The 57,671-nt window shown below is 37.0% G+C and carries 55 protein-coding genes and 4 pseudogenes; 39 read left to right on the forward strand and 20 right to left on the reverse strand.

From position 1 onward, the window contains the following. The 7 genes and pseudogenes from IW16_RS26645 to IW16_RS14115 all read left to right on the forward strand — a co-directional run. Positions 1 to 344, forward strand: a pseudogene (locus tag IW16_RS26645) (DUF2931 family protein); the annotation flags it as partial. 101 nt (positions 345 to 445) lie between these two features. Continuing rightward, positions 446 to 1,465, forward strand: coding sequence for a DUF2931 family protein (locus IW16_RS14090; protein ID WP_051890272.1), 1,020 nt, complete (start codon positions 446 to 448; stop codon positions 1,463 to 1,465). 358 nt (positions 1,466 to 1,823) lie between these two features. Further along, positions 1,824 to 3,728, forward strand: a complete 1,905-nt coding sequence (dnaK, locus tag IW16_RS14095) for a molecular chaperone DnaK (protein WP_034745405.1) — start codon at positions 1,824 to 1,826, stop codon at positions 3,726 to 3,728. A 124-nt stretch (positions 3,729 to 3,852) separates the two neighbouring features. Continuing rightward, positions 3,853 to 5,589 (forward strand): RDD family protein, encoded by a 1,737-nt coding sequence (locus IW16_RS25725; RefSeq protein ID WP_051890275.1) that lies wholly within the window; start codon positions 3,853 to 3,855, stop codon positions 5,587 to 5,589. Positions 5,590 to 6,002: 413 nt separating this feature from the next. Further along, on the forward strand, positions 6,003 to 7,115 hold the full coding sequence (locus IW16_RS14105) for a heparan-alpha-glucosaminide N-acetyltransferase domain-containing protein (RefSeq protein WP_034745407.1): 1,113 nt from the start codon (positions 6,003 to 6,005) through the stop codon (positions 7,113 to 7,115). Positions 7,116 to 7,294: 179 nt separating this feature from the next. After that, positions 7,295 to 7,627, forward strand: coding sequence for a hypothetical protein (locus IW16_RS14110; RefSeq protein WP_131327896.1), 333 nt, complete (start codon positions 7,295 to 7,297; stop codon positions 7,625 to 7,627). A gap of 191 nt (positions 7,628 to 7,818) precedes the next feature. After that, positions 7,819 to 8,337, forward strand: coding sequence for a thioredoxin family protein (locus IW16_RS14115; RefSeq protein WP_034745409.1), 519 nt, complete (start codon positions 7,819 to 7,821; stop codon positions 8,335 to 8,337). A gap of 465 nt (positions 8,338 to 8,802) precedes the next feature. Here IW16_RS14115 and IW16_RS14120 read toward each other — a convergent pair whose 3' ends face one another. The 3 genes from IW16_RS14120 to IW16_RS14125 all read right to left on the reverse strand — a co-directional run bounded on the left by IW16_RS14120 (position 8,803) and on the right by IW16_RS14125 (position 9,816). After that, positions 8,803 to 9,198, reverse strand: a complete 396-nt coding sequence (locus tag IW16_RS14120) for a DUF7674 family protein (protein WP_034745411.1) — start codon at positions 9,196 to 9,198, stop codon at positions 8,803 to 8,805. A gap of 48 nt (positions 9,199 to 9,246) precedes the next feature. Continuing rightward, on the reverse strand, positions 9,247 to 9,378 hold the full coding sequence (locus tag IW16_RS27085; protein WP_262484383.1) for a hypothetical protein: 132 nt from the start codon (positions 9,376 to 9,378) through the stop codon (positions 9,247 to 9,249). Positions 9,379 to 9,459: 81 nt separating this feature from the next. After that, a complete protein-coding gene (locus IW16_RS14125) occupies positions 9,460 to 9,816 on the reverse strand; it encodes a DUF7674 family protein (RefSeq protein WP_034745413.1) in 357 nt (118 codons plus the stop codon). Positions 9,817 to 10,230: 414 nt separating this feature from the next. Between IW16_RS14125 and IW16_RS14130 the strand changes: the two genes are divergently transcribed. Both IW16_RS14130 and IW16_RS14135 read left to right on the forward strand, forming a co-directional pair. Next, positions 10,231 to 11,244 carry a nucleoid-associated protein gene (locus IW16_RS14130; protein ID WP_034746255.1) on the forward strand — a complete coding sequence of 338 codons (1,014 nt, stop codon included), beginning with the start codon at positions 10,231 to 10,233 and terminating at the stop codon, positions 11,242 to 11,244. A 94-nt stretch (positions 11,245 to 11,338) separates the two neighbouring features. Further along, the gene (locus IW16_RS14135) at positions 11,339 to 12,112 is read left to right on the forward strand and encodes a cyclase family protein (protein WP_034745415.1); all 774 of its coding nucleotides are present in this window, start codon (positions 11,339 to 11,341) and stop codon (positions 12,110 to 12,112) included. Between the two features lie 62 nt (positions 12,113 to 12,174). Here the strand turns inward: IW16_RS14135 and IW16_RS14140 are convergent, their stop codons facing one another. From IW16_RS14140 to IW16_RS14165, 6 genes and pseudogenes are all read right to left on the reverse strand, one after another. Continuing rightward, positions 12,175 to 12,924, reverse strand: a complete 750-nt coding sequence (locus IW16_RS14140; protein WP_034745417.1) for a succinate dehydrogenase/fumarate reductase iron-sulfur subunit — start codon at positions 12,922 to 12,924, stop codon at positions 12,175 to 12,177. A gap of 12 nt (positions 12,925 to 12,936) precedes the next feature. Then, positions 12,937 to 14,853, reverse strand: coding sequence for a fumarate reductase/succinate dehydrogenase flavoprotein subunit (locus IW16_RS14145; protein WP_034745419.1), 1,917 nt, complete (start codon positions 14,851 to 14,853; stop codon positions 12,937 to 12,939). 11 nt (positions 14,854 to 14,864) lie between these two features. Next, positions 14,865 to 15,521 carry a succinate dehydrogenase cytochrome b subunit gene (locus IW16_RS14150; RefSeq protein WP_034745421.1) on the reverse strand — a complete coding sequence of 219 codons (657 nt, stop codon included), beginning with the start codon at positions 15,519 to 15,521 and terminating at the stop codon, positions 14,865 to 14,867. Between the two features lie 18 nt (positions 15,522 to 15,539). Continuing rightward, a complete protein-coding gene (locus IW16_RS14155) occupies positions 15,540 to 16,970 on the reverse strand; it encodes an anion permease (RefSeq protein WP_034745423.1) in 1,431 nt (476 codons plus the stop codon). 21 nt (positions 16,971 to 16,991) lie between these two features. Continuing rightward, positions 16,992 to 18,152, reverse strand: a complete 1,161-nt coding sequence (locus IW16_RS14160) for a porin (protein WP_034745425.1) — start codon at positions 18,150 to 18,152, stop codon at positions 16,992 to 16,994. A gap of 31 nt (positions 18,153 to 18,183) precedes the next feature. Continuing rightward, positions 18,184 to 19,230 (reverse strand): annotated as a pseudogene (locus IW16_RS14165) (linear amide C-N hydrolase). Between the two features lie 380 nt (positions 19,231 to 19,610). On the opposite strand from IW16_RS14165, the gene IW16_RS14170 reads away from it, so the two are divergent. The 25 genes and pseudogenes from IW16_RS14170 (at position 19,611) to IW16_RS14290 (ending at position 44,837) form a co-directional block, all read left to right on the forward strand. Continuing rightward, positions 19,611 to 21,800, forward strand: a complete 2,190-nt coding sequence (locus IW16_RS14170; protein WP_034745427.1) for an ATP-binding protein — start codon at positions 19,611 to 19,613, stop codon at positions 21,798 to 21,800. A 27-nt stretch (positions 21,801 to 21,827) separates the two neighbouring features. Further along, a complete protein-coding gene (locus IW16_RS14175) occupies positions 21,828 to 22,379 on the forward strand; it encodes a biliverdin-producing heme oxygenase (protein WP_034745429.1) in 552 nt (183 codons plus the stop codon). A 116-nt stretch (positions 22,380 to 22,495) separates the two neighbouring features. Then, positions 22,496 to 23,422: a malate dehydrogenase gene (locus IW16_RS14180; protein WP_034745431.1), complete on the forward strand. Its 927-nt coding sequence runs from the start codon at positions 22,496 to 22,498 to the stop codon at positions 23,420 to 23,422. Positions 23,423 to 24,030: 608 nt separating this feature from the next. After that, positions 24,031 to 25,662: a T9SS type A sorting domain-containing protein gene (locus IW16_RS14185; protein WP_034745433.1), complete on the forward strand. Its 1,632-nt coding sequence runs from the start codon at positions 24,031 to 24,033 to the stop codon at positions 25,660 to 25,662. Between the two features lie 10 nt (positions 25,663 to 25,672). After that, positions 25,673 to 28,489: a hypothetical protein gene (locus tag IW16_RS14190; RefSeq protein WP_131327897.1), complete on the forward strand. Its 2,817-nt coding sequence runs from the start codon at positions 25,673 to 25,675 to the stop codon at positions 28,487 to 28,489. A gap of 3 nt (positions 28,490 to 28,492) precedes the next feature. Then, positions 28,493 to 28,873 (forward strand): four helix bundle protein, encoded by a 381-nt coding sequence (locus IW16_RS14195; protein ID WP_223878239.1) that lies wholly within the window; start codon positions 28,493 to 28,495, stop codon positions 28,871 to 28,873. Continuing rightward, complete coding sequence (locus IW16_RS14200; RefSeq protein ID WP_165571982.1) at positions 28,870 to 32,577, forward strand: DUF6443 domain-containing protein; 3,708 nt, start codon at positions 28,870 to 28,872, stop codon at positions 32,575 to 32,577. The genes IW16_RS14195 and IW16_RS14200 overlap by 4 nt, the downstream gene beginning before the upstream one ends. A 7-nt stretch (positions 32,578 to 32,584) precedes the next feature. Continuing rightward, positions 32,585 to 33,022 (forward strand): hypothetical protein, encoded by a 438-nt coding sequence (locus tag IW16_RS14205; protein ID WP_034745439.1) that lies wholly within the window; start codon positions 32,585 to 32,587, stop codon positions 33,020 to 33,022. A gap of 89 nt (positions 33,023 to 33,111) precedes the next feature. Further along, a pseudogene (locus tag IW16_RS26315) lies at positions 33,112 to 33,306 on the forward strand (RHS repeat-associated core domain-containing protein); the annotation flags it as partial. Positions 33,307 to 33,502: 196 nt separating this feature from the next. After that, positions 33,503 to 33,838 carry an SMI1/KNR4 family protein gene (locus tag IW16_RS14215; RefSeq protein WP_034745443.1) on the forward strand — a complete coding sequence of 112 codons (336 nt, stop codon included), beginning with the start codon at positions 33,503 to 33,505 and terminating at the stop codon, positions 33,836 to 33,838. Between the two features lie 378 nt (positions 33,839 to 34,216). Further along, positions 34,217 to 35,086: an RHS repeat-associated core domain-containing protein gene (locus tag IW16_RS14220; RefSeq protein ID WP_084694554.1), complete on the forward strand. Its 870-nt coding sequence runs from the start codon at positions 34,217 to 34,219 to the stop codon at positions 35,084 to 35,086. Next, on the forward strand, positions 35,086 to 35,634 hold the full coding sequence (locus IW16_RS14225) for a hypothetical protein (RefSeq protein ID WP_034745447.1): 549 nt from the start codon (positions 35,086 to 35,088) through the stop codon (positions 35,632 to 35,634). Before IW16_RS14220 ends, IW16_RS14225 begins: the two co-directional genes overlap by 1 nt. Positions 35,635 to 35,995: 361 nt before the next feature. Continuing rightward, a complete protein-coding gene (locus tag IW16_RS27210) occupies positions 35,996 to 36,199 on the forward strand; it encodes an RHS repeat-associated core domain-containing protein (protein ID WP_034745450.1) in 204 nt (67 codons plus the stop codon). Between the two features lie 150 nt (positions 36,200 to 36,349). Continuing rightward, the gene (locus tag IW16_RS25730; protein WP_051890284.1) at positions 36,350 to 37,096 is read left to right on the forward strand and encodes a hypothetical protein; all 747 of its coding nucleotides are present in this window, start codon (positions 36,350 to 36,352) and stop codon (positions 37,094 to 37,096) included. A gap of 2 nt (positions 37,097 to 37,098) precedes the next feature. After that, the gene (locus tag IW16_RS14240; RefSeq protein WP_034745454.1) at positions 37,099 to 37,440 is read left to right on the forward strand and encodes a hypothetical protein; all 342 of its coding nucleotides are present in this window, start codon (positions 37,099 to 37,101) and stop codon (positions 37,438 to 37,440) included. A gap of 256 nt (positions 37,441 to 37,696) precedes the next feature. Next, the gene (locus IW16_RS27215) at positions 37,697 to 38,839 is read left to right on the forward strand and encodes an RHS repeat-associated core domain-containing protein (RefSeq protein WP_394332460.1); all 1,143 of its coding nucleotides are present in this window, start codon (positions 37,697 to 37,699) and stop codon (positions 38,837 to 38,839) included. A gap of 4 nt (positions 38,840 to 38,843) precedes the next feature. After that, a complete protein-coding gene (locus IW16_RS14250; RefSeq protein WP_034745459.1) occupies positions 38,844 to 39,200 on the forward strand; it encodes a hypothetical protein in 357 nt (118 codons plus the stop codon). A 297-nt stretch (positions 39,201 to 39,497) separates the two neighbouring features. Beyond that, a pseudogene (locus tag IW16_RS14255) lies at positions 39,498 to 40,457 on the forward strand (RHS repeat-associated core domain-containing protein); the annotation flags it as partial. A 127-nt stretch (positions 40,458 to 40,584) separates the two neighbouring features. Continuing rightward, positions 40,585 to 40,956 carry a hypothetical protein gene (locus tag IW16_RS14260; protein WP_034745465.1) on the forward strand — a complete coding sequence of 124 codons (372 nt, stop codon included), beginning with the start codon at positions 40,585 to 40,587 and terminating at the stop codon, positions 40,954 to 40,956. 261 nt (positions 40,957 to 41,217) lie between these two features. Further along, a complete protein-coding gene (locus IW16_RS14265) occupies positions 41,218 to 41,709 on the forward strand; it encodes a hypothetical protein (RefSeq protein WP_034745467.1) in 492 nt (163 codons plus the stop codon). Between the two features lie 475 nt (positions 41,710 to 42,184). Further along, a complete protein-coding gene (locus IW16_RS14270; protein WP_034745469.1) occupies positions 42,185 to 42,550 on the forward strand; it encodes a hypothetical protein in 366 nt (121 codons plus the stop codon). 240 nt (positions 42,551 to 42,790) lie between these two features. Next, the gene (locus tag IW16_RS14275; RefSeq protein WP_034745471.1) at positions 42,791 to 43,156 is read left to right on the forward strand and encodes a hypothetical protein; all 366 of its coding nucleotides are present in this window, start codon (positions 42,791 to 42,793) and stop codon (positions 43,154 to 43,156) included. A 138-nt stretch (positions 43,157 to 43,294) separates the two neighbouring features. After that, complete coding sequence (locus IW16_RS14280; protein ID WP_034745473.1) at positions 43,295 to 43,753, forward strand: hypothetical protein; 459 nt, start codon at positions 43,295 to 43,297, stop codon at positions 43,751 to 43,753. Between the two features lie 197 nt (positions 43,754 to 43,950). Beyond that, positions 43,951 to 44,367, forward strand: a complete 417-nt coding sequence (locus IW16_RS26650) for a hypothetical protein (protein WP_034745476.1) — start codon at positions 43,951 to 43,953, stop codon at positions 44,365 to 44,367. A gap of 47 nt (positions 44,368 to 44,414) precedes the next feature. Further along, positions 44,415 to 44,837, forward strand: a complete 423-nt coding sequence (locus IW16_RS14290; RefSeq protein ID WP_131327898.1) for a hypothetical protein — start codon at positions 44,415 to 44,417, stop codon at positions 44,835 to 44,837. A 1,208-nt stretch (positions 44,838 to 46,045) separates the two neighbouring features. Here the strand turns inward: IW16_RS14290 and IW16_RS14300 are convergent. After that, positions 46,046 to 47,587 (reverse strand): NAD(P)/FAD-dependent oxidoreductase, encoded by a 1,542-nt coding sequence (locus IW16_RS14300; RefSeq protein ID WP_034745485.1) that lies wholly within the window; start codon positions 47,585 to 47,587, stop codon positions 46,046 to 46,048. Positions 47,588 to 48,356: 769 nt separating this feature from the next. Between IW16_RS14300 and IW16_RS14310 the strand changes: the two genes are divergently transcribed. From IW16_RS14310 to IW16_RS14330, 5 genes are all read left to right on the forward strand, one after another. Beyond that, positions 48,357 to 48,659, forward strand: a complete 303-nt coding sequence (locus IW16_RS14310; protein ID WP_051890287.1) for a hypothetical protein — start codon at positions 48,357 to 48,359, stop codon at positions 48,657 to 48,659. Between the two features lie 71 nt (positions 48,660 to 48,730). Further along, positions 48,731 to 49,492, forward strand: coding sequence for a hypothetical protein (locus IW16_RS14315; RefSeq protein WP_131327899.1), 762 nt, complete (start codon positions 48,731 to 48,733; stop codon positions 49,490 to 49,492). 691 nt (positions 49,493 to 50,183) lie between these two features. After that, entirely contained in the window at positions 50,184 to 50,465 is a 282-nt protein-coding gene (locus IW16_RS14325; protein ID WP_051890291.1) for a helix-turn-helix domain-containing protein, read from the forward strand. Positions 50,466 to 50,622: 157 nt separating this feature from the next. Further along, entirely contained in the window at positions 50,623 to 50,808 is a 186-nt protein-coding gene (locus tag IW16_RS27220) for a hypothetical protein (RefSeq protein WP_083536248.1), read from the forward strand. Between the two features lie 167 nt (positions 50,809 to 50,975). Next, positions 50,976 to 51,401, forward strand: coding sequence for a hypothetical protein (locus IW16_RS14330; protein WP_034745497.1), 426 nt, complete (start codon positions 50,976 to 50,978; stop codon positions 51,399 to 51,401). A 131-nt stretch (positions 51,402 to 51,532) separates the two neighbouring features. Here the strand turns inward: IW16_RS14330 and IW16_RS14335 are convergent, their stop codons facing one another. The 10 genes from IW16_RS14335 to IW16_RS14380 form a co-directional block, all read right to left on the reverse strand. Then, the gene (locus tag IW16_RS14335) at positions 51,533 to 51,922 is read right to left on the reverse strand and encodes a VOC family protein (RefSeq protein WP_034745498.1); all 390 of its coding nucleotides are present in this window, start codon (positions 51,920 to 51,922) and stop codon (positions 51,533 to 51,535) included. A 397-nt stretch (positions 51,923 to 52,319) separates the two neighbouring features. Continuing rightward, a complete protein-coding gene (locus IW16_RS14340) occupies positions 52,320 to 52,736 on the reverse strand; it encodes a VOC family protein (RefSeq protein WP_034745500.1) in 417 nt (138 codons plus the stop codon). Positions 52,737 to 52,805: 69 nt separating this feature from the next. Next, positions 52,806 to 53,378, reverse strand: a complete 573-nt coding sequence (locus IW16_RS14345) for a Crp/Fnr family transcriptional regulator (protein ID WP_034745503.1) — start codon at positions 53,376 to 53,378, stop codon at positions 52,806 to 52,808. A 115-nt stretch (positions 53,379 to 53,493) separates the two neighbouring features. After that, on the reverse strand, positions 53,494 to 54,045 hold the full coding sequence (locus IW16_RS25735) for a hypothetical protein (protein ID WP_051890294.1): 552 nt from the start codon (positions 54,043 to 54,045) through the stop codon (positions 53,494 to 53,496). 38 nt (positions 54,046 to 54,083) lie between these two features. Next, positions 54,084 to 55,007 carry an alpha/beta fold hydrolase gene (locus IW16_RS14355; RefSeq protein ID WP_165571983.1) on the reverse strand — a complete coding sequence of 308 codons (924 nt, stop codon included), beginning with the start codon at positions 55,005 to 55,007 and terminating at the stop codon, positions 54,084 to 54,086. 146 nt (positions 55,008 to 55,153) lie between these two features. Next, positions 55,154 to 55,657 (reverse strand): hypothetical protein, encoded by a 504-nt coding sequence (locus IW16_RS14360; RefSeq protein ID WP_131327900.1) that lies wholly within the window; start codon positions 55,655 to 55,657, stop codon positions 55,154 to 55,156. A 7-nt stretch (positions 55,658 to 55,664) separates the two neighbouring features. Next, positions 55,665 to 56,030: a putative periplasmic lipoprotein gene (locus tag IW16_RS14365; RefSeq protein WP_034745509.1), complete on the reverse strand. Its 366-nt coding sequence runs from the start codon at positions 56,028 to 56,030 to the stop codon at positions 55,665 to 55,667. 30 nt (positions 56,031 to 56,060) lie between these two features. Further along, positions 56,061 to 56,564 (reverse strand): hypothetical protein, encoded by a 504-nt coding sequence (locus IW16_RS14370; RefSeq protein WP_131327901.1) that lies wholly within the window; start codon positions 56,562 to 56,564, stop codon positions 56,061 to 56,063. Between the two features lie 49 nt (positions 56,565 to 56,613). After that, positions 56,614 to 57,111, reverse strand: coding sequence for a hypothetical protein (locus IW16_RS14375; RefSeq protein WP_034745515.1), 498 nt, complete (start codon positions 57,109 to 57,111; stop codon positions 56,614 to 56,616). A gap of 23 nt (positions 57,112 to 57,134) precedes the next feature. Then, on the reverse strand, positions 57,135 to 57,497 hold the full coding sequence (locus tag IW16_RS14380) for a hypothetical protein (protein WP_034745519.1): 363 nt from the start codon (positions 57,495 to 57,497) through the stop codon (positions 57,135 to 57,137). Positions 57,498 to 57,671 lie beyond the last annotated feature (174 nt).

Here is a 57,671-nt window from a genome sequence, read left to right on the forward strand (position 1 = left end):
TCAGGTTGTTTGAAATTCTTAATTATACCTACAATGGCGAAAAAGAAGGTGCATTGAGACCATGGGTCTTAAATATGCCTTACAAAGAAAGAGCGATTCCCCAGGAAATGGTTTTTACCTGGGAAACAGGTAAAGAAAAGCAGGAACAGCGAAATGCCAGGGCATTTTTTGATTGGGAAAAAACGAATGAAGCGTTTAAAAAAGCAGGAAGCCCAATAGATATGCAGGTAAAAATTGCTGCCGATAATCAAACTGTTGAAATTTTACTGAATGGTAAGCCATTAGAAACGGACAGTATTCGTATTTATCAATGGTCGGGAAATTATAAAGAAAGTTATAAGTGAAAAATACATATCGAAGAGGTATGACAGTGAACCGTATCGTGTATGGGTTACGTGGTATTGTATGTTTCGTACTCTGTATTCATTTAACACAATGTCAAAAAATGAATGATAAAAAAATGGCTTTTCATGTTGAAATATCTCATCCGGATAATAAATATCAGATCACTCCTGTATTTGACAAGATAAAAACATTAGAAGGAACCCATGCAGGATTGCCTTATGGAAGTTCTTCCGGAAGTTGGGGGGATTCAGGATCAGTATGGACAGAGCAGTACGGAACTCCTATTGGTGCTGATATTACTTATTATGCTGATTATGAAAATGTTTATTATCATCTGGATATTGATTTCCCTGTTGATACCATAAGTGATTATATGGAACGGGCATATTCAAGGAAAGAAGATAAACAAGGAGAAACTAAGGAATATAGAAGATTAGGTAGAGGTTTCGAATCTGGAGGAGGAAAAGCTTATGACAGCTTTTCTACACTGGTTTTTGGTTTTGCTCCAAAAGGCATGGTTGTGGTCTGGCTTAATTTTGGAAATACGCGCATTGAGCTTGGTCGTTATCAGGCAAAACAGGTTACGGATCCTGCAGAAATTACTAAAGCTAAAGAGAAATATATGAGGGTATATCGTATAAGCCCGGAACGTTATAAAGAATCTCAACAGGAATATTTTATTCCCGATGCGAGTCCTAAGCAATGGGATGATTACAGACAACGTTACCATTGGCGTCCGGTAGTCAGTTCTGTCAATCCTAAATTCAGGTTGTTTGAAATTCTTAATTATACCTACAATGGCGAAAAAGAAGGTGCATTGAGACCATGGGTCTTAAATATGCCTTACAAAGAAAGAGCGATTCCCCAGGAAATGGTTTTTACCTGGGAAACGGGTAAAGAAAAACAGGAACAGCGAAATGCCAGGGCATTTTTTGATTGGGAAAAAACGAATGAAGCGTTTAAAAAAGCAGGAAGCCCAATAGATATGCAGGTGAAAATTGCTGCCGATAATCAAACTGTTGAAATTTTACTGAATGGTAAGCTATTAGAAACGGACAGTATTCGTATTTATCAATGGTCGGGAAATTATAAAGAAAGTTATAAGAGTACAAAAGATTAAGCTTTCAACAGACTACATTCTTATGACAGTTTTTCACATGGTTATTCAGTTTTACTCTCAAAAAAGAGGATGCATCTTTTATAGTATAGTAGACATTACCAAACCAACCTGTACAGAATCAGTGGGTTTAAAAATATGAGCATGGAGAATAAGCAGTGTATGGCTGTATACTCATCAATACAAAGAAGCAGACAACTTTTATGTGAAAATATTTCCACGTTAATCCAATAAAAACCCCCGATTATACTGGGGTTTTATTTTTATCCTGTCATTTTGTCATATTTTTTTGAATGGTACAGATATTGAGAAATTGAGAATGTAAATTAACAATATAAAAATTAGAAAAAATATAAATATTATGAGTAAAATAATTGGAATTGACTTAGGAACAACCAACTCATGCGTTGCTGTAATGGAGGGTAAAGACCCTGTTGTTATCCCTAACGCTGAAGGTAAAAGAACGACTCCATCTATTGTAGCATTTACAGAAGATGGTGAAAGAAAAGTGGGGGATCCTGCAAAAAGACAGGCTGTAACGAATCCAAAGAAAACTGTATACTCTATCAAGAGATTTATCGGTACTCATTTTAAGGAAGATGCTAAAGAAATTTCAAGAGTACCTTATGAAGTAGTAGCAGGACCAAATGATACCGTAAAAGTAAAAATCGACGACAGAGAATATACTCCACAGGAAATTTCTGCAATGACCCTTCAGAAAATGAAGAAAACTGCTGAAGATTATCTTGGACAGGAAGTAACCAGAGCAGTAATCACTGTTCCTGCATATTTCAACGATGCACAGAGACAGGCTACTAAAGAAGCCGGAGAAATCGCAGGTCTTATCGTAGAAAGAATCATCAACGAACCTACAGCTGCAGCATTAGCTTACGGTTTGGATAAAAGCCACAAAGATCAGAAGATCGCTGTATATGACCTTGGAGGAGGTACTTTCGATATCTCGATCCTTGATTTAGGTGACGGTGTATTCGAAGTATTGTCTACAAACGGTGATACGCACTTAGGAGGTGATGACTTTGATGATGTAATCATCAACTGGATGGCAGACGAGTTCAAAGCTGAAGAAGGAGTAGAGTTAAAAACTGATGCAATTGCACTTCAGAGATTAAAAGAAGCTGCTGAAAAAGCAAAAATCGAATTATCTTCTTCTGCACAGACAGAAATCAACTTACCATATATCACAGCTACAGCTACAGGTCCTAAACACTTAGTGAAGACTTTAACTAAAGCTAAATTCGAGCAGTTAGCTTCTGATCTTGTAAGAAGATCTATGGAGCCGGTAGCAAAAGCGTTGAAAGATGCAGGTTTATCAACCTCTGATATCGATGAAGTACTATTGGTAGGAGGTTCTACAAGAATCCCGATCATTCAGGAAGAGGTAGAAAAATTCTTCGGTAAAAAACCTTCAAAAGGAGTTAACCCGGATGAGGTAGTGGCTGTTGGAGCTGCTATTCAGGGAGGAGTATTGACAGGAGACGTTACAGATGTATTGCTTCTTGACGTTACACCGCTTTCTCTGGGTATCGAAACAATGGGGTCTGTATTCACTAAATTAATTGATGCAAACACTACGATCCCAACTAAAAAATCTGAAGTATTCTCTACAGCTTCTGACAATCAGCCAGCGGTAAGCATCAGAGTAGGACAGGGAGAAAGAGCAATGTTCAACGATAACAAAGAGATCGGAAGATTTGATCTTTCTGATATTCCACCTGCACCAAGAGGAGTTCCTCAGATCGAAGTAACTTTCGATATTGATGCCAACGGTATCTTAAGCGTTTCTGCTAAAGATAAAGGAACAGGAAAAGAACAGACGATCAAAATTCAGGCTTCTTCAGGTCTTTCTGACGAAGAAATCGAAAGAATGAAGAAAGAAGCTCAGGAAAACTCTGCAGCAGATGCTAAGAGAAAAGAAGAAGTTGAAATCTTCAACAAAGCTGACGGATTGATCTTCCAGACTGAAAAGCAGTTAAAAGAATTCGGTGATAAACTTTCTGCTGACAAAAAAGCAGCAGTAGAAGCAGCTCACACAGAATTGAAAGCCGCTTTCGAAACTAAAAATGTTGACGAAGTAAAAGCTAAAACAGAAGCTTTGGATGCAGCATGGATGGCCGCTTCAGAAGAAATGTATGCAGCAGGACAACAGGCTCAGGGTGGAGACGCCGGAGCAGGTGCTCAAAACGCTGGAGCTAATGCAGGAGGTGCAGATGATGTACAGGATGCAGACTTCGAAGAAGTAAAATAAGCAGTCACAGACTGATAAAATAGGAATCCCCTCGCGTGAGCGAGGGGATTTTTTGTTGCATTTTAAAAGGAAAAACACAGTTAACATTTTTTTCTATTTTTGCGAAAACAAATAATAACCATATATGGACCCTATTTACTCTAAAAAACAATCTTATATCATAGGTTTTTCTTCATTATTACTTTCATTACTGGGAATGATTGCAATAGGTAAGACCTATCAGCTCATTAAAAATGCTACAGTATATGGGGTGCAACCTTCAGAATCATCAAATATATTTTGGCTCTTTAAACCACTGTATCTGATGTTGGGAACAACAAAAACGGCGTTTGATGCCTGGGAGTTTTTTATTCTCGCTATGCTGTTTTTGGGCAGTATTATTTTCTTTCTCAAAAAAGGAAAAGATACTAGGCTAATTGCTTTTGCCTTTTCTGTTATCCTGATTTCAAATTTAGTAAGCTTTCCAAGCTATATCATTTACATCATAAAAGGTGTCGCAAAAACTGAAGGTGCAGGAAAATTGCATTATTTTATTTTTATCAATGCAGCCCTTTCAATAGTATATTTTGGTCTTAGTTTTTATATTTTGAAGACCATAAAAAAGGCTAAGGTCTTGGACATTATTACTACTGAATCGGGTACGACGATTAAAGATACTCCGAAAGGCCAGCGCTTTTTTCATTTTATAATTGATACCTTAATCATGCTTTTGGTATTTTTCCCTTTGCTGCTGCTGATCGCTGATAGTTCTTCAAAAAATGATTTTTTAAAAGCGTTTTTAAAGAATGAATTGGCATTGCTTGCGTTCGTTTTTGTGGTTCGAATGATCTATTATCCTTTCTTTGAAATCATTTTTGGTTCCACACCAGCAAAATTTCTTACAGAGTCGCGTGTCGTGAATTATCTTGCCAAGCATCCGTCCGGATCAAATGTTTTCCAAAGGACATTATGCAGGAGCATTCCTTTAAATCCAGTATCATTTTTCTGGAAAATGGGTTGGCATGATTCGTTATCTAATACCCATGTAGTCAAAGAAAAGAGAACGGGATTCAAAACGTGGTATCTTCTGTTTATATTGCTGATCTTTATTCCTTATATCACATTTTATTATTTAGGAGAGGAGATGATTGGAAAATATGAGCAGCAAAAGGAATATACGCTAACGCAAGATTATATCTACAGTTTTAATGATCACAGTATTCAGAATATAAACTCAGATCAGGCTTTTACCCTACGTGAACTGGGATCGCAGGATTATGAAGTGGTAATTTTAAAAGTTGAAAAAGTAAATGGCAACGAAGTGGTTTGCCGGAAGATCATTCATCCCAAAACATTTACTACTGGATATTTTGACGTTCAGGAACTTTACAGGCAGCAAAAAGATTCAGCTGAAACCTACATTCTGAATAAACAGGATTTTCAAAATGCAGCTCCAAAATACCTGACCCAGATGGATGATAGCCGTAGAAATGGTGCGGATTTCTTTAAAAATGGCAAAAAATATGAAATCAAGAATATCTACACGTTGAGTTCGCCCGTTCTTGTTGAACCCAACTATTGGTCAGAAGATGAATACCGCAGAAGTGCAATCGGAATTATTTTTCAGAACAACGGCAAAAGTGGAAAAATACTTTCAGTAAAAAATCTTGAAGGCGACGTAAAATGGACGGATCATTTTCCGGTCGACATTAAAAACTCTAAGAAAGATGGTAATATTTACCTGAAAGCAGAAAATCTAAAGCCCGACGAAAATTTTTCTGTTGAACTGCTGGTAGAAGATTCATTAAAACATCGCCAGCTATATAGGGTAGACAGAAAACAAAAACCTTATATTCATTTTAATATTTATCAGCTTAATTAAACATCTTCAGGAAATTTGCCTGTGGAGCTGTTTTTAAAAATAAATAAAATAGAGTTGTAAGTAAGCTTACACTTTATTCATTATACAGCCGTAGTAAACATTGTTTACTGCGGTTTCTTTTATTGGGATCACTATCTTAATCGAATGGTCTTTTGTTTTGAATTGAGTGTTAAATTTTGGGGTTATAAAGTATGTAATGAGTAATGTTTAAATTATTATTAATAAATAATCATATCATTTATTTCATTCATAAATTTTTATTTGGTTTTAATTTGTACTTTTGTTTTTATTTAGAATAATTAAACATTAATAATAAATCAATGAAATTTAAACACTACAAAACAGTTAGTGGTTAATCTCAATCAATTAATCTCTATACGATTTGTAGGCATTATTAAAAACTTAAAAAAACTATGGAACAGCAAACTAAAAGAATTGCAACACTGGATTTAATTAAGGGAATGAGTGTAATCGGAATGATTATTATCCACACCTTACTCATCAATGCGAATGTAAAATCCCAGTCAGAATCAGTTATTGGGAGCTTTATTGTCTTTTTGGGCAGAGGAACGGCTATTTTTATGATCTGTATGGGGATCACATTGATGACCTCCAGACATCAAAGTCTAAAAAGCGCAATCAAAAGAGGAGGCATGCTTATATTGGCTGCTTTTTTTATGAATTTCATGAAGTTCATTATTCCTGCGATTTTTGGTTTTGCTCCCGATAATTTTATTCAAAAGTATGGGTGGCACGGACCAATTGAACAGCAATATGTCTATCTCGTACAGCTGGGTGATATTTTGCAGCTGGCAGGAATCTCATTGCTGTTTGTTGGATTCATCAGAGAATATGTGAAAAATAAATATGGAATTCTGGCGATAGGGTTGCTGATAGCTTTAGTATCCAGAGAAGTAAGCGGAATCAACATTGATTATCCTGTTCTTAATTATATTTCAGATCTCTTTTTTAGCAATGATTATCCTGCGTACATCTATTTCCCCGTATTTCCATGGATGTCCTTTATAATCATCGGAATGTTTTTTGGCAAATGGTATCTGGAGCTTAACCATAACAGCAGAGAACTGTTTAAAAACATGCTGTATATCGGACTTGTGTTCGTAGCACTTGGAGCTCCTCTGGTTTTTATGTACGGTGAATATAATTACAATGGTTTTTACCATATGGGACCCGGTGGTGTTATTTATTTTGCAGGATGGACCCTGATTTTCCTTTGGGCTATTTTTAAAATAACCTCAAAAATGAAAGAAAATAAATTCACCAGCCTGTTAAAATATTGCAGTAGAAATCTAACGTCAATGTATATGATCCAATGGATCTTGATTTCATGGGGGAAAGGAATCTTTGGATACAGACAGTATGGTATTGGAACGGTACTGCTTCTTATTGTTCTTTATATGATTCTAACGTTTGCTGTTCAGAATTTATTGGATCGCTTAAAAAAGAAGAAACCAGTGCTTGTTCTTGAACACCCTGTTTCAGTGGAGGAAACTGTCCTGAAGTGATCATTTTGAACCTATTGTAATAGCAATAATCTGGTTGCCTGTTGCAGCGATAAAGAAAGCAGGAACCGAAAACGACTGTTATTGTTTTTTTCTTCAATTGAATTAAATTATTTTCATGTCATAAACGTTTGGCTTGTTTTATGTTATACGTATCAAACTAACTTAAAAAAAATGACAATATGAAAAAGAATGTATTGACCCTATTAATGTTCGGTTTATTTGCAACTGCTGTTCATGCCCAGGAAACGGTAAAACAGGAAGCAAAAAATGTAGGTACTGCCATTGAAAAAGGGGCAAAAGCCACAGAAAAAGGAGTTAAAGATGGCGCAGAGTGGGTTGGAGACAAAGCTCAAAAAGGTGCAAAAGCTACAAAAAAAGGGGTTAAAAAAGGCACAAAATGGGTAGGTAAAACAGCAACCAAAGGGGCTAAAAGTGTTAAAAAGACTGCTGTAAAAGGTGCAGATGCAGTGGCAGATGGTTATAAAGATGTAAAAGCAGATTTGAAAAAATAATTTTTCAGAAAAAATATAAGAAAACGGCTTCAACAACAGGAGTCGTTTTTTTATACAAAAATGCAGAGTATTAATGACATGAGATTGATATCTTTTATGTACTCTAATGAAGAAAGACATTACAGGATAACTAAAAGAGATCACAGGAAAAATAGCTAAATTCGTATAAGTAAATCCAAAACAAAATTTAAATGAAATTTTTTAAAGTAATCCTCGTTGGCTCTCTGTTCTTGTTTCAGCTGAATGCAGCGCAGGAAAAGGCAGATACAGAACTGAACAAAGCCCTCACAGAAGCAAAAGCTCAGAAGAAAAATGTCCTGCTTGTATTCCATGCTTCATGGTGCGGCTGGTGCAAGCTGATGGAGAAAAATATGAACCTTTCCGAAACCAAACCTATCTTCGATAAGAAATTTGTAACCACTTACATTGATGTTCAGGAAAGAGGAGAAAAGAAAAAATTAGAAAATCCCGGCGGACAGGAACTGATGAATAAATACAAAGGAGAAAATGCCGGCCTTCCTTTCTGGCTGGTGCTTAATCCAAAGGGAGAGGTGCTTGCCGATTCTTTCGATAGCAAAGGTGATAATCTGGGATCTCCGGCAACCCCTGATGAAGTGGCCACATTTATGGCCAAGCTGGAAAAAAGCTCAAAAATGAATAAGCAGGAACTTCAGACCATTCAGAAAGTCTTTGTGAAAAAAGATAAATAAAAAAACTCCCCCGGCAATTTGTCGGGGGAGGCTGTTTTCAGATCAAATAAATGTATGAAAGGATATTTCTAGGATCTGATTACACATCGTGAAAATTCTTTATATTTTGCAGCTATAATCAGTAATAAGCTCCACTTTTTAATCTGGCGGAACTTTTTTATCAATTAAATGAAGGCTTGTAAAAAAGTAATAATCAATACTTAGCGTGCTTCATCAAATAGTTTTGCAAAAGTATATATTTTACACCAAGTTGTGAAATATAATTTAATAAAATATCTGCAAAGCATAATAAATCTGCTGAAGAGCCAAAATCAATGTTCAGTACATCCGGTAAGTTGCTCGATCATATAAACCTTTCATTACTTAAACAGGTTCCTAAATTATCCTGTAGTTTTTCATTGCAAAAACAAAAAACTCCCCGGACAGAAAATGCCCGAGGAGTCTATTTACAAATTAAATTATTTCTTACTTACCGAAAAAAATCTGATCCTGTTTCTGCTGTTCATTGTAAATGGCCTGAAAGCTGACAGGCATATTCTGATACAGAACACTCCAGTGTTGGATTTTGGTATGCTTTTTAAAACTTTCCAGGGATCTTACAAACAGATTTTCAATCACTGTTCTCACATAAGAATCACCGTTTCTGTAGATCCAGTCCATCAGCTTAATATGATGGGCTATGATATAAATCTTGGATTCCTGCAGCATATCCTTTAAATAGTTAATAGTTGCCTGGATAGCGCCGGCAAAGTTTTCCTGCACAGATAGCTGTGTGATTTCCTTTCGGAGTGGTGGATAGAAAAATTTTAAGTATTCAACGGCTATTTTTTTATTAATAGCTTGCATTTGTACTTTCATCATAACTAATATTTTTCAGTATTTATATTGCAGCGAAATGTGTACCAAAATTTACAGCATGGCAGCAAAAATAAAAACACCTATGATCACCGCAATGTGAGTAAGCAATACCTCCGTATTGTGCCTTTTAGTCGTGGTTTTCAGCGTTTTCCAGTCGGATATTCTCCTGATTTTTGTTTTCATAACCTATTGAATTTGAATGGTTTCTATTTTGTAATAAAATGTGCTTTTGTAATGAAACATATGAATAATGTAATGAAACATTTAAATACCATGATTATAAATCTGTTTCGAATACGTCTGTTGCAGCTCTTTTGACATATGACTAAAGATAGCTTTTCTGTATTCTCCGCTGCAGAAAGCGGTAAAGTTGTCCAAAGAATAAATAAAAACGCCTTCAATAGCATTTTTTAAAGAAGTGTCTCCATTGATGTAAATTTTGTCCATCTTTTGAAGACTTTTAAATAAAATATTCCTGTCATTCTGTCGGACCATACTTTTGATACGGTTGGTAAAGGTGCGGATCACGCTGTACGAATTCTGTGGTGTTGTTTTCGTAAGTTCGTTTTCAAAGTCAGGAATCACTTCTGTAATTTCCTGGACGGCTTCTGAATAGTTCATATGATTAATGATTTTGTTCTAAAAGTTTAATAATAGCTCCAAAGACGAAAACCATCATAAAAGCCATGAGCAGCAGATGGTAGGGTTTCAGCCACTTTGGGGTCTTCGGTCCTCTGCTTTTTAATCGTCTTAACTTGTCAATGCGGTTTAAAGTCTTCAAGTCCATATTGTATGTTTTGAAGATCATGAAGCCAATGGTGTTCCTTTCACTAGGGTTTGATTTTAATTTGTTGATATTGTGTTGTTTATGTGTATTTTTGAATTGAATGGAAACATAAAAACCCTGTCAAAATGATAAGGTATTTATCAAAACGAAATGAAGAAGCCCTGTTTCTCCGGAAAATTAAGCCGTTTATTTATTTGTATGATGGAAAGGATAGAATGAATATCTTTGCACTCCAAATTATTCAGGACATGTTTTCAAAAATTATAGTACACAGAGTAGGAAATAAAATCAACGGAGAATCTTTAACGCTGTCTCAGGAAGAGCTGAAGCTGGAAGAAGGAATGGCAGAATTGCTTGAAGATTACTTTTTAGGTTCTTTTAAATCAGAAGAGACCTTCAATTTTTACAGTGACACGTATTTGGTCAATAATCCGGTATACAGTTCCGTATCCGAAATCTTTGAAGACAAAGCCAAGTTCCTTTGGGAATCTGAAAATATTGCCAAGCACCTTTTTGAGGCTGCGGAAAATCCAAGAGTTCAGGGTGGAGAATTGTTTATTGTCCTTTTTGAAGAGGAAAGCGACCGTCCGGATAAAGTGGATAAGATCGGAATCTTTAAAACTGAAAAGAGAGAATCTTTCCTTAAAATTTCGCCTAACGAAGAAACCTTTGATATTGAAAAAGATCAGGGAATAGGTTTATCTAAAATTGACAAGGCAGCTTTGATCTATAACAATAACAAAGAAACAGGGTATGTACTTTCTGTAGTGGACAACAACAAAAACGGAGATATGTACTACTGGTTCGAAGATTTTCTGAAAGTAAAACAACGTGATGATGAATATTTTCACACCCAGGAAGCTTTGATGGTATACAAAGATTATATCACAAAACAACTTCCGCAGGAGTTTGAAGTTTCAAAAGCAGACCAGGCAGATTTCTTAAACAAATCCATCAATTTCTTTAAAGAAAAAGAAGAATTTAAACTGGATGAATTTGCGACCGAAGTATTGGGAGATGAACACGTCATAGAAAGTTTCGTTAATTTCAAGACCGACTACGAGCAGGATATGCAGGTGAATATTGCAGAAGAATTTCCGATTAGTGAAGCCGCTGTAAAGAAAACCCAGCGTCACTTCAAAAGTATTATCAAACTGGACAAAAATTTCCATATCTACATCCATGGTGACAGACAGAAACTGGAAATGGGAGAGGATGATAAAGGAAAATACTACAGACTTTATTTTGAAAAAGAAGTTTAATAAGACAAAAATATAAGGTATCAAAGAGGGCTGATTTTTAAATTGGTCCTCTTTTCGTATTGGGTATTTCGCCCCTTTTTCCTTCCTTTGTTTTATGAAAACAACGATTATAGATCTCTCCAAACCAATTCAGTACAATGCCGGAGATCCCTGGTATATGAGGGTCAAGATCAAGCATAAATCCCATAAAAAATCCCACTGGCTAATCAGGCTGGCACTAAATCTTCCATTCCGGCTTTTCCCAAAAAACTGGGTTGGATGGGCCGATGATTCTATCAAAAATATGGGACTTCACGCCACGACCCACATTGATGCTCCATGGCATTATGGTCCCGTGGTTGAAGGAAAGCCCGCTAAGACCATTGATCAAATTCCTTTAGAATGGTGTTATGGTGACGGTATTGTGATCGACTGCACCCACAAAGAAGATTTTGTAGCCATCACCGTGGAGGATCTGAAAAAAGATCTCGATAAAAACGGAATTACCATTCAGGAAGGAAATATTGTCCTGATCAGAACTGACCGTGATAAAATGATGGGAACTCCTGAATTTGTAGAAAGAGGAACCGGAATGAGCAAAGAAGCCACAGAATGGCTGATCGGGCAGGGCGTCAAAGTAATGGGAATTGATCAGTGGGGATGGGATCTCCCGTTAAAATATATGGCAAAAAGAGCAAAAGAGCTCAACGACCCGGAATATTTCTGGGAAGGGCACCGTGTCGGAATAGAAAAAGAATATCTGCATATGGAACAGCTGACTAACTTGTCAGCACTTCCGCCATCTGGATTTAAAGTCAGTGTATTTCCACTGAAAATTGTGGGAGGTTCTGCAGCTCCAGCCAGAGTGGTGGCCATTATCAATCCTTAAAAATAAAAAAAGCGAATTTAAAAATTCGCTTTTTTATGTATTCTCTGTCTTTTCAGATCGGTTTACTTTTTTCTAAAGAAAAGTGCTCTTCCGTACTCATAATTCATTCTTGCAATATTCAGAACAGAAATACCCTGCGGACATTCTACTTCGCAGGCTTCCGTATTGGAGCAGTGTCCGAAAAGCTCATGATCCATTTGTGCGACCATATTCAGTACACGGCCGCTTCTTTCCTCTTTACCCTGAGGGAGAAGGACCATATGCGTGATTTTCGCAGAAGTGAACAATGCTGCACTTCCGTTTTTGCAGGTCGCTACACAAGCCCCACATCCGATACACGCCGCAGAATCAAAAGCTTCTTCAGCGGTTTGATGGGTAACGGCAATTGCTGTGGCATCAGGAGCCTGACCCGTATTCACCGATACAAATCCACCCGAAGAAATAATTCTGTCAAAAGCAGAACGGTCTACTTTAAGGTCTTTTTTGACAGGAAAAGCTTCTGCGCGGAAAGGCTCTATTAAGATCGTTTCTCCATTTTTGAAAGACCGCAAATGAAGCTGGCAGGTCGTCGTGTTTTTTAGAGGTCCGTGAGCAATTCCGTTGATCATCATACCACACTGTCCACAGATTCCTTCGCGGCAGTCATGATCAAATTCTACAGGTTCGTCGCCTTCAGTAATGAGTTTTTCATTGAGAGTATCCAGCATTTCCAGGAAAGACATGTGCGGATTAAGGTCTTCCAGGTCATAGCTGACCAGTTTCCCTTCGCTTTTTCTGTCTTTCTGTCTCCATATCTTAAGATGTAAATCCATAATTTCTGTTTTTTATTTGTAGCTTCTTACGGTCGGCTGTATTTCTTCGAATATCAGGGGTTCTCTGATCAGTTCAGGCTCGTTGTTTTCACCTGTCCACGCCCATGCGGAGATGAATTGATACTCGGCATCATTCCTGAGTGCTTCTCCGTCCGGGGTTTGGAATTCTTCTCTGAAGTGGGCACCGCAGGATTCGTTTCGCGTTAAGGCGTCATAGCACATCAGTTCTCCGATCTCAAAATAATCGGCAACCCGCCCTGCTTTTTCCAGCTCGGTATTCATTTGGTTTCCCTGTCCGGAAACGCGTACGTCTCTGTAAAATTCCTGTTTTAATTTTCTGATTTCTTCAATGGCATATTTCAGACCTTCTTCGTTTCTGGCCAGTCCACAGTAATCGTATAAGAGTTTCCCTAAGGTTTTATGGAAATAATCAACGGTTTTGCTTCCTTTAATATTCATAAAACTTTTGATCTGCTCTTTTACGGCTTGTTCGGCGGTCGCAAATTCCGGTGCGTCCGGAGAAATTTTTCCCGTGTGTATCTCATCCGCCAAATAATTGGCGATCGTATAAGGTGCGATAAAATAGCCGTCTACAGAAGCCTGCAGAAGCGAATTGGCGCCAAGTCGGTTGGCTCCGTGATCGGCAAAATTAGCTTCTCCCAGTGCAAACAACCCCGGAACAGTAGTCATCAGCTCATAATCTACCCAAAGTCCGCCCATCGAAAAATGTGCAGAAGGAGAGATCATCATCGGTTCATTATAAGCATTGTATCCTGTGATTTTAAGATACATGTCGAATAAATTTCCATATTTCTCCTGTATCTTTTCTTTGCCCTGTTCTCTGATGGCTTTGGAGAAATCAAGATAGACGGCATTCTTCAGAGGACCTATCCCATAGCCCGCATCAATTCTTTCTTTGGCTCCACGGGATGAAATATCTCTTGGTGCCAGATTTCCAAAAGCAGGATATCTGCGTTCCAGGTAATAGTCTCTTTCATCTTCCGGAATATCATTGGGTAGTCTGGTGTCATCAGTTTTAGAAGGAACCCAGATTCTTCCGTCATTACGTAATGATTCAGACATCAAAGTTAGTTTAGACTGATAATCCCCCGACTGTGGTAATGAAGTGGGATGTACCTGAATCCAGCTTGGGGAAGCCATTAAAGCCCCTTTTTTGTGGGCTCTCCAGATAGCAGACCCATTGCATCCCATTGCTAAAGTAGAGAGATAATAGATCTTTCCGTAGCCTCCGGTTGCCAAAACAACAGCATGTGCCGCATGTCTTTCAATTTCTCCGGTATCTAAATTTCGAACGATAATCCCTCTTGCTTTACCGTCGATCATCACCAGGTCAAGCATTTCATGTCTTGAATAAAGTTGCACGGTACCTTTTCCAACCTGTCTCATGAGTGCCTGATAAGCACCTAAAAGCAGTTGCTGTCCGGTTTGTCCTCTTGCATAAAATGTCCGGCTCACCTGAACTCCTCCGAATGACCGGTTGTTGAGGTAGCCTCCATATTCACGTCCGAAAGGAACCCCTTGTGCGACGGCCTGGTCGATGAGATTTAAAGAGCATTCTGCCATACGGTAAACATTGGCCTCGCGTGCTCTGAAATCTCCACCTTTCAACGTATCTACAAACATTCTGTAAACGCTGTCACCGTCATTTTTATAATTTTTAGCGGCATTCACGCCTCCCTGTGCTGCTACAGAATGCGCTCTCCTTGGGCTGTCCTGAAAGCAGAATGATTTGACGTTGTAACCCATTTCGCCCAGCGAAGCTGCAATAGAGCTTCCTGCCAGTCCGGTTCCTACGACAATGACATCAAGCTTTTTACGGTTGGCAGGATTAACGAGCTTAGCTTTCTTTTTGTAATAGTCCCATTTCTGTTCTAGAGGACCCTGTGGTATTTTTGAATTTAAGATCATGACTTTTCTGTTTAATTGGCAGTAAAGAATATGTAAACCGGCATCAGGGCAAATCCTACACTGATAATTACTGAATAGACAATTCCGGCAGTTTTGAACCATTTCACAAACTTAGGATGATATAACCCCAACGTTCTGGCTGCACTGTGAATCCCGTGGATAAGATGATAGCATAAAGCGACCATTGAAAGCACATAAATAATCACGTACCACCATTCTTTAAAAACGGTTACTACAAGAATGTACAAATCCTTATTTCCATGAGCATCCAATGGAGGGCTTCCAAATTTGTATACATACCAGAAATTCTGAAAGTGAATCACCAGAAAGATCAGGATCAGCGTTCCCAGGATTCCCATGTTACGGGACTCCCATTTACTCGCTCTTCCGCGTCCTTCCGACTGATACTTACCTCCTGACTTTTTATTTTTCAAAGTAATAACCAGCCCGTCCAGGGCATGCAGGATAATACTTGCGTACAGCACATACGAAACCATTTTGATCAGTATATTTCCGGATAGAAAATGCGAATACGCATTAAACTGCAGATGTGCCTGTTCAGGGGGTAGAAACAGCTGGAGGTTTCCCAAGAAATGGATCAGCAGGAAGAAGCTCAGGAAGAGCCCCGTAAGACACATCAGCATTTTTCTTGACAAGGTTGACAGCATATTTTTTTTATTTAATGATTAATAATATCCTAAAACTTTCATCCATAGTCCTCCGACTACCATGTAGATGATCAGTAACACAATTCCGATTTCAAGACCCCGAAGCCACCAGGCTTTCAGTTCGACATAGCCGCTTCCGTAGAATACCGGAGCAGGACCATGCCCGTAATGGGTAAGCACCCCGTAAATTGAACCTAAGAAACCAAGCATCATCGCCAGTAACATCGGTGGAATTCCCAAAGATACACCTACACCCAGTAAAGCAGCATACATGGCCGCTACATGGGCTGTGGCACTTGCGAAAATATAATGACTGAAAAAATAAACCACAATAATGACCGGAAAGGCAACCTGCCAGCTTAATCCTCCAATTTTTACTTTAATCAGATCACTGAACCAGCCGATGAATCCAAGTTCGTTCAAAGAACTGGCCATCATTACGAGAACGGCAAACCATACGATCGTATCCCAGGCTCCTTTTTCCCCTTTGATGTCTTCCCAGGTCAGTACTGATGTAAGAAGTAACATGGTAAGTCCAATGAAAGCGGTTGTAGTGGCATCAATAGATAGCGCGCCTCCAAATATCCAAAGAGCCAGAAGAATAAAGAAAGCCAAAAGCATCAGCCACTCATTTCGGGAAATAGGTCCCATTTCTTTTAATTTCTGAGCTGCCATTTTGGGAGCATCTCCTGTTTTTTTCAATTCAGGCGGGTATAATTTGTATAAAACCAACGGTACTACAAAGAATGCTACCAATCCCGGAACAAAACCGGCTGCAGCCCATGACATCCACGTGATATTGATTCCCAGATTTGCTGCAAATTTCTGACACATCGGATTACTCGCTGTTCCGGTAAGAAACATAGAAGAAGCGATGAGGTTCATATAATAACTGTTCAGGGTAAGGAAAGATCCCAGTTTTCGGTGGGTTTCCGGTTTTTCAGGAACAGAATCAAAACTTATGGCCATAGATTTCATGATCGGGTAGATGATTCCGCCGCCTCTTGCGGTGTTGCTTGGAATCGCCGGAGCCAGACAGACATCCGCCAGCCCAAGTCCGTAGGCAAGTCCCAATGAACTTTTGCCGAAGATTCTGATGAATAAAAAGGCAATCCTGTTTCCTAATCCTGTTTTGATAAATCCTCTGGCAATAAAGAATGAAATCCCGATCAGCCAGATCACCTTATCTCCGAATCCGGAAAGTGCTTTTGTAATTGATTTTCCGGCATCTCCCGGAGCAGCTACCTGCGTAAGGGCAGTAAAGGCAATCGCCATCATACACATAGTGCCCATAGGAGCAGCTTTGAGAATGATTCCCAGAATGGTTGCCGCAAAAATAGCAAACAAATGCCAGGCATTTCCTGCAACACCTTCAGGAGCAGGAATAAACCATATAATCAGCGCAACGCCAAACGTTATCGCGATATTTCTGATATTAATTTCTTTCATGATCTATAAATATTTAAGCGGTTAAAATCTACTTTGTACCTGAACGATGAATAGATTATTATTGTATTGTGATGTGTTGTCTACCTGATGTTTGTAACGGTCAAACTGTACACCCAGCTGTATCCTTGCTCCGTAATTTTTCAGGAACTCCAGCCCGAACATGGGCGTAATGGTTTGTCTCGGATTAGAATTCATCCTGAAATTGGTATCAAGATATTCATAACGGCATGACAGTTCAAAGGCACTGAGGTTTTTATGGTTGATCTCATATCGTACATTCGGAAGGAAATAAGCTCCGCGGATCAGATATTGATCCGGATTGTCCGGTCTCAGCTCAGGATCCATCGTGTTGTACAATACATGATTGGTGGCCTGTTTGGCTTCCAGCTGCATATCAAGGCTCCATTTGGGGTCAAACTGGATCAGTGAGCTGAGGTCAATGCCTACGGCATATACTTTTTTACTTAAAACTTCTCCGATTCCTCCATTCAGGCCAACATTGAAATTATACTTTTTTGACAGACCGAAAACCATTCTCGTAGAATATTGTTTCCCGTTGTCGTTATCATTAATTTGATTTTTCCCGTTTCCATTAACGACAGAAACAGCGTACTGGAAAGGAATCTGACCCAACTGAAGCTGTCCTGTTGCGGAAAGCCCGATCTGGAAACTCGTCCAGCCCAGCTTTCCAAATTCCGTATATTGATTGGACCAGTCCAGAGACTTGATGATGTCGATAGGATAGGTCTCTTCAATACCGAACCAGGGTCTGAACTGTCCAACGGTAAAGGCAAGCTTGGGGTTGAATGTATACTTCAGATAAGCATTTTCAAGGACCCTGCTTTTGGGGTCGTTTTTAAAGTCGGCGAGATTGGCGAGTGCCACAACTTCTGTTCTTTTGCTGATCTGTGCCCGTACCTGAATTCTCATGTACTTGAGCATGAAATTATTGCTGGTTCCTGATCCGTCCGCATGATGCAGCCCGTTGACATCAACATCTTTGTTCATGCCAACGAGGTAACGTGCCTGAAAAAGGCCTTTGATCTGAAGCACCGGATATTTCACAGGGTCTTCCTCCGGTTTATTGGGGCGAAGTGAGTCCTGAATCTGCGCACTGGCGGCAAAACCGGCCAGCAAAGCACAAAAGATGAGGCTTCTCTTTTTGGATGAAAAAAAGGTCATAGTATTTGTGTTTATTTAATGAATGTATTATTTAAAGGCCCAAAAATGTAAACGCTGCTGATTCTTTAAAATCTTTATTGGCTTTTCCGTTGTATGTCTGATAATTACTCAGATCCAGCTTCATTACTTTAGCTTTTGGATTCAGGTCAAAATCTTTAAGATTGACCCAAAAGGTATTAGGGGTAAAAACAGTTTCGAAGTAATACACCAGATTTTTCTGATCAGAAACAGAACGCTATCTTGTGGACGAAATATTGGGCTCTGTATCTGAAGATATTCCGTAAGGAACAGAGCAGTTTCTGATCACACTGAATACACTTGCCACCGCAGTACGGGTATCACTGGTCTTTGGAATCGCATTAATATAATAAGAAGCTCTCACAAAGCGGTCTGCGGCACGGTTGGTTCCCGGAAGCATAATGGTTCCCGGAATTCCCTGCCAGTAATTATTTAAAGCCAGCTGCTCATCGAAAACAGGAGAGTTGGTCATTACTGTATATTTGGGATCGTGATGAATGACCAGTTTGCCATCAATATATTCAAAGACAGCATTGTCACCGGAGGCATCAGAAAGAGAAAGATGGACGGTAGTGAATTTTTCAGTTCCCGGAATATTGTCACTTACCACAACGAAAGGATCTTTTTTCATGTGATCTGCCGCTTCCTTTACCGTTGCAAAGTTATCCAGAAAATACTGGGCCCAGAGAGATATGGCCAGTCCTTTCTGTCTTCCTTTAGGATTAAATACAGGATATTTGGATTCACCGAGCCAAAGCATATTCGCTACAAGGCCTTTCTCATTCATTCCGTCAGAAGAAGTGATATCCCATGAGGAGCTGATGATACTTCCATATTTGGAAGTCCATTTGACAGACTCTGGCCCAACCTGGCCATTACGCTGAATCTCTCTGGGAAATACCCATAGATTAGCAGGGATTTCATCCTTCCAATCCATAGAACGTGCGGTAAGCACGGTATTATCGGTACCTTTGTAGACGACCCTTGTACAGGCTTCGTATACGCTTCCACTTCCTAAAGTAAGAATGAATGTGAGAATAATTAAAGGGAACTTTTTCATAGTCGTATTATTTGAATTTGAATGAAGATTTTATTGAAAATAATGCAAAAAATTCAGATATTTTTAATTGTATTCATTATTTGGTGATATAAATTTAATAAATTTTGTTTAATTAACATAATTATTTTAGGAGTTAATGTGAAATTTATGTAATGAATCATGATCGGAAAATTAAACTTGACCCGCCGTTAAATTTTTAGTATATTATTTGAGAAAAGCCTTTATTTATACGGAAAAAGCAAAGCCTTTTACTTTCAGATTCAGGGTGTTGTATTGCTTGAGCCTCTCATGTGACAGGGTTTTAAGGACTTTGAGTATTTGCTACCACAAAGTAATATGTCGTTAAAAAAATCGTTATATTTGATTGATCAAAGAAAAATATGAATTTTGTAGAGTGTCATGAAGAGCCCATCCACATTCCTGGGTATATACAAAGTTTTGGATATCTGATTGGCATTGACGCAGAATCGCACTCCATTACCTTTTTCAGCAGGAATATTGCGGATATATTTAGGATCGAAAATGCGGAGGAGCTTTTTGACAGAAACCTTGTGGACTTTCCTGAAATTTTTCAGTCCGTGATAGATTCTGATCTCTATACATCTCTGCGGGATTTTACGAAAAGAGAAAACGAAACCCATTTCGATAAAGTATTTATCAACGGAAAAGAATATCATTTTTCTGTTTTCAGAAGCGGAAAACATATTTTTCTGGAATTTGAAGCGGTGCTGGAAAACCCAAACAAACGGATTTCTAATAAATATGACAATTTTTATGTCATCGATAATGAGAAAGAGCTTTGGGAGCAGCTGTTGAGTACCCTTGCCAAAATCGTGAATTATGACCGGATGATGGTCTATAAGTTTATGATGGACGGCTCAGGAAAGGTGATTGCGGAAAGAAGAGATGAGAATATGGAAAGCTATCTTGGCCTTCATTATCCCGAATCTGATATTCCGAGACAGGCAAGAGTGCTTTATCTGAAAAAAAGGAAAAGAATATTCAGTGATGTACATGCAGACACCATTCCGATTATAAGCAGAACCGATGAGAATATTGATCTCACTTTTGTGGCTTCAAGAGGAATGTCACCTGTTCATGGGCAGTATATCAAAAACTCAGGAGCTTCTTCAAGCTTCAGTGTATCCATAATTATTGATGATCATTTGTGGGGATTGGTTACCTGTCAAAACTCGGAAGCTAAACATATTGATCTCGAAGACAGGGTACAGGCAGGAATCTTTACGGCTTTGGCTTCTAATGCCTATTCTTCATTTAAATCTAAAAATGAACTGAATTACCGTCTGGAGCTGAACGAAAAATCGGCACAGCTGAAATCGGAGTTTTTAAAGCATAATAATCTGTTTGACTCTCTGGCGGACAACAAGGGAAAGATCAGAAAACTGCCGGAAGCAGATGGTCTTGTTATTATTTCAGAAGGCCATACCGTCACGGTGGGAATCGTTCCTGAGCGGACCGTAATCGATAGAATTGCTCATTGGGCTCTTGAAAATACGGAAGAAAGCATCTATGTAAGCAGAACTTTCCTGAAAGACTACGGAAAGGAGCTGGGGCTGGATGAAAATGCAGCCGGAATAATTATTTATTTTATCGAGAGAAGTAAAAAAGAAATGCTGATCTGGTTTCGAAAAGAGTTTGATGAGCATATTAACTGGGCTGGAAATCCGGAAAGGAAAATTGGGGTTTTCGTTCAGAATGGACAAGAAAAACAGGCGATTTCACCAAGGACGTCATTTCATGTGTTTACAGAAAATATTAAAGGAAATTCAAAAAGATGGAATTCCAGAGATATCAGTTCGGTACAGGCAGTACGGGATGTTATTCTTGAGACTTCTCACAAGCAGTACAACGCAATCAAAGCACTGAACGACGAACTGAGACAGGTCAATGAGGAACTGGACAGTTTTTCCTATACCATTTCACACGATTTGGGGACACCTCTTACCGTAATGAAGCTGAACGCGCAGATGCTGCTTTCTAATTTTGAAAAAACAGAAAAAAATAAAAATAAGCTGACTTCCATTGTGGAGGAGATCGACAGTATGGCAGAAATGATGCATGATGTACTGCAGCTCAGCCGTGCCAAGCATAGCGAAATAGAGCTGGAACGGCAGCAGCCTTTCAATACAATCCGGAAGATTTCGGAGAATTCAAAGATCACTTTCGACAGCCCTAAAAGCGAAATTATTATTAAAGACTGCCCTGATGTTATGGCCGATAAAACGATGCTTCACCAGGTTTTCTTGAATATCATCAATAATGCGGTGAAATACTCTTCCCATCAGGATGAGCCGAAAGTGGAAATCTGGGGAACAGAAAGAGAAGAGAGTGTGGTATACAGGATCTCTGATAACGGAATAGGAATTCCTCAGGAGGAAAAGCATAAAATGTTCAAGATCTTTAACAGGATGGATAATGCCAAAAAGTTTAAAGGAAACGGAGTTGGTCTGTCCATTGTCCACAGAATAATGCAGAGAATAGGTGGAAATGTGGATTATGAGAGCAATAAAGACGGGACTTGTTTCATTTTAACGTTCAAAAAACCGTAAATTTGGGAAACTTTAAAAACCTTATTTATGGTATCAGAGTATCTTAAACAAAATACAGCGGAATATCACGATGCTGCGGAAAAACTTTTCAATTCTGAAAAAATTTTTAATAAGACCTTCACATTGGAAGATTACAAAAAGATCATCAATACCAATTATCTGATGCTTCTTCACAGTGAAGATAAAATATTCGGAAGCCTTTCTGACAAATATTCAGAAAAGCTTCAGCTCACCAACAGAGTAAAACTTCCTCTTATCGAGAAAGATCTTGAAAGTCTTTCTCTGGAAAATCAAACGGTTTCACACGACCTTCACTTTGACAATGAGCATGAGGCTCTGGGAGCAATGTACGTGATCGAAGGTTCTACTTTAGGTGGAAATGTGATCGCAAAACAGCTTTCTAAAACAGAAGGTTTTGATCAGGTGACTTTCAATTTCTTCGGGTGCTATCAGGAAAATACAGGACCGATGTGGAAGAACTTCAAAGAAGTTCTGGACACTGAAGTTACTGAAGAAAACTATAATGAAGTCCTGTCGGGAGCAAAAAAACTATATACGTTTTTACTGAACGTCAATTAATTTCACTGAACCTCAATTAAATTCCTGAAAAATTGCCCACATTTTCAGGAATTGTTAAATTTGGGCGTTTCAATTTTTAGACTAAACTAAAAAATAATTTAAAAAAAGTATACAATATGAAAGTAACTGTAGTAGGTGCAGGCGCTGTAGGAGCAAGCTGTGCGGAATACATCGCAATGAAAAACTTCTGTTCAGAAGTAGTTTTAGTAGACATTAAAGAAGGATTTGCTGAAGGTAAGGCAATGGATTTGATGCAGACAGCTTCGCTGAACGGATTCGATACAAAAATTACCGGAACAACAGGAGATTACAGCAAAACTGCAGGTTCTCACGTAGCAGTAATCACTTCAGGGATTCCAAGAAAACCTGGAATGACGAGAGAAGAGCTGATCGGTATCAACGCAGGAATTGTAAAAGATGTTACTGCCAACCTGGTAAAACATTCTCCGGAAGTGATCATCATCGTGGTTTCTAACCCGATGGATACGATGGCTTACCTGGTACACAAAACTTCAGGTCTTCCTAAGCACAAAATCATCGGAATGGGTGGTGCACTGGATTCTGCAAGATTTCAGTACAGACTGGCTGAGGCATTAGAAAGTCCAATTTCTGATGTTAACGGAATGGTGATTGCGGCTCACAGTGATACAGGTATGCTTCCATTATTGAGCAAAGCGACAAGAAACGGAGTTCCGGTAACAGAATTCCTTAGTGATGAGCAACAAAAATATGTTATTGAAGAAACTAAAGTAGGGGGAGCTACTCTTACAAAATTATTAGGAACTTCAGCTTGGTATGCACCGGGTGCAGCAGTTTCTGTCATGGTTCAGGCCATTGCCTGCGACCAGAAAAAAATGATCCCTTGTTCTTTAATGCTTGAAGGTGAATACGGACAAAATGATATCTGCCTGGGAGTTCCAGCAATCATCGGAGCAAACGGAGTAGAAAAAATCGTTAACGTAACACTTACTGCAGATGAGCAGTTGAAGTTTGCTGAAGCAGCGAATGCTGTAAGAGAGGTAAACGGAGATCTTAAGTTCTAATTAGATTCAACTCTATATATAGCTCAGCGCGGCCTTTGGCCGCGCTGAGTTTTTTTTATGTCTACATAAGATTATTGAAGATCATTTCAGGATCTCTGTAAACTGGAAAATTTTCCGAAACTTCATTTCTCTTATCCCACATATTTTCCGATAGATCAAAACTCTAAAACAATTTTCTCTTTGATCAAAAAACATGAGAAATAGATCAGGAAAAAGGGACTTCTTATCACTGTCTAGTGAAAATAGCTGTGTGAAATTTACATCTGCATCCTCCCAAAAAATGATACTAAGCTGGTTACTACTTTTGTTTAATTAAAAAAATTCTACGTAGAAATATCTTTAAAGGATGTTTTTTACTTTCGATTGTCGAATGAAAATAAATATTACATTACCAGTGTACAATTCAAATGATATAAAAAATAATACGACATACTTTGTCGCTGTGTGATTATATCTTTGGCAAGCAATACTTAACGCTACTTAAAAATACACCGGTACGTGATAAACTTCATGTTAAATCTCTGTAAGGAGACGTGTAGAGGCGTTAAAAAGTGTTAAATTTGCCGAGCTTATATAAAAACTAATATTAACTTAAAAAACGCAAATAGATGAAGAGATTCTATTTTGGTGCATTTTCTTTGTGCACGATCCTTTCCCTGTCCGGGCAGGAGGTATTATGGGAGAAATCTATAAAATCTTCTACGCAGGATTTTCTAAGCCAGGTGACCACCACCATCGATCAGCAGTATCTTATTTCCGGAAGCAGCATTCAAAGCGATAAGCTTCAGACGGGAGGTAATACCCAGAATAGGGGCTACGACCTGCATTTGATAAAATTGAATCAACAGGGTGAGAAAATTTTTGAAAAGTTTTTTGCCGGAAATAACCACGACTATTTATCAGCTACAGTTGCCACTCAGGATGGAAGCTTTTTAGTAGCATCGACTTCCTACTCCTCAAAAGGGCTAGGTAAAAAAGAAGATTCCAAAGGGGGGAGTGATCTCTGGTTGATAAAAATTAATGAATTTGGTGATGAATTGTGGCAGAAAACACTGGGAACTTCTGCAGATGAAGAAGCAAGAGCAGTCATTCAGACCACAGACCTTGGTTTTTTTGTCGCTGGAAATGTACAGAACTCAACTAAAGGCTTTGGTTCAAAGGATGTTTTGGTGGTAAAACTTGATAAAGACGGGAAAGTTCTTTCTGAAATAATTTTTGGTGGAAAAGGACTTGATGAGGTAGAAAAGATGATTCCTACCCGGGACGGAGGAGCGTTGTTAGGGATCTATTCCAGAAGTGGAATGGTACAAACTAAAATGTCCAATGTAAAAAGTACAGGCAGTTCCAATTCAGCTGACGCTCAATCTGTCAAATCTGTACAAAAGAATTCCGAAAACTATGGTGAAGGAGATTATTGGATTGTAAAACTTTCGAAGGAGGGTAAGATTGAATGGGAAAAGAACTACGGAGGAAAAGGCGATGACCACATCAGAACACTGGCTTTAACATCATCCGGGTTTTTGGTTGGCGGAGAATCCAGATCCGAAAGATCAGGGAATAAATCTGTAGGAATCGAAGAAGGAACGGATCTATGGGTGATTTCTTTAAACGAGAGAGGCGAAGAAATCTGGCAGAAATCCTACAATTTCGGAAACAGAGATATCCTGATGGGAATGAGCACCATTAATGAGAGTCAAGAATCAAGAATCAAGAACCAGGACCTCACCAAAGGGATTTTACTGGGTGGCTACACTCAGGCAGAAGGAAGAATTGAAGCCAATGATGAAAGTTTTTGGATGCTATACCTGGATCTGGACGGAAAAGAGCAGTGGAGAAAACACGTGAAAGGAGAATCTAAAAAACGGGAAGAAAGGCTTTCAGATATTAAACTCAATAGAGATGGTTCCATCATTTTAGCAGGTACGAGTGCTGATGAACTGGGAAAAGAGAACTGGAAAATCATAAAATTAGGCGATAAACAAATTGATCAGTTGATTGTAAAGCAAGACATCAAAATCTACCCGAATCCGGTATCAGATTATGCTTATGTAGAAATAGGCTATGATTTCAAAGAGGCTGATATTATAGTTTATGATATGGGCGGAAGACAACTTCAGATTGTCAAGACTAAGAATAAAGTCACAAAGATCAATACCCAGAATTTAATTCAGGGCGCTTATCTGGTGACGATCAAAACAGATACGAATAAATCGGCAAGTGCCAGGCTAATCAAAAAATAAACATTAAATAATGAAAAAGATATACATGTGCATCATAAGCCTGATGGGCTTTACGATGCAGGCGCAGCAGCAGCAGTTTCAGGGCGTTAATTATGGGGATACTCCCCATCCGGTTCCCTCATTAACTTCCTTTGCCACCTTTACCGATAATCCACCCGCGCTTGCTAAGGGGAAACCGGAGATCTCGGTTCCGCTCCTGAGCATTCCGGGATATGGAGGCTCTGGGATTGGGTTGCAGCTGAACTATGATCCAATCAATACAGGAGGTGTTGCAGGGGAAACCGGAGCAGGATGGCTGATGTCCAAAGGCGGTGTGATCTCAAGGAAAATTAATGGTATTGTAGATGAGTTATTTCAGTATGATGAAGAAAGATTTAACTTTGACGATGAATATTATTACAATCTGCCGGGCTTTTCCGGGAAATTTAAAATAACAAGAAATATCCAGCAAAATACGTTCACTATTATTGATCTTAATCCACTGAATCATGTTAAAATAGCATATACCAAACAAAACAATCCTAACCCGAAGACTTTACTTGTTGACTCTTTTACCATTACCGATGATCAGGGAAATACCTATCACTTTAATGACTACTCAATAGCAGTAGTTTATGACGGGTTTTATGAAAGTAAAGGATTATGGGGTACCGAATATAAATCGGCGTTTTATCTTACGAAGATCACCAACACCCACGGAGTGGAAACCGCCAGTTTTACTTATAAAAAAGAGACCAAGAAGAACGAGGATGATTGGCTGGTTTACATTAGCTGCCAGCTGGAGAAAATTAACACAGCCTCCGGAAATATAGAAATCGTTTATGATTATGATCAGGCATTGCAAAAAACAATGAATGATCCTTACAGCATCAAAAAACTGATTCTAAGTAATGCTTATGCCAAAACAGCAGAGTATACATTTGAATATTCTTATCCGTTTCCTTCAGGCTCTGTGGAGAGCAAAACAAAAATAAGACAGCTGAACAGGATAAAAAAAATGGATGGGCAGACGGTTGTTGAAGAAACATCATTTGTCTACCATCCTCTTACATCCTCTGGTGTTTCGACCGGATCAGCCTGCGATGGGAGCCAGGTACAGAACCCATTAGGTGTTCTGAGTAAAATTATCTATCCTACAAAAGGAGTTACAGAATTTATTTATGAAGGAGGGGAGGTATATAAAGATAAAAGTTCAGCAGAGTTTCTGGAATCTTTAAATACTGATTATAGAGATGGTTGTGCTCAGTCTATCGCGAAATCTCCACCGTTAAACTTTGATACCAGACAGGCAGTAACCTATACTTTTACCGTTTCAGGAGATCCGGCCAGAAAACGTACGTTTTGGCTTAATTTCAATGCATCCCGATATCATTATACAGAGCCGAGACCTATTGATCCGAATACAGGGTTTCCTACTCCAAGGCCGCCTCTTCAGCCTAATCAAAGATTATCCTATACACTGCAAAGAGGGAGCGAAGTCCTTGTAGATAATGAGCGAACGGATAAATTACAGTTTTATAATTATCCGGGCCAGTATACCATTACCGTTAATATCCCTTACGTGGAGGGTTCCGGTACATTTATCCTCTCAGAACTTGTCACTAAACCCGGCCCATACAGAAATGCTACAGGTGGTTCCCCATACAGAATAAAATCTGTCAAACGATATGCTGATGCCGGAAGCAGCACTCCTGTTCATTCCGTAACCTATGCTTATGACAGTTTTTCCTTGCCCAACAGCTCCAGTGGGTATCATACTTATGATGGTGTAATGTATAAAAATGTAAAGGTCACGGAAGATACAGCAAAGGGCTATACCCAATATGAGTTTAAACTTTCGGATAGCTACCCCTCATATCCTTATGTGAAAGATGGAATCGATGGAACCTTCAGACCTTACTATAATCTGGTGAGATCGGGGATCCTGGAGAAAAAGGAAGTCTACAGTGAAAGCGGCAAACTGTTGTCAAGAGATAATTTTGAATATACATTAGCATTGGAAAACGATGTGGATTATCCTATAAGTGGAAATAATTATTCCAAAGCAGCTTATTTCAGCCAGACGAAAAACAGTTCGGTAGTTTATCCTTCCGGTTCTGCATCTTCTTTTCTGGCATCATCCAGCGAAACCAATGTGAGGGCAGATAATTTTAAACCTTCCTCTTCCAAAAGTGTTTCAGCGGATGGAACCACGACCGAAAGTTTCTACCAGTATGCCCAGGATAAAAATCACACCAAACTGTTAGCGGCTAATATGACAGGAATACCGTTGGAATCGGAGGTAAAGGAAAACGGAAAAACGATCGGAAAGTCAGAAACCAGATTCGATCACGCAACGAATTTGTATCCTACCTCTGAGATCAGTTATAACAGACAGACCCAAAGTCCTGTTACTACGTCTACATTCGATGTCTATGACAACAAAGGAAATCTGGTTCAGGCCACAGGAAAAAATGGAATTCCAAGCACAACGATCTGGGGATATCATCAGACCATGCCTATTGCAGTGATCAGTGGAGCCTCCTATTCTCAGGTGGCCTCCCTTGCCAGTGTAACGGCTGCTGTAGCGGCCTCGAATGCAGATTGTGACAATCCTGCTAACGAACCGGCGTTGTTACAGGCACTCGAGACCTTAAGAAAAGATCCGGCACTGAAAGATTACGGGGTAACCGCATCCACCTATGACCCTTTAATCGGAGTAACGAACTCCATATCAGGGAACGGGATCAGAACGGTGAATGTGTATGACAGCGTAGGAAGACTGATCAAAGTAACGGATGCGGAAGGAAAGACCCTGCAGGAGAACCAGTACAATTATAAACACTAGGGAATGATGAATGAAGAATTAAAAATGAAGAGTAAAAACGTATTGAAAGATAAAAGTTTTACTTTCAGTATTCATATTGTGGAGCAATACAGGAGGCTGACAGAATCTAAGGAGTTTGTGATGTCTAAACAGTTACTTCGCAGCGGAACAGCAATAGGAGCGCTGATCAGAGAAGCAGAGTTTGGCCAGAGCAGGGCCGATTTTATTAATAAACTGTCCATAGCGCTTAAGGAGGCTAACGAAAGCTGTTACTGGCTGGAACTTTTACATCGTACGCACTACATCGGTGATGAATACTTTGAACGATTGGCTGCATACATCAATGAACTCATCAGTATGCTGGTAGCAAGTATTAAAACCTCAAAATTAGCTTTAAACAAATGAAAAAAATAATAACATCCCCTCGATTTTCTATATTGAAAAGGAAAGAGACGAAAAAATATTTTTCACTTTTCACTCTTCTCTTTTCACTCACCTTTTCCGCGCAAACCAGTCTCAGCACCACTGAGAACTACGTGTATACCAAAAACTGTCTGGATGCCGATTGTATTAAAAAATCAGAATCCGTTCAGTATTTTGACGGGCTGGGAAGGCCAATTCAGTCTGTTGCCATCAAAGCTACCCCATTGGGGAGCGATGTTGTGGTTCCTATAGAATATGATGCGCAGGGAAGACAGACTAAAAGTTACCTTCCGGTTCCTCAGACAGGCACAGCCAATGGAGCAATCTACAGCAATCCATTGGGGAACGCCTCTTCTGCAGGATATGGAAGTGAAAAAATATACTCCGAAAAAGTCTACGATCATATTTTCCCTGGAAGAGTAAGCCAGATGCTTCCGGCAGGAACCACCTGGTCCCAGAAACCCATGAATATGGGGTATGGCACCAATGTGAATGGTGAAGTAAAAAAATATGTGTTAACCACCAGCTGGACAGAAGGCAGAACGGAGTCGGGAATTTCTCTGGTAGCTTTCTTTGCCGCGAATCAGCTGGTAAAAACTTCCGTTACCGATCCGGATGGCAATACAACCACCCAATTCCAGAATAGTAAGGGAGAAACTATTCTTGTTAGAAAGAATGATGGACAGCGCGATGTAGATACCTACTACCTTTACAATGAATATGGCCAGCTGGCTTATGTTATTCCTCCGCTGGCGGTAGCAGATACCGCTCCGGATCAGGCATTGCTGGATAAATTGTGTTATCAGTACCGCTATGACGGATTAGGAAGACAGGTGGAGAAAAAAGTCCCGGGAAAAGGATGGGAATGGATGATCTATGACAAACAGGATCGTATCGTCGGTACCCAGGATGCTGTGATGAGAGCCAAGGGACAATGGCTGTATACCAAATATGATCAATTCGGAAGAGTTGCATTTACAGGGATCAGTACAGGAGGAGAAAGAGCATCGGAACAGTCTTATGCTGAAAATTTCGGAAGCAATAATGTCTCCAGAACCCCTAATGTTTTCTTTAACCGGGAAGGAATGGATGTCTACTATGACCCCAATAGCACTTACCCTACCGTTGGCTGGGTAAAAATTCTGTCGGTCAACTATTATGATACCTATCCGGCTTACAGTTTTAACCCTCCTTTTCCCTCTACAATCTTTGGAAAAGCGATCATGACCGATGCACAGAATGCATCCGTGAATACCCAGGCTATGCCTACGCTGAGTCTTGTAAAAAATATTGAGGATGATAACTGGACCAAAAGCTATATCTACTATGATAATAAAGGAAGAAATGTAGGTTCTTATACCATTAATCATCTGGGAGGATATACCAGAACTGAAACAGAACTTGATTTTACAGGAGTAGCCCAACAGACCAAGTTGTATCACAAAAGGCTCAGTACTGATACAGAAAAGATGATTTCCCAGAGTTTTGAGTATGACGGCCAAAACAGAGTGAAGAAACAGCGCCATCAGGTAGACAGCGGTCCCGTAGAACTGCTTGCGGAAAATACCTACAATGAGCTGTCACAGCTTTCCAATAAGAAAGTAGCGGGGGGACTGGAAAGCATCGATTATCAGTATGACATCCGGGGAGCACTTACCAGGGTCAATGATCCGGCAGCTTTAGGCACTAAGCTTTTCGGTTATGCCCTGAAATACCAAACCCCTGAATATGCTAATGTTGCACCCGGGAAAAGCAATGGTAATATTTCAGAAATAGACTGGAAGTCTGCTTCAGATGGTATTTTGAAAAGATATTCTTACGTCTATGATCCGTTGAACCGGCTGAAAGATGCCATTTATGCAGAACCGGGATCAACGATTCCCCATAACAATACCTATAATGAACATGCTACCTATGACCTGAACGGGAACATCAAGACCCTGCAGAGAAATGCCTTTCCGGTTACAGGAAATACAGCGACTATGGTCGATAACCTGGTATACCAGTATACAGGGAACCAACTGGATAAAGTCATTGAAAACTCAATGAATGATACAGGATATGAAGGCGGGAACAATACCATAGATTATGATTTGAATGGAAGTATGATCAATATGAAGGACAAAGGAATACAGACCATTAATTATAATATTCTGGATCTGCCCAACACCTATGATATTGTACAGACCACATTGGGAAGTACAGTACGTTCTACTCTTGGATACCTTTACCGTGCTGACGGCACCAAGCTGAGAAAGACCGTTACAGGTAAAAGGGATGGTAAAGGTACTTCTATGACTACCCGAATGACAGACTATCTGGATGGTTTCCAGTATAGCTATACCGATAGAGGAAGCCTGGAGCCTTGCCTGACATGCAAAACGGAAAGGGCTTTTGAAGAGCAGGCCTACAAAGGGATTGTATTTCCCGGAACAGAAACCCCTGAATGGAAGCTTGATTTTGTTCCCACGGCAGAAGGCTTTTACAGTTTCACAGAAAACCGTTATATTTACCAGTATGGAGACCATCTTGGCAATGTCAGGGTAAGCTTTGCCAAAAACAGCGCAGGCGCTCTTGAAATTTTAGATACCAACAACTATTATCCTTTCGGATTAAACCATACCGGAGGAAACGGCTTGAACAGCTCAGGTTTCGGCAGTTGGTATAGCTATAAGTACAATGGTAAGGAACTTCAGGAAACAGGAATGTATGATTATGGAGCAAGGTTCTATATGCCGGATCTGGGAAGATGGGGCGTAATCGATCCATTAGCAGAAAAGATGAGAAGACATTCTCCTTATAATTATGCCTTCAATAATCCTATAGGTTTTACAGATCCCGATGGGATGGCCCCTCAAATTCAGCTTACCTCAGCTAGTGACAACAGTGGGATGTATACTCCAGGCTGGACCAACCCCAATTGGTTAGGCAGAGGAGTTTATGACAGCACCAGCTATGATGGGATTATGGGTCCTACACTTGGTGGTGGCGGAACTGTTAAAAGGACTAAGGATGGGACTGTTTACATGGGAAGTGCAGCAGCAGATGCTTTTAGGGCTCTTAACAATCCTAAGTTTCAATTTCCCAAAGGGAAGGAAGAATATTACAAGAAGAATTATCCTGCATTTTATAATTTGGTAACAACTATTTTACCTAAAATGACTCAAAATAAAGAATTTATGGAAGCATTAAGTATTGCAAGTGGTTTTTCTCCTGGTGAACTAAGTGATATATTTCAGTACGGAAAAGGAGCGATTCTTCACGCTGATAAATTAGCTTATGGTGATGCTCAATATGATTTTGCAGAAACCAAGGATAAAATGGACATAAATAAAATTTCAATAGATAAGACTGTATTAAACTGGTATGAAACAGCTAATTTAGATACTAATAGTTTAGAAGGTGTTACAAACATCTTTTGGATGGTAATGTTAGCTGGACATGAGACAAGCCATTGGGGAGATCATACAAAAAGAAATATAAGATTTATAGATACACCTATAGCTCAGGAATTTAATAATGAAGTAGGAGTTTTTTTTGAATTTAGAGCGATGAGATCGACCTTTCCAAACACAAAAGTAAAAACATCATTATATATGGGGAATCATGGTACTAAAATTTCAGAAATATTTAAAGTTTTTGTTGAAAAAAACTTTAAAACATTATCAAATATAATTTCCAAATAATTATTTCATGAAAACAGATTTATTAAAAATTATGAAATCAAGTTTACTATTAATTTTAAGTTGTTTATTTCTTTCTTGCTCCACTCGATTCACAGAAAAGCAGATTCGAAATGAAAAATTCATTAATGAATTTTGTAGTAATGAAAAAGTTATACATAATTTAAAGAAATATTCTGGACATCAAATATTAATATATGATGATCACCACTTAATAACTCAATCTGTAAAAACGTTTAACAACGATTCTACGGAAATTCGTATTCAGACTGTCCTTCCCAAAAATGAATTTTATTTTAAAATAAATAAATTTATACTTAATAGTGATTTAGCGTTTGTAGTATTGGAAACCAATGATAACACAAGGGGAGTTGTTTTCTACTTATTGAAAGATGAGCAAGATCAACAATGGTATGTTATGAATATTGAACATAAAAATGCAAAATAAAATTTAGTTTTTATTAACTTTTCTAATCCTGAAATGGCAATATACAAAACAATACAGAGCTTCTAAATTAGACATTGATCATTATTATCGGGTTAAAGCATATTGGAGGCAACGGATTGAACAGTTCCGGTTTTAGAAGCTGGCAGAGCTATAATTATAACGGTAAGGAACTACAGGAAACAGGAATGTATGATTATGGGGTAAGGTTCTATATGCCGGATCTGGGAAGATGGGGTGTGATAGATCCATTAGCAGAACAGATGAGAAGACATTCTCCGTATAGTAAGTTAAATAATTAATTCGAGTTCGTGTTAATATAAATCAAGCTGATATTGAGGTTTTGGAACACTATAATAATCCTCTTTAAATAGTATTTTGGAGTACTGAAAACTTAGTGCTCCAATTTTTTACTTAATAAAAACTTAATATTATTCTCAGTTTTTAGTTTGATTATCTCATGTCAACCAAAAAAAGACCATAATGATGAATAATAAAATTGAATTCCCAGAAGATTATACTTCTTATATGAATAATTTACGAGATCACGAAATATATTCTGAGAACGGATACGTTGAACTATTTCCTGTAAGTGAATTGAACCAAATTAATACTGAATATGAAACCGAGCAGTACGTTCCAAACTTTGTAGCTGTTGGAACAAATGGTGCTGGCGTCGGAATATTAATAAATAAAGAGAATAAGCAATTTTATTCTATTCCATTTGTTGGAATGGACGAAAGTGATGCTGTATTATTAGCAAATTCTTTTTCCGAATTTATTTATAAGTTTGAAAATGAAGGACTGGAGATATATTAAATTAAATTTTTTGGTAATACATTTATAAATTAATTGAACCTGAAGTAGCAGGAGGAATAGGAGACAAAACAGAAATAGATAATTCTTTTTTCCACTGTTAATAAAAAATCTAAATTATGAATTTGATGGATGGTTTGGAGATGACATTCTTGAATCCTTTCCGTGCTATATAGTAATCGAACAATTAAGAAAAGGAATAGAATCGGAATATCTAACAGGAATTAGCTTTGACGAGGTGGAATTGATACCTTTTTTAGGACAAAAAGTTTATACTTCTTATACTTTTAAAGTTGAGAAAATATTATAAATAGTTAGGGTGTTGAAATCAACCCTAATTTTTAACCAAGTTTCGCCAAAAACAGCGCAGGCGCTCGTGAAATTTTAGATACCAACAACTATTATCCTTTCGGATTAAACCATACCGAAGGAAACGGCTTGAACAGCTCAGATTTCGGCAGTTGGTATAGCTATAAGTACAATGGTAAGGAACTACAGGAAACAGGAATGTATGATTATGGAGCAAGGTTCTATATGGCCGATCTGGGAAGATGGGGCGTAATCGACCCATTGGCAGAGCAGTCGCGTAGATGGTCTCCTTATCATTATGCAGCGGACAATCCTGTTAATTTTATTGATCCGGATGGTAGAATAGCTTTGAAGGTAAATTATGCAGATCAGGTGATCGGAGGAGTGGATGAAAATTACCTGGCTACCAGCCAGTGGAACAGTGAAAGAGGTCGTACCAATTTAGGATCTGCTGTTAAACAGGGAAGAGTTTATACCACTAAGGAAGGGACAGTTTATGAGGGAGATAAAGTAAGCGAAGGACTTAATGCTCTTACGAATCCTCAACCTGATTTTTCAAAGTTTGATTTTACCCAGTACATGAATATTTCGCCTCAGCTGGCTGGATTATATGCGTATGGCGCTGGCTTTATGACTGAAAAAGCTTTAGAGATTTTAGTTTTGAAAAAAACGTCACAAATAAATCCATTTGGAATAAATGGAGGTTATGGTTTTAAAGTAGGAAGAACAGAATTTTTATATGCAAATCCAAGCGTAGGTGGTGGAACAATACTTTCATATGGATCACCAACTGGTGGAAAATTTCGATTAGATTATCATGGTCTTCCTTCTTTAAATAGAGGTACTACATTGCATTTTCATTCAAATTATTGGGGGCTTAGCAATTCTCCTCATAGAAGCATAAATCCTTTTTATCTTGGAAAACCAATTAAAAAAAAATAATGGAATTTAATAACAGAATTTTAAGTAAAGAAGTTAGCCTTCTTTTCATTGATAACTTTGACATAAATAATTGGGATGACTTAAACCAACTAAAAATCATTTATAAGTCTTTATTTCCAAAAGGAAGTACACTGTTTTTTTCATTTAGACGTGAAGAAAATTTAACTGAAGAAAAAGAGTTAAAAAAACTTAAAGTTAGAATACTCGATACTTTTAATAATGAAGGTGAATATCTTATTCTAAAAAAATTAGATGACGTTCGTTTTGATAGTATTGCCAGAATAGTTATAAATGAGAATACATATAATCTTATTTTTGATCTGTGGAACTATTTTTACAGTTGTACATTTTTTATCCCCAACAAAAATTTAACCTTTTCGGATTATATAAAGTTTCAACAAAAAATTAAGTTTCAGGATAAGGGAAATGAAAAGCTATTGAACGAATGTTTTACAGATTTTACATGTATTAAGGGACTCGGTGGAGATAATATGATTATAAGTTATCGTAATAATTATAACCTTCCAAATTTTTATTGTAAGGAGTAAAATATATTTATCCTAATCCATAAAGCATAAACTCTTGAGTTGTTAAACATTAAAACCTCCCGTACGAATCTTTCGTATGGTAAAGTAATAATAAACGTTAGTGTGGAGATTTAAATTTGGGTAATATTCCAAAGTTAGTGATTCCCTCTTGCTGCCGCACTAATCCTCTTGTGTAGTGAAGCAATAATAACAGAAACCATTGCTATTACGCAGTGGTTTTGTATTGTAATAATTTTTCTGTTTTGTATATTTTGCAATCAATGAGTATAAAGACCACCTTGGCAATGCAAGGGTAAGTTTTGCCAAAAAAAGCGCAGGCGCTCTTGAAATTTTAGATACCAATAACTACTATCCATTCGGATTGAACCATACCGGAGGAAACGGCTTGAACAGCTCAGGTTTCGGCAGTTGGTATAGCTATAAGTACAATGGTAAGGAACTACAGGAAACAGGAATGTATGATTATGGAGCAAGGTTCTATATGGCCGATCTTGGAAGATGGGGCGTAATCGACCCATTAGCAGAGCAGATGAGAAGACATTCTCCCTATAATTATGCTTTTTAATAATCCGATAAGCTTTACAGATCCGGATGGGATGGCTCCTCAAATTCAGCTTACCTCAGCTAGTGACAACAGTGGGATGTATACCCCGGCTGGACCAACCCCAATTGGTTAGGAAGAGGAGTTTATGATAGCAACAGCTATGATGGGATTATGGGTCCTACACTTGGTGGTGGAACTGTTAAAAGGACCAAAGATGGAACTGTTTACACAGGAAGTGAAGCAGCAGCTTTTAGGGATCTTATGAATCCATCAGCTAATCCTCCCAGCCCAAAACCTAATTTTTTGCAAAGAGCTGGAAGCTTCATTAGAGGCATATTTGGAGGAAATAGAGGTGCTGGAATTACAACATTTTTATCTGGGGCAACAATTTCTAGAACTGGTATACAAATTGGAGGAATTGCGTTTGAAGGTTATGAATTGTCAACAGTAGGAAGTTTAGTCAAAGGATTTGCCGCTACAGGAGCTATGACTTTAGGAGCAGTTTTATACCCTACAATGATTAAAGAACCGGAATTTAACTGGACAAGAGATTTGCCATTGGATATACCTATTACAACAACTGATGATCGGCCTGAAGATCTTATAACATTGTATAGGGGAGTCTGTATAGGACATTATGATTATAAAAATGCACTGAAAGGTATGGCTATTCCATTAGGAGGACATAATGATCCTGATTCTCATAACTGGGGTGATACAGAAAGTGTTTTTACGTCTTGGACCATAAATAGAAATACTGCTTTGAAATTTGCAAATAAGAATGGGTCTGGAGGTGTACTTTTACAAAAAGCATTTTCTGTTCACGAAATTATACCTAGTCCAGATAAATATAATGAACAAGAAATACTAATTCGAGGAATTGTTAATGGTGCAGTTCCATTTATTCAAAAAAGATAAATATGGAAACAACTAACATAAAGCAAATTTACACGTTATTTAAAGAAGATTTAAATAATAACTTATACTTTTTAATCGCTGAGTATTTAGACAACATTACTGTATTTAAATATATATTAATTGACAAAAATAAAGCTATTTCAATATATAAGTTGCGAAGTGAAATTAATAATAGTAATAGTTTTAAGATTGATGGTTACGATGAATTACTAGAAAATCTTTTGAATTATAATGATAAAAAAGTGATCATTAGTAATTTCAATTATAAAAATGAGGATATAACCATTTTTATAAGCCATGAAATGGATAGGGTTCTGGGAATCTTAAGTCAAAGAACAAATTAGTTTTAATTCATTTACAAATTTAAAGTTAGAGCCCCGGCTCCCGCATGATTGCGTCCTGTGGTGATGTAATAATAACAAAAACCATTGCTATTAAGCAGTGGTTTTGTATGGTGAAAATTTTTCTGTTTTGTATTGAAAACATAACTGTCGTACAGTTATATATTATTTTGAAAACAATAAGTATATTCAGCACTACAGAGACCACCTTGGAAATACCCGGGTAAGTTTTGCCAAAAACAGCGCAGGCGCTCTTGAAATTTTAGATACCAATAATTACTATCCTTTTGGATTAAACCACACTGGAGGAAACGGCTTGAACAGCTCAGGTTTCGGAAGCTGGCAGAGTTATAAATACAATGGCAAAGAACTACAAGAAACAGGAATGTATGATTATGGAGCAAGATTCTATATGCCGGATCTGGGAAGATGGGGCGTGATTGATCCATTGGCTGAGCAGATGAGAAGGCATTCTCCTTATAATTATGCCTTCAATAATCCTATAGGTTTTACAGATCCCGATGGGATGGCTCCTCAAATTCAGCTTACCTCAGCTAGTGACAACAGTGGGATGTATACCCCCGGCTGGACCAACCCCAATTGGTTAGGAAGAGGAGTTTATGACAGCACCAGCTATGATGGGATTATGGGGCCTACACTTGGCGGAGGTGGAAGTGGTTCTTATAATAATAATGATGTAACTGTTTACACAGGAAGTGCAGCAGCTGCAGCTTTTAGGGATCTTATGAATCCTCAGGTTAACTTCTCACAGTTTAATTTTTCGCAATTTGGAGTAAATGGTCCAGGTCCAACATATACTGTTCAACATTATGCTCTTATTCAAGGCTTGTCCACGTTTGCTAATAAATTATTTGGAACTCCATTCACACTATCTAAGCTAACAGAAGCAGAAAAGCAGAATATTTTTAAGCAGAGTGCACAAAAGACTACAGCAATATTAATGTATGAGTATGCTTCGGGAACAGGTCCTGAAAAAAGAAATTTCTTTCCTGGTGATGCTTTGACAGAAGATATAAAGTGGTCAAATTCATCTGCAAGGGCAGCCACAATGTTTGCAAACGAGTATAATGCAGGAAAAATAAAAGAAGGACAAACAATTCAATATTATATAGGTACAAGTCCCGATAAAATTGGGATCAGTGGTAGTATAGACGCCCATTTTAAGGGCTTAGGAGATCAATCTATTTGGCGGGGAGGTATGGTATATAATATGCAAAAGAGAGGAGACAGACTATATGTAAATGTTTTCGATAAATATACTGTATCTTCAGGAATATCAAGAAATAACGCAGATTCATTTAATAGAGGAAAAACAATTACGCCATTGGGAACAACGACAATTAATATTCATTTTAACTATCAATGGATAAATAAAAAATAAAATTATGATAACAAAAAAAGTGTATTTAATGATTGGTTTAGTCGTTTTGATTACTCAGTCATGTAATAAAATGTTCCCAGAAAAAATGGAAAGTTTTATGTTTCAATTAAAAGATGATATATATTTAAATCAACCATCAAGATCAATATTGGTTATGCATAAAACAGGCGAGGATAGCTTTATACATGGAAGAATAATAGTAGATAAAATAGATAGTGTTTATATTAGTAATGATAAAAGTGTAATTTATATAATTAATAGTAAAAATGAATATATATGGGTCACACCTGATTTCAAAATTGAGAAATTAAATAATAAACCAAAAGTTGATTTTATTAGTATTGATGGCTATCATAGATAATTGTAATTGATATGCTTACTTTGTTAGGATAATAATTATCGCCCCTCGATTACATCGTTTGGTAAAATAATAATAACAGAAACTACCGTTCAATAACCGTGGTTTTTATGCTGAACAAAAATCTTTTGTTGCATGAAAATATAGTTATAGTAAAGTTATACCTACAGCAACTATCTCCGCTTAAACTACTCAAAAAACTCAAATGTTGACGCAGAAGTTCTAGAAGAAAACAAGTATTACCCATTTGAATTAAAGCATGAAGGATACAATGCATTATACGGAAATTCTGCTTACAATTACCGATACTGTGGAAAAGAAATGCAGAAAGAAACAGGCTGGGGCGATCATGGTGCAAGAATGTATAAGGCAGATCTGGGAAGATGGGGCGTGATTGATCCATTGGCAGAGCAGATGAGAAGACATTCTCCTTATAATTATGCTTTTAATAATCCTATAGGTTTTACAGATCCCGATGGGATGGCCCCTCAAATTCAGCTTACCTCAGCTAGTGACAACAGTGGGATGTATACTCCAGGCTGGACCAACCCCAATTGGTTAGGCAGAGGAGTTTATGACAGCAACAGCTATGATGGGATTATGGGACCTACACTTGGTGGCGGTGGAACTGTTAGGAGGACCAAAGATGGAACTGTTTACACAGGAAGTGAAGCAGCAGATGCTTTTAGGGCTCTTATGAATCCATCAGCTAATTCTCCCAGCCCAAAACCTAATTTTTTGCAAAGAGCTGGAAGCTTCATTAGAGGCATATTTGGAGGAAATAGAGGCGCTGGAATTACAACATTTTTACCTGGGGCAACAATTTCTAGAACTGGTATACAAATTGGAGAAATTGCGTTTGAAGGTTATGAATTGTCAACAGTAGGAAGTGTAGTCAAAGGATTTGCCTCTACAGGAGCTATGACTTTAGGAGCAGTTTTATACCCTACAATGATTAAAGAACCGGAATTTAACTGGACAAGAGATTTGCCATTGGATGTGCCTATAACTACTACTGGTGATCCAGATTCTGGAAATTTATATTTATATAGAAACATGAGGAGTGTAGGTGGAGTACCGGAATTAGGTAATTCTCTAAATACATTGGGAGTAAGATCTACAGATTTTATACGAAATGTTAATGATTTAGATTATGTATTTGGATCATCAGGGCAAGGAATGTCTGTAACTCCAGGTTATGGGAATGTCATTCCTGCTACACCTTTGGTAACCCAGGTAAAACTACTTTATTTAGAATAATGGCTAAAGACGTAATTGGGTCAGGCTTAGGAATAAACATTGATGCAATTAATCACGCTAATATAACTCCTGTAGGAAGAACAACATTACAACAATTTAGATGACACATACAAGCAACAGCACCATTATGGAAACCAATAAGATGATAAATCAATTGAATTATTTATTTGAAATACTAGATTTTGAAACTATTTCGTCGTTAAGCAACGAGAATTATAAAATATTAATATTGGATTTTTTTATAAAAGTTAACAAACTAAAATATGAAGGTTTAAGTTTAGATGAAGATTTAAAAAGTTTTATAAATAGTAAGCACATTCAGTACTATGATTATTATGAAAAAAGTTCTATCTATGAAGAAAGAATGCAAATGATACTTTCAGAATTAATGGGATTTTGTTCACCACCAAAATTTTGGGACGCTTCTCTTGAAGAATATATGAAATTAAAATGGGGGATAGACATTAATCAGCAAAGTCTCGACTTCGCGAATTTCTAATTTTTGGAGTTGATGCCTTTTTTGAGACAAAAAGTCTATACTTCTTATACTTTTAAAGTTGAGAAAATATTATAAATAGTTAGGGTGTTGAAATCAACATCCTAATTTTTAACCAATTTTCGCCAAAAACAGCGCAGGCGCTCTTGAAATTTTAATACCAACAACTATTACATTTCTGGCTAAAACTATTTATATAAAGTATACTTATACTCAAATCAAAAACTGAGATATAAAAAATAATTTTAAATACAATTTAGAATAATGAAAAAAAGCATAGTAACTATTTTTTTTCTGCTAGTGGTCATTTTTGTATTATCGATGATGGTATTCCCCTATATTTCAAATTTTGTGGGATGGAATGGATATCAGGTTTGGAAGAATAGATCTAAAACAGAAAGTATAAAAGAATCAAAAAGAAGAAAGGTTTTTGTCCGAGAATTAAATTATAAAATAATAGATTCTGGAGATTCAAAAGGTTTTTATTTTAAACCGTATCTTGAAAGAGGATATAAAGTTAGTAATAAGTCTATTAACGATACACGCATTATAAAAGATACAAGATATCCATATAATATAAGTTTTGACAGAAATCTTAAAAATGGAATCGCTATTTATTATAAAAAGGAGGATGAAAAGAAACTTGATAGTTTTGATGGCTATTGGGGTTATTTAAAACAGCCTTATATAAAAGATACCCTCCACTTAAAAATTGATGGAGAAAATAATTACCACGGTATAATAAAAATATGGTAATTCATTATTTAAGTGAATAATTAATAATAAAAACATAAGCCACTGCAAAAAAAAACCAGTGGTTTATGTTTTTTAGAAATAATGCGTAATATTATACAGTACTTGAATAAGTTTTGCTAAAAACAGCGCAGTCGCTCCTGAAATTTTAGATACCAACAACTATTATCCTTTCGGGCTGAACCATATTGGAGGCAACGTATTGAACAGTTCCGGTTTTGGAAGCTGGCAGAGTTATAAGTACAACGGTAAGGAACTTCAGGAAACCGGGATGTATGATTATTGAGCAAGATTCTATATGGGCGATCTGGGAAGATGGGGGGCGATCCATTGGCAGAACAGATGAGAGATTCTCCTTATAATTACGCCTTCAATATTATGGACAAATCCGACCTCCGATGCCTATAACCGTAGGAACCTTTAGAACATTAATTCAAAGTACTGCCCCAGCTGGGCAACCTGTAAAATAATTAAATATATGGAAGAAAGAGAAGTTATTGTAAGAAAAATTTTAGAAAAATTATATGTTGAATTTAATCCAGAAAATCTCTCTAAGCTAAGTATAGATCAATATAAAGATTTCTTCTTTTCAATATTTGAATATATAAATTTACACAAAAATAAATACCATTTGACAGAAGAAGATTTTGTCGAATTTAGCAACAGTATTCATCATAGATATAATTATGATGAGTACGAAGATAATTGTTGGGAAAGAGTTGCTTTTTTTATGGATGAGTTGATATTCCGTTTTTCTACACCTCCTCCGTATTTTTTTCATTCTAACTTTGAAGATTTTAAAAATAAATTAAAAAGAGATTTTACAGAAGGTAATGGTTTGTAAAAATGCGATCTTGGGTCACATGGAGTTGATGCCTTTTTTGGATCACCTTGAAAATAATTGGAGTATTGAAAGTTCAATACTCTAATTTTACAAATTAGTTTCAGATGAGAAGAGATTCTCCTTATAATTACGCCTTCAATATTATGGACAAATACGGCTGGCAATTCCTATGAATGTAGGGACATTTAGAACATTAATCCAAACCACTGCCTCAGCTTGGCAACCTGTAAAATAAATTATATGGAAAAAAGAGACTTAATTATAAAACAAATTCAAGAAAAATTAGAAATTGAACTAAGACCAGAAAATATTTCCAAGATGACTTTGGATGAATATAGAGATTTTATTATTTCACTGTTTGAGTTTATAAATTTATACAAGGATAAATATCTTTTAACATCCCTAGATTTTAGGGAATTTGCAAATGACTTTGTATATAATTATGAAGATGATGGTTATGAAGATAATTGTGGCGAAAGAGTAAGATTTTTCATGGATGAATTAGCGATTTTATACACTTACCATCCACCATTTTTTTGGGATTCTAATTTTGACGATTTCAAATATAAAATGAAAAGACATATCTCGAAAGGTAATGGCTTGTGAAATTTTTTTTGTTTATTTTTTAAATTTGGTAATGTTCCAAAGTTAGTGATTCAATTATTTTTATTTTGGTGGGAAATTTTTATATGAATATTCAACAGGAAGATCACTGTTTGATAAACCAGGAGAAAATTAGTTTTGATGATGAAAGCATATTATTATTTTTTGTTTAGAATTTATAGATATTATATAGATAATCAAAATGAAAATGAATTTCAGGCAGTATTTAGTGCTACTGCCGTCAGTACAGCCGTTTTAAGTATTGCAATAATATCTTTCCTAGGTGTGCTTGATTTTTTAGATATCCTATCTATTCCTTCAAAAAAATATATAATATTTGGTATGATATTACTCGGTATTTTCAATCATTTTTTCTTTGTTAGAGAGAAAAAATGGGTGGATTATGATTTTGAGAAAGATAAAAAAGGAGGTTTCAAGATAATTATTTGCATCCTATTTTTATTTCTTTTTGTTCTTATTGGAGGGTCATTTAATCGTAAAAAGATATTTGAAGAAAGAAGAAGAAACCCTTCGATAGAGGTAGAAAGACGTTCATCTCTAGAGAGTGAAATTAGAAAGTGGTTTGAAGAAAAATTTTAATGAAAAGTTTTATTGCATCCTATTTGTAACAAAATTAGAGTATTGAATTTCAATACTCTAATTTAATTTTAATCCAAGTATTAATTTAAGCTATAGACCTTACTAATTGGGAGTCATACATAGCTACCTACATATTTCGTAGAAAAATAGGCATTGGAAGCAACAGATAACGACTTTGGGAATAAATAAAAAAAATCATGACATACTATTTTTATTTAAATTTTTACATATATCAGTATTATAAGAAAAAACAAGAAGCTCCTTTAATTTCAACTTTGCTTGTAATTTCTCTATTAGTTAATTTGAATGCGTTTACCATTGTTATGATTTATAATTTTGTAACTGATTTTTGGACTATTCCAAAACTTTATGGAGATTATAAAGTTATCATAATAGCATTTTTATGTTTTTTTGTGATCATAAATTATTTTTTACTTTATCACAAAAAAAGATATGTGAAGATTTTTGAAAAGTTTAGAGAAAATAATGAAATATATAAACAATGGGATTTGCCAGTAAAGATATATATCATTTTAAGTATAGCTTTATGTTTAGTTACATTGGTAATTGCAGATTTACGTAATCATAATTTTGAATTATACTTTCTAAAATAACGTATGAATATCGTCCTTGTGAAACAATTAAAATTTAAAACAAAACTTTGAAGAAAACATTCTGCTATTTGATAGCATCTATAAGCTTATTTATTTCATGTAGTTTGCAAAACGTTTTTAGATCAGATCGTTCTAAAAACTTTACTGAACAGCTTTTTACAAATCAAAATGTTTACAGGATTTTAAAAAACTACAGTCAAGATAATTCGATAAATATCATAGATCCGGAACACCGTCTCACTAATCAATTTTTAACATTCAGAAATAATGATCTTGCTGTTAATATTAGTGCTGAAAGAAAAGATGAGTACGATTTCTACATAAAAAAAGTGATCATTGATGAAAAATTGGCTTTTGTAGTTCTATGGCATAGAGATACTACAACAGCACTATGTTTTTACCCCATTAAAAGTGAATATACTCTGGGTAAATGGTTAGTCGAAGAAATTACAACGAAGAGTATCAAATAGAGGTTGCCCCTCGCTACTTCGTTTAGTTCAAACATATCATCCTGTACAAGCGTCAAGCCTATATCCAAATAAAGACTGAACAAAATCTAATCAGGAAATACACTTTCTCGGATTTTTACTTATTTTACTGTCAATTTTATGGTGATAGGCGGGAATCTTAAAAATAGATTTAAATTCGTTATCCAGAAATGGATAACGAACTTGATGCTATTGCAGATATTAAAAATGAAATACTAAAATAATATGTATACAAAGTACTGTATTTTAATTCTGACTTTCTTCTTTTACTCTCTATTTGGTCAGCTATGATTAGAATTAACATTAGTAAATTCAGTTGCCAATGTAACGATCTATAATGAATCAAAGGAAAATTATATTCTTCCGGTAGACTTACTTCATTTTCGTCCTTATGAACCTGAGTGTAATAACTTTTCTGATCAAGAATTAGAATTTCCCAGTTTTGGATTGATGGTTAATATTATCGGAAAAGATGGTAAGAAAGAAGATTATACAGTAGGTTATTCTAATACATCAGAAAACTTAGATCTTATCACTAACAAGGTCAACATACAAAGATCTGGTTTAGAAAAAAAAGTATTGAATTGGGGGAAGAACCATAAGATTAGGGATTATCATCTTGCCTTTATTAATTATCAGATGATCAGCAACCTGATTTACTTAAAGGCAAAAGAAAAATTTCCTTTAATATTAAGTTTGATTTATATAATGTTACAGCACAAGAACTAATTTTTTACAATTATATTCTTGAACAATCAGAAAATTATAAGTTGTATCTAAGCTTGTGTGGGTTTAAGGAATTCGATCAATATTTGACATTTTCTCAAAAGAAGCAATTAAAGAAATATAAATTCTTTACGGGTAAGGTGGAAAGCAATATCATAGAATTCAAGTAACAGAGATATTGACCTTCTCCTAAAAGCTGAGCACTTAAATTACAGTTTTTAAATTATAAATAATAAGAAAAGGATTCAATAAAGATAGTTTGGTAATGCTTCAAAACCCTCTCCCGCAAGATTGCATCGTGTGGGGCAGTAATAATAACAAAAACCACTGCTACTTAGCAGTGGTTTTTGTGTTGTAAAATTTTTTCTATTTTGTATATGAAAACAGAACTATAGTACAGTGATACCGACCATTTGGGAAATATACGGTTCCCGGATACAACAATTGGTATAATAGAAAGTTTGTTATGATGCGCTTAATATTGCATTCGCACAGTTAATTCCATCTATTGCGGCAGATACAATTCCGCCTGCATAACCGGCACCTTCTGCACAGGGATATAAACCTTTTACCTGAGGATGCTGATAGGTTTCTTTATCCCTTGGGATCCTAACCGGCGATGATGTTCTACTTTCAACACCAACCAAAATGGCTTCATTAGTATAATAACCTCTAATTTTTTTCCCAAACAAAGGCAATGCCGCACGCAAACTATCAGATACAAAATCGGGCAGAATGTGATCGAGCATCGAACTTTTAGTACCTGGGAGATAAGAATTCTTTGGCAGATCGATTGATAATTTATTATTAACAAAATCGACCATGCGTTGTGCAGGAGCAACCAAATTGCCACCGCCAGCTTCGAAGGCTCTTTTTTCGATTTCTGATTGAAAATGTAACATCTTTAGTGGATCGTAACCCTGAACATCATCTAAGGTAACCTGAACCACTGTCCCAGAGTTGGCATAAGGGTTGTTTCGCTTAGATGGCGACCAACCGTTAACCACAATTTCATTCTCACCAGTGGCACATGGAGCAATAATACCACCCGGGCACATGCAAAAAGAAAATACACCGCGGGGACCAACCTGCTCTACCAAACTATAATAGGCCGGTGGTAAAAATTCTGAACGGATATCGCAATGGTATTGTGCTGAATCAATAATTTCCTGAGGATGTTCTATCCTTACCCCTAAAGCAAAAGGTTTGGCCTCAATCAGAATGTTCTTTTTGTTTAACAATTCGTAAACGTCTCTTGCCGAATGGCCTGTTGCCAGGATAATATCATCGGCAAATAACTTGTCCTGAAAATTAATTTCTATTCCTTTTACTTTACCAAATTCGATTAAAATATCGGTCATCTGGCTATCGAACATTACTTCACCACCAGCATTTAAGATCGTGTTTTTTATGGAAGTAATAATATGTGGAAGTTTGTTCGTGCCGATATGCGGACGGGCATCGATCGTGATATCTTGATGCGCGCCATGGTTTACAAAAACCTGAAGAACTTTATTAATGTCGCCACGCTTATTGGACCGGGTGTATAATTTGCCATCTGAATAAGTACCGGCACCACCTTCACCGTAACAGTAATTAGATTCGGTATTTACCAGACCCTGTTTATTTATGGCAGCTAAATCTCTACGGCGTTGCCTTACATCTTTACCCCGTTCGATAATAATGGGTTTTAATCCATTTTCGATACACTGTAAAGCAGCAAATAAACCTGCCGGGCCTGCACCGATAATGATTACTGGTTTTGCCGTAGCTACATTAGGATAATTGACAGTGTAAAATTCCGGAACGGCTTCTTCATCCACAAAAACCTTTACCTGAAGGCGAAAAATGACTTTTCGAGAACGGGCATCTATAGATCTTTTCAGGATTTCAAAGCCTTTTATCCTGGATTCGGATAGTTTTAAGGCTTTAGCCAGTTTTTGGTTAATTAGCTCAGTTTGCTCTACTTCGTGAGGAAGCAATGTGATTTCGATATCTTTTTGCATATTAAGTCGGGTTTTTATCCCGAACGGTACAAAGATAGAAAACTATCAGGAAAAATAGATACTATTTATATGCTGTTGCATATACTTAATAAACGCCCTAAAATAATTTATTCTGTGGAAATCAAAGACTTATTAGTAGAATTTGTTCCGTAAAGTCGTTATAATTTTTTTAGAAATTATATTTTTCGCAGCTTTATTTATATACTATACTATTTACATTAGTAAAGATAAAGGGAAAGTCTTCAATAGAACTATAATTCAGCTATATATTTATTTTCAAAACAATAAGTATATTTATCAGTAATTAGCTATGAAAAGAATATTTAATTTTTTAACTCCCACAAAAATATTAATAATATTTTTGTTGTTTATTATCAGTGTTTTATTTATCTATCAAATAGACTCTTATAAGCATAAACAGATAAAAGGTGGTTTGATTTTCTTATACTTCATACCAGGTTTATTTGTCTTTACGCTACTGCTTATTTATAATCTAAAGAGAAGTATTAAAGAAAGTAATTTAAAGAATAAGATTATGTCTGGTATTCCTTTACTGTTAATTTCTTTTTATTTTTTATATTTTATTTTAATCATGTTAATTACTGAAATATGCTATTGGTTGGGCATTGAAAACCCGATGGGATAAAGCATTAAAATTGGGATAGTAAGAGTAAGTTTCTCGCAGCCGCTTGGCGTCCATATTACAATGACTAATCAAGTATAGGAAACATGAGATAAGATTTTTAGTAAAAAATAAATGATATAATCAATGGAAAATAGCATAGAAATTCAAAAAGAAGATTTAAAAAAAATTCTTTTTCTTTTAGTTGATAAACTGGAAGCTTCTGATAACAATAAATTTTTACTTGATAAAGATTTATATTGGAGTATTCCAGATGAAAAATTATATGATATCTACAAAGAGCCAGTGGATTTAACAATGGGAAGCCTTGTAGAGGATTGGGAATTTCTTCAAAAAATCTTAAGAAAAGAAAGAGAAGTTATAGGATATGATTTTAATAAAATATCTCATATCTTACGACTAATTGCACAATCCAATTGTTTAATATAATTATAGAATTAAGAGTACTAAATTACAGTTCTACAGAGAAGCTTATCCAGACAGTTGATAAATACCCGAATATGAATTTAATAGTAAAATATGTAGACGAAGATTATCAAAGACTACTGAACAACAAATACATTACTGCAGTGAATTTTCCAATTAAAGATGCGGTTAAAATTTTTGGTAGTTATGATAAACTTAGAGGTAAAAAGAAATTAAAAACTGAAATTCAGAATATCATTGGGTTTGAAGATGATCATTTGGATTCTTGCGAAGGCATAGAAAATTTTCTTGTATTTACTTACCATCTACTGAAAACAAATAAAAATTTAGTTGTTTCTACAGTTGGCCTATCTTATGAGTCTATAAACCACTATATTAAAATAATGGAACTTATTCTGACTAAGCTAAGTGATCGTACATTATACGTTATCAAAAACTTTTCTGCCATTGATGAATTGGTGTTGACAGATTTATATATCCACATCAATACAGTCGAAAAAGAAACGGTATTTGATTTCATGAAAAATTGGCTGATAGGATTTAAAACTAAAGACGAATATTTTATATATCCTGAATATTTTGGAAAAGTAGAGTTTGAAACAGGCGATTATTTTGAAATGCTTTCGTTTATTCTGTCTGGTCCAAACAGGGATTATGGATTTCATTTTCATAATAGAAATAATCCGCAAAATCCTAAGGCAATGATTTTAATAAGGAACAATTCCCTGTATTTAGGAATTGGGGTAACTCCCAATTATGAAAAACATTTCATTGAAAGATTATTGAAAGAATATCATAAAACACCTATTGTTTGTCATGGAGTATTACCATATTAATAAAGCAGAAAATGTAGAATTCTGGAGTAAGTACCAGGCTCATACCCGAGTAAGAAAAATACATTAATCCAGAGAATATTATCCTTGCTTTTTAATCCTATGCATCTACAAAATTTCTATTCACTCTTCATTCTTTAGTTTTGTGGATTAACAGGACATCATGAATCATCCGGCATACACATGTACGCTGAATGGTGGGCTGCTTATGGCTGTAAAAGAGGAAGCCTTGCCAATGCGTGGACTTCCTGCCCCTACAAACCAAAAAATGAATATTAATAGAATTTGTGTTTTTCTGAAAGCCCTAAGGCCGCAATGGATTGTACACCCCATTGTAACATGTCAAGATACTTGATGCTTTAAAAGAAGGCTTAGAAAAGGATCATTGTAGAAAGGCAGAACGGCATGAAAATAAAACGGCATGGGATTCTACAATATCCGATCTGAGGTACTGGTATACCTTACGCACAGATAAGGAGAACCCACGCCTAGGTCGTGAGCTTCCTGCTTATCTTCTCGTACGTTAAAAATTACCAGTTTTCAGATCGAGATTCTAAGCAATAGCTTCTATATTTCTTTGAAGTATCGCAAAGCTACATTTATTATAGCTTATTTTACAAATATAAGAAAAAAACCAAAAAGGATACATATAAGTATCCTAAAATTTAGCTCCAAACTTAGAATTTTACAGTTAATGAATGAATTCGAACTTAATAACTGTAAGAAAGCGCTTGGTTACAGAATTTCTGAATTAAGAAAGAAGATAATAAATCCCGAGACGAATAAGCCTATTTCACAAGAAGAATTGGGTTTAAGAACCGGGCATGCAAAAAAAACAATCGGAGAATTAGAAAGAGGGAATACCAACCCGCGGTATGACACTCTACTCGTAATAAGCAAAGAATTGAATGTTACAATACAGGAACTTTTTGATTTTGATATGAAAAAATACATCAAATTATCAAATAAGTCCTAAAGAGAATTCATTTTTTAAATCTCAAAATTTACCAGATGTATAAATGGGAGGTAGAAGAATTAAAATTTCAAATTGGAAAGATTATTCAATTACATAGGCTGAAAAGAGAACTTTCACAACTGCAGCTTGGAAATGAGCTTAATCTCTCAAGCAATCCATTGATAGAATTGAGAGGGCTGAAACCAATCCGACGATAGAAAATATAGTGAAGCTTTGCAATTTTTTGGAAATTGATATGTTGCTTTTATGGACGAAGCTAAGTGATATTGAATTAAAGAATATTGAGAGTGAAATTGATGCTTTGCAAAAAGAATTTAAAAACCAAAATAAAAGAAAATCCTAACGAGAGTTGGTTTTTTTTATGACAGAATGATCGGATCCCGGCCAGAAAACAGTAGAAATAGCTTTAAATTTGTAATGCTAAGAATGGGCAGTGATCATTAGGCTCATGATAGCATAGAAGAAAAGATATCGCTGTTAGATCATAAAATAAAACACAACATGTTCTCAATGAAAAACAAAAATTTAGTGTACCTTTTTTTAATACTGGCAGGAGCAGGAGTTATATTATTTTTATTTACTTATTCACCAAAAAATAATGACAAACTTATTATCGCCGATATCAGAGTTGAGGTAGAAGGGATAATAAAGAAGAAAGTAGCTGTGAGAGATGGGTTGATGACTCATGTTAAAGTAGCAAGACGCAATAAACCAGATACTTTAATCTTTTTAGGTGAGAGAATTGATAGTGTAGATATTAATGAAAATATAATGAAATACAGAAATTCTCCTTTTTTCTATATTTCAAGCCATGTTGGAAAACCTAAAAAACTGAGATATGTTTCAATTCCTAAAAGTATATTAGAGGATAAAAGCTTTCCTGAAGCTTGGAAGGATAGTTGTAGAAATGGATGGAGGAATATCCTCGTTGATTAATGAAAGTTGTCATAATCTTTTTTGAAAAATTTCTAATCGGGGAAATACACCTCATCTATATTTTACTGCACCCAATATGTTTGATGCAGTAAAATTATTAAAAACGGTCTCCAGACTCAAAACATATTCTCTTATTCTGAACTTTTTGAATATTCTATCAGGTCCCAAAGGTTTCCGTAAAGGTCTTTAAAAACAGCAACGGTACCATACTCTTCTGTCTTCGGTTCTCTTGTGAATTGTACTCCTTTCTGAAGCATGGTTAAAAAGTTATCCGTTTTTAAAAACAGAAAAACCCGACCTCCAGCTTGATTTCCTATGCTGCTTCTTTGCTCTTCACTATCTGCTTTTGCAAGCAATAAACTGCATCCGGCCGAACCGGGAGGTGCCACTAGTACCCATCTTTTTGTTTCACTTTGAGGAGTATCTTCCAGAAGGACAAAATTAAGTTTTTCAGTATAAAATGCAATGGCTTCATCATAGTCATCTACCACAAGGGCAATATGGGCAATTTGCTGTTTCATAATTTATTTTTTGTAGTTTTTATTAAAAATACGCGCACTGGATCCTTTTGCTATAGCCTTTCGGCTAATGGTTTTTACCTTAGCGAAGAAGCGAAAATTCAAGTGTGGATGTTCAGTTCTGCACAAGCGCTCAATTGAAAAATGACAGTTGATCAGGACAGCCCTGAAATTGCAGGACACGGTACAAAATCTATGACGTTAATCAATTTTTAAGGGTTAAAGATAAACATTAAAGTTAGAAAAATATCGCATAAAACCTCCTTTGTTACAGAGAATCCAAGAGCCTGTACCATATTTTACCGTGGTACAATGGGTATTAGAAATAACTGTAAAAGACTCGGCGCGGCCAAAGGCCGCGCCGAGTCTTTTACAGGATCCGACCCAGAAAAACAGTATTTTATTTCTCTGCGTGAAGTCCGATTCTGTTTCCTTCTGTATCGAGGATGACGGCAATTAAGCCTGCATTCATTCTTGTGGCTGGTGTGAGGATTTTTCCTCCGGACGGAACGACCTTATCAAGAACCTTCTGAATCTCAGGATAGGCATTGATGTAGATTAAAGCTCCTTTATCGGAAGGCCCGTTGTGTGTGGATCGGCTTAAAACTCCCGTGATTCTTCCGGAAGTAGCCTGTATCACACTCGGATCGTAAGGGAAAAAGGTGAGTTCTTCATCCGATTCAGGGATCTGGCGGGTTACCATTTCAATGTCTAAAATAGTTTCATAGAATGTCTTTGCTCTTGCCGTATCGTTAACAGGGATTTCAAACCACGTGATAACGTTGGTATTGGCGTCGATTTTTTTTAGGGTTTGCATAACTCAATATTTTTATGGTGTAAAATTGAGAAAACCAATACGATACCAACTGTGACGATCGTCACAAAATTATTTGGAGAGCCTTCTTTTCCGGATCCGGCTTAACGTTTCTCGGGCTACTCCCAAAAAAGAGGCCAGCTGCGAAAGCGCAACTCTCTGAATGATTTCGGGATATTTATTTTCCAGATATTCCAGGCGTTCCTGTGCAGAATAGAGCTTAAAGAGATTGGCGAATTCTTCCTGTTTGGTCGCAAACACCCGAATGCAGTTTCTTCCCAATGCTTCAATTTCAGCAGATTGTTGGGCGGCTTCAAATAATTTCTTTTTATCAAACACAATCACCTGCAATGGTTCACAGGCAACCATATTAAATTCGGATGCTGTACCGGTTCCAAAGCTGCTGATGTTGGTGGCAATTTCATTTTCGAAGAAAAATCCCGTGTTTTTGACCTCTCCGTTTTTGTCATAATAGCTTTTACAATACCCCTGGTCGATGTAGAAAAGGGTAGTGCAGACTGCTCCTTCTTTCAGGAGAAATTCATTTTTCTTATACTGTTTTTCAGATAAGGCAGGTTGAAGAAGTTCCCAGCTTTTCTCAGAAAATTCAGTGAGTGACTGTAAGTATTTAAAAAGATTTTCCAAAGGTTCAAATTTCGAATTAATATCATTAACTGATCTCTTTCATTTTCTGCATCTGTGAAAAACTCATCATGAAAGATACACGTAAAAGGATTTTGCTATAATGTATATTTTTTGGTTACGATGGCTCCTGTTTTGGAACTCTAAACAGCAAAATAAGAGCCCATATCTGGAGAATGGTCTGTAGAACATTCACTACACCCAGTACAGGATCTGATAATAAATTAGTATAGATGGACTGAAATCCCATTAACCCCAGCAGAAAAGTAATCAGCAGAACATATTTTACCCATTCTTTTCCTTTTCCGGCCAGATATCCCATTCCGAAAATAAAAGCGAAGATAGCAACAGCAATACCTAAAGAGAGGATAACAGGCTGTAAAGAGTCATAAGTCCAGATCATGCTTGCTATGCCCAGCACACCTGTGAGATACATGATATTGGCGGCTTTGGTATGATTGGGATGTAGGTGTACCTCCTTCTGTTTTTGTATAGTGGATGTGGCAGACTTTATTCGGGCGTGCTCCTCAGCGCTGAATGTTCTTCCCCTTGACTGAAGTATTTCATAGGCATACTGGATGGATTCCGGAACAAACCTGCTTTCCGGTTTCACATATTGTTCAAGCTCCTGGCTTGACATCTTTTCCAGAATATTTTTTTTCGTACTCATTACATTATTAAAAGTGAGCACAAATTTACTAAAAGGTCTTAAAAAGACCGGTGTTTATTGACGAAATTGCGGATTGCGGTCACAAACTCTTTGTTTTTTTCATAATATAAAAGATGGCTTCCGTCGATAGACCTGACCTTTTGATTGGGAAACTGAAATGTTTTGTAATGCTGCGTTCCTACCGCTTTATCTTTTTTTCCGGTGATAATGAGTACCGGAACATGAATGTCTTTGGTGATCGGGGCATGATCTGCGTAATATTCCGGAAACTCCTTAGGTTTTGAAATAACGGCCATTCCAAAATCGATGATTCTTGGATGAAGAGAATCTATACGGTCTGTCTGTTTAATCGTTTCAATATTGTCGGTAAGAAATTTATATCCGATCCGCTTTTTTCTTAATGCACTGCTGATCTTTGACAATTCGGTGGAGAGACTGTCCTCAGGGATTGCTTTATTAGGCTGATGGAGGAGGCTGTTTCCATATTCGATCTGTTCCTTGAGGGATTCATTATTGAGGAAATGAAGGGTGATATTAGCCAGGATCAGTCCTTTCGTATACTGCGGATATTTTTTCGCATAGTTAGTGGCAATAATTCCTCCGAAAGAATGAGCCAGCAGAAAAACCTTATCCAGTTTCAGGTGTTGCCGCAGTTCCTCAATATCCTGAACCATTGCATCCAGATGATAATTCTCCGATGTCCCCGAGCTGCCTGACCCTCTTTGATCCATATAGATCATCTGCATATTTTTTTCAAGGCTGCTGCCACCCAAAAGTTCAAATGAAGGATATCCCTGTCCGGGACCACCCGGCACATAGATGCAGGCTTCTCCTTTTCCGGAAATTTTATAACTGATCTTTACGTGGTCTGAGGTTTCAAAAAAGCTTTCAGAACCGTTGTTCTGCCCTGAAATGACCGTCACAGATGCAAAGAAAAATAGAAGTAAACAGATGATTTTCATATAGTAATAACAGTTTAGAAGGATCATTTATTACGTCGGATACCAACGATTTTTTCTCTGTCTTTTTATAGCTGGAAAAGGATTAAATAGAAAAGATCCGCATATAGCGGACCCCTTCTCAATAATAATAAATGAAAGTATTTTATTTATGGCGTAATTAAAACAAGAGCATTTCCTGCCAGTTGGTTCCACTGTGCAGTAATGGTAGCACCAGCCGGTGTACTGAAAACGCCTCCGGTACCTTCACAGTCTTTGTACAGCTGATAATGATCCCCTGTAGGACTCACAATCTCAATATTAGACCATTTGCTCAGATTGCTGACGAATGCAGGAATCGTAATCCCTGCCGGAATATTGGCGGTATAGTCATCCCCGCCCACCGCTGATGAAATCACCTTCCATAAAGGAATAGGAGACGATGTTGTCATGCTGTTGTTATACTGATTGAAGATCACAGACTGTCCGGAATTGATCGTGGCATAATTGACAGATTCGATGATTGGCTGGCAGTCTATCACCACAAAATTGCCGGTGCCTTTCAGTTTAAACTGTACAGGATTAGGCGTATAATTAATGATCTGAATAGTATTTGTCTGCGAATAGGCGATGGAAGCCATTACCATTAAAACTAAAAGTGCAATTCGTTTCATGTCTGTTTTAGTTTGATGATAATTCAAGATTATTATGGTCATTCAGGATTTCCAGTGCCCATTTTAAAGTTGCTTTTTTGTCACCGTTTGTTGCTCTCTGCATTTCTTCTTCCTTTACCCCTGTAGATTTTATCAGACCTTTGGCAGCCGGATAAAGAATGTCCAGCTTTCTCTCACTCATTTCAGGATATCCTTTGGCTTGCTTTTCGGCCTCAGTGGTTTGGTTGTCGGGTTTGTTAAAACTGATCAAAGCCTTTTTGAAGTTGTTGACAGCTTCCGTTTTCTGATTTTCCTGGGTCAGTACTGCTGTGTTCTCATTGCTGCATGAAGCCAGTATCATAACGAAGGCTGCAGCTATTAATGTTTTTTTCATAAAAATGGATTATATAGATTTTGTTTGATATTAAGTAATCACGACAAGAACGTTTCCGTTAAGGGTAGACCAGCTTGCGTTGATGGTATATCCGGAAGGAAGGGTATAATATCCGCTCGTAGCATTGGGAGAACAGAATCTGCCCAATCTCACCTGCTCTCCGGCAGGCGTAAACATTTCGATCGTAGCCCATGACGTCAGTGAGTAGTCAGCTAAAGGTACACTGGCTCCCGTAAGGAGGTCATAAGTCGTATCATTTCCGTTAGCGCTGTAAACGCGCCACTTTGTGATGGCAGGGATGACGTTCTGGGAAAGGTTGTGCTGGCTGTAGGTAACAGAATTTCCGGATAAAAGCGTTACCGGGTCTTCATTGAAAATAACAGGGACGCAGTCCATCCCGTAAACACTGCTATTGTTTGAGATCAGGGTAAACTTAATGTTAAACTGAGAAAAATTAATGATCTGAATGGTATTCGTCTGTGAAAACACAAAAGAAGCTGCCATTAACAAAATCAATAGTATGGTTTTTTTCATAGGAATCTGGATTGGATTAAATTTTTTTAAATTGAAGAATGCTCATTGTTTATGTGATCACAATCAGTACATTCCCGTTCAGGGTAGACCATGTAGCATTGATGGATCCTCCTGATGGCAGGGCATAATTTCCTACGGGATCTGTACATGACCTGCCCAGATCAAACTCCTCTCCGGCCTGAGTGAATATCCTGATGAGTCCCCATACAGAAATATTGGTAGTCGCTGTAGGAACCTGAGCACCTGTCGTTAAATCATACGTAACATCGGGGCCTGCGATATCGTACACACGCCATTTATTAATAGGAGGTGTTGCCAAATGTGAAGTATTGTGCTGGGTATAAGTCACAGAGCTTCCTGAAGGCAGCAATACAGGGTCTTCACTGAATACTCGGGAAAGACAATCCTGTGCTGCGGTGTTCGGATTATTCGATAAAAGGGTGAATTTAATGTCTTGAGTCGAAAAGTTAATAATCTGAATCGGGTTGGTCTGAGCATTGATCAATACTGCAGTCAGAAGCAGAAGGAATAATGTGATTCTTTTCATAGGGTTATAAATTAAGTTTTTGGTTAAAGAGAAGTGGTGGTGTTATTGTCGCGCAGGATTTCAAGAGCCCATTGTACGGCCGCTTTTTTATCACCGTCGGTTGCTTTCAGAAGTTCAGCCTCTTGTACTCCGGTCGCCTGGATTATTCCTTTGGCAGCGGGGTAAAGCAGGTTGAGTTTTCTTTCGTTCATTTCAGGATAGTCCGGTGCGCGTTTTTCTTCCTCAGTAGAAAGGTTTTCCGGACTGTTAAGGCTTACCAGTGCTTTTTTGAAATTTTCTGTGGCTTCGGATTTCTGGTTTTCCAGAGAAGTCAGCTGCATGTTTTCGTTGGTGCAGGAACTCAGTGCCATACAGCATAAGGCAGCTGCAAGAAAAGATTTCTTCATAGTTTTATTTAGGTTTTGGTTTTTGTAAAAATATTAAAAATATCTCAATATTCATTTATGAGTGAAATAAATGTTTTAATGAATTTTTTTAATCAATAATTTAATTATGATTAAAATTGCTGATATCTAATGATTTATGTGTTGTAAATTATAAATAAATAGAAGGTGAAAAAA

The organism is Chryseobacterium vrystaatense, assembly GCF_000737765.1.
Taxonomy (GTDB): Bacteria; Bacteroidota; Bacteroidia; order Flavobacteriales; family Weeksellaceae; genus Chryseobacterium; species Chryseobacterium vrystaatense.

Bases quoted from the DNA above. Each gene is read 5' to 3' on its own strand.
- IW16_RS14090 (WP_051890272.1), top strand. From the start codon at position 446: ATGAATGATAAAAAAATGGCTTTTCATGTTGAAATATCTCATCCGGAT.
- dnaK (WP_034745405.1), top strand. From the start codon at position 1,824: ATGAGTAAAATAATTGGAATTGACTTAGGAACAACCAACTCATGCGTT.
- IW16_RS25725 (WP_051890275.1), top strand. From the start codon at position 3,853: ATGGACCCTATTTACTCTAAAAAACAATCTTATATCATAGGTTTTTCT.
- IW16_RS14105 (WP_034745407.1), top strand. From the start codon at position 6,003: ATGGAACAGCAAACTAAAAGAATTGCAACACTGGATTTAATTAAGGGA.
- IW16_RS14110 (WP_131327896.1), top strand. From the start codon at position 7,295: ATGAAAAAGAATGTATTGACCCTATTAATGTTCGGTTTATTTGCAACT.
- IW16_RS14115 (WP_034745409.1), top strand. From the start codon at position 7,819: ATGAAATTTTTTAAAGTAATCCTCGTTGGCTCTCTGTTCTTGTTTCAG.
- IW16_RS14120 (WP_034745411.1), bottom strand. From the start codon at position 9,198: ATGATGAAAGTACAAATGCAAGCTATTAATAAAAAAATAGCCGTTGAA.
- IW16_RS27085 (WP_262484383.1), bottom strand. From the start codon at position 9,378: ATGAAAACAAAAATCAGGAGAATATCCGACTGGAAAACGCTGAAAACC.
- IW16_RS14125 (WP_034745413.1), bottom strand. From the start codon at position 9,816: ATGAACTATTCAGAAGCCGTCCAGGAAATTACAGAAGTGATTCCTGAC.
- IW16_RS14130 (WP_034746255.1), top strand. From the start codon at position 10,231: ATGTTTTCAAAAATTATAGTACACAGAGTAGGAAATAAAATCAACGGA.
- IW16_RS14135 (WP_034745415.1), top strand. From the start codon at position 11,339: ATGAAAACAACGATTATAGATCTCTCCAAACCAATTCAGTACAATGCC.
- IW16_RS14140 (WP_034745417.1), bottom strand. From the start codon at position 12,924: ATGGATTTACATCTTAAGATATGGAGACAGAAAGACAGAAAAAGCGAA.
- IW16_RS14145 (WP_034745419.1), bottom strand. From the start codon at position 14,853: ATGATCTTAAATTCAAAAATACCACAGGGTCCTCTAGAACAGAAATGG.
- IW16_RS14150 (WP_034745421.1), bottom strand. From the start codon at position 15,521: ATGCTGTCAACCTTGTCAAGAAAAATGCTGATGTGTCTTACGGGGCTC.
- IW16_RS14155 (WP_034745423.1), bottom strand. From the start codon at position 16,970: ATGAAAGAAATTAATATCAGAAATATCGCGATAACGTTTGGCGTTGCG.
- IW16_RS14160 (WP_034745425.1), bottom strand. From the start codon at position 18,152: ATGACCTTTTTTTCATCCAAAAAGAGAAGCCTCATCTTTTGTGCTTTG.
- IW16_RS14170 (WP_034745427.1), top strand. From the start codon at position 19,611: ATGAATTTTGTAGAGTGTCATGAAGAGCCCATCCACATTCCTGGGTAT.
- IW16_RS14175 (WP_034745429.1), top strand. From the start codon at position 21,828: ATGGTATCAGAGTATCTTAAACAAAATACAGCGGAATATCACGATGCT.
- IW16_RS14180 (WP_034745431.1), top strand. From the start codon at position 22,496: ATGAAAGTAACTGTAGTAGGTGCAGGCGCTGTAGGAGCAAGCTGTGCG.
- IW16_RS14185 (WP_034745433.1), top strand. From the start codon at position 24,031: ATGAAGAGATTCTATTTTGGTGCATTTTCTTTGTGCACGATCCTTTCC.
- IW16_RS14190 (WP_131327897.1), top strand. From the start codon at position 25,673: ATGAAAAAGATATACATGTGCATCATAAGCCTGATGGGCTTTACGATG.
- IW16_RS14195 (WP_223878239.1), top strand. From the start codon at position 28,493: ATGATGAATGAAGAATTAAAAATGAAGAGTAAAAACGTATTGAAAGAT.
- IW16_RS14200 (WP_165571982.1), top strand. From the start codon at position 28,870: ATGAAAAAAATAATAACATCCCCTCGATTTTCTATATTGAAAAGGAAA.
- IW16_RS14205 (WP_034745439.1), top strand. From the start codon at position 32,585: ATGAAAACAGATTTATTAAAAATTATGAAATCAAGTTTACTATTAATT.
- IW16_RS14215 (WP_034745443.1), top strand. From the start codon at position 33,503: ATGATGAATAATAAAATTGAATTCCCAGAAGATTATACTTCTTATATG.
- IW16_RS14225 (WP_034745447.1), top strand. From the start codon at position 35,086: ATGGAATTTAATAACAGAATTTTAAGTAAAGAAGTTAGCCTTCTTTTC.
- IW16_RS25730 (WP_051890284.1), top strand. From the start codon at position 36,350: ATGGGTCCTACACTTGGTGGTGGAACTGTTAAAAGGACCAAAGATGGA.
- IW16_RS14240 (WP_034745454.1), top strand. From the start codon at position 37,099: ATGGAAACAACTAACATAAAGCAAATTTACACGTTATTTAAAGAAGAT.
- IW16_RS14250 (WP_034745459.1), top strand. From the start codon at position 38,844: ATGATAACAAAAAAAGTGTATTTAATGATTGGTTTAGTCGTTTTGATT.
- IW16_RS14260 (WP_034745465.1), top strand. From the start codon at position 40,585: ATGGAAACCAATAAGATGATAAATCAATTGAATTATTTATTTGAAATA.
- IW16_RS14265 (WP_034745467.1), top strand. From the start codon at position 41,218: ATGAAAAAAAGCATAGTAACTATTTTTTTTCTGCTAGTGGTCATTTTT.
- IW16_RS14270 (WP_034745469.1), top strand. From the start codon at position 42,185: ATGGAAGAAAGAGAAGTTATTGTAAGAAAAATTTTAGAAAAATTATAT.
- IW16_RS14275 (WP_034745471.1), top strand. From the start codon at position 42,791: ATGGAAAAAAGAGACTTAATTATAAAACAAATTCAAGAAAAATTAGAA.
- IW16_RS14280 (WP_034745473.1), top strand. From the start codon at position 43,295: ATGATGAAAGCATATTATTATTTTTTGTTTAGAATTTATAGATATTAT.
- IW16_RS26650 (WP_034745476.1), top strand. From the start codon at position 43,951: ATGACATACTATTTTTATTTAAATTTTTACATATATCAGTATTATAAG.
- IW16_RS14300 (WP_034745485.1), bottom strand. From the start codon at position 47,587: ATGCAAAAAGATATCGAAATCACATTGCTTCCTCACGAAGTAGAGCAA.
- IW16_RS14310 (WP_051890287.1), top strand. From the start codon at position 48,357: ATGGAAAATAGCATAGAAATTCAAAAAGAAGATTTAAAAAAAATTCTT.
- IW16_RS14315 (WP_131327899.1), top strand. From the start codon at position 48,731: ATGAATTTAATAGTAAAATATGTAGACGAAGATTATCAAAGACTACTG.
- IW16_RS14325 (WP_051890291.1), top strand. From the start codon at position 50,184: ATGAATGAATTCGAACTTAATAACTGTAAGAAAGCGCTTGGTTACAGA.
- IW16_RS14330 (WP_034745497.1), top strand. From the start codon at position 50,976: ATGAAAAACAAAAATTTAGTGTACCTTTTTTTAATACTGGCAGGAGCA.
- IW16_RS14335 (WP_034745498.1), bottom strand. From the start codon at position 51,922: ATGAAACAGCAAATTGCCCATATTGCCCTTGTGGTAGATGACTATGAT.
- IW16_RS14340 (WP_034745500.1), bottom strand. From the start codon at position 52,736: ATGCAAACCCTAAAAAAAATCGACGCCAATACCAACGTTATCACGTGG.
- IW16_RS25735 (WP_051890294.1), bottom strand. From the start codon at position 54,045: ATGAGTACGAAAAAAAATATTCTGGAAAAGATGTCAAGCCAGGAGCTT.
- IW16_RS14355 (WP_165571983.1), bottom strand. From the start codon at position 55,007: ATGAAAATCATCTGTTTACTTCTATTTTTCTTTGCATCTGTGACGGTC.
- IW16_RS14360 (WP_131327900.1), bottom strand. From the start codon at position 55,657: ATGAAACGAATTGCACTTTTAGTTTTAATGGTAATGGCTTCCATCGCC.
- IW16_RS14365 (WP_034745509.1), bottom strand. From the start codon at position 56,030: ATGAAAAAAACATTAATAGCTGCAGCCTTCGTTATGATACTGGCTTCA.
- IW16_RS14370 (WP_131327901.1), bottom strand. From the start codon at position 56,564: ATGAAAAAAACCATACTATTGATTTTGTTAATGGCAGCTTCTTTTGTG.
- IW16_RS14375 (WP_034745515.1), bottom strand. From the start codon at position 57,111: ATGAAAAGAATCACATTATTCCTTCTGCTTCTGACTGCAGTATTGATC.
- IW16_RS14380 (WP_034745519.1), bottom strand. From the start codon at position 57,497: ATGAAGAAATCTTTTCTTGCAGCTGCCTTATGCTGTATGGCACTGAGT.